The sequence below is a fragment of the Streptomyces sp. NPDC001292 genome (assembly GCF_042896465.1).
GTDB lineage: Bacteria > Actinomycetota > Actinomycetes > Streptomycetales > Streptomycetaceae > Streptomyces.
Window position 1 is genome coordinate 57,672 of record NZ_JBIAXG010000005.1, and the last position, 55,611, is coordinate 113,282.

55 protein-coding genes and 1 pseudogene (2 of these 56 running past the window's edge) are annotated in these 55,611 nt (G+C 71.6%); 35 read left to right on the plus strand and 21 right to left on the minus strand.

The genetic code is table 11. The annotated features are described in order from the left end of the window. The 12 genes from typA to ACFY4A_RS08175 all read left to right on the plus strand — a co-directional run. Nucleotides 1–208: the 3' portion of a translational GTPase TypA gene (gene typA / locus ACFY4A_RS08120; protein ID WP_390828579.1), read on the plus strand. The gene continues 1,700 nt to the left of window position 1, outside the view; only the last 208 of its 1,908 coding nucleotides appear in the window; its start codon lies off the left edge, out of view; the stop codon is at nt 206–208. A gap of 600 nt (nt 209–808) precedes the next feature. Then, nucleotides 809–2,443 (plus strand): ABC transporter substrate-binding protein, encoded by a 1,635-nt coding sequence (locus tag ACFY4A_RS08125; RefSeq protein WP_390828580.1) that lies wholly within the window; start codon nt 809–811, stop codon nt 2,441–2,443. A gap of 79 nt (nt 2,444–2,522) precedes the next feature. Next, nucleotides 2,523–3,452, plus strand: a complete 930-nt coding sequence (locus ACFY4A_RS08130) for an ABC transporter permease (protein WP_390828581.1) — start codon at nt 2,523–2,525, stop codon at nt 3,450–3,452. Then, complete coding sequence (locus ACFY4A_RS08135; RefSeq protein WP_390828582.1) at nt 3,445–4,413, plus strand: ABC transporter permease; 969 nt, start codon at nt 3,445–3,447, stop codon at nt 4,411–4,413. Before ACFY4A_RS08130 ends, ACFY4A_RS08135 begins: the two co-directional genes overlap by 8 nt. Nucleotides 4,414–4,426: 13 nt before the next feature. Then, a complete protein-coding gene (locus tag ACFY4A_RS08140; RefSeq protein ID WP_390828583.1) occupies nt 4,427–5,485 on the plus strand; it encodes an ABC transporter ATP-binding protein in 1,059 nt (352 codons plus the stop codon). Then, nucleotides 5,478–6,638: an ABC transporter ATP-binding protein gene (locus ACFY4A_RS08145; RefSeq protein WP_390828584.1), complete on the plus strand. Its 1,161-nt coding sequence runs from the start codon at nt 5,478–5,480 to the stop codon at nt 6,636–6,638. The genes ACFY4A_RS08140 and ACFY4A_RS08145 overlap by 8 nt, the downstream gene beginning before the upstream one ends. Nucleotides 6,639–6,723: 85 nt before the next feature. Beyond that, nucleotides 6,724–7,125, plus strand: a complete 402-nt coding sequence (locus ACFY4A_RS08150; protein WP_390828585.1) for a VOC family protein — start codon at nt 6,724–6,726, stop codon at nt 7,123–7,125. A gap of 218 nt (nt 7,126–7,343) precedes the next feature. After that, nucleotides 7,344–8,924, plus strand: coding sequence for an ABC transporter substrate-binding protein (locus ACFY4A_RS08155; protein WP_390828586.1), 1,581 nt, complete (start codon nt 7,344–7,346; stop codon nt 8,922–8,924). Between the two features lie 6 nt (nt 8,925–8,930). After that, nucleotides 8,931–9,854, plus strand: a complete 924-nt coding sequence (locus tag ACFY4A_RS08160; RefSeq protein ID WP_390828587.1) for an ABC transporter permease — start codon at nt 8,931–8,933, stop codon at nt 9,852–9,854. Continuing rightward, nucleotides 9,847–10,812 carry an ABC transporter permease gene (locus tag ACFY4A_RS08165; protein ID WP_390828588.1) on the plus strand — a complete coding sequence of 322 codons (966 nt, stop codon included), beginning with the start codon at nt 9,847–9,849 and terminating at the stop codon, nt 10,810–10,812. Before ACFY4A_RS08160 ends, ACFY4A_RS08165 begins: the two co-directional genes overlap by 8 nt. A 7-nt stretch (nt 10,813–10,819) precedes the next feature. Next, nucleotides 10,820–11,806 (plus strand): ABC transporter ATP-binding protein, encoded by a 987-nt coding sequence (locus tag ACFY4A_RS08170; RefSeq protein WP_390828589.1) that lies wholly within the window; start codon nt 10,820–10,822, stop codon nt 11,804–11,806. Further along, complete coding sequence (locus ACFY4A_RS08175; protein ID WP_390828590.1) at nt 11,787–12,881, plus strand: ABC transporter ATP-binding protein; 1,095 nt, start codon at nt 11,787–11,789, stop codon at nt 12,879–12,881. The genes ACFY4A_RS08170 and ACFY4A_RS08175 overlap by 20 nt, the downstream gene beginning before the upstream one ends. A 90-nt stretch (nt 12,882–12,971) precedes the next feature. Here ACFY4A_RS08175 and ACFY4A_RS08180 read toward each other — a convergent pair whose 3' ends face one another. Next, entirely contained in the window at nt 12,972–15,101 is a 2,130-nt protein-coding gene (locus tag ACFY4A_RS08180; protein ID WP_390828591.1) for an alpha/beta fold hydrolase, read from the minus strand. Between the two features lie 196 nt (nt 15,102–15,297). Between ACFY4A_RS08180 and ACFY4A_RS08185 the strand changes: the two genes are divergently transcribed. Next, the gene (locus ACFY4A_RS08185) at nt 15,298–15,492 is read left to right on the plus strand and encodes a hypothetical protein (RefSeq protein WP_361413222.1); all 195 of its coding nucleotides are present in this window, start codon (nt 15,298–15,300) and stop codon (nt 15,490–15,492) included. Nucleotides 15,493–15,559: 67 nt separating this feature from the next. On the opposite strand, the gene ACFY4A_RS08190 is transcribed toward ACFY4A_RS08185, so the two are convergent. After that, entirely contained in the window at nt 15,560–16,006 is a 447-nt protein-coding gene (locus tag ACFY4A_RS08190) for a hypothetical protein (RefSeq protein WP_390828592.1), read from the minus strand. Between the two features lie 91 nt (nt 16,007–16,097). Here ACFY4A_RS08190 and mshB point away from each other — a divergent pair, with 91 nt between their 5' ends. The 3 genes from mshB to ACFY4A_RS08205 all read left to right on the plus strand — a co-directional run bounded on the left by mshB (nt 16,098) and on the right by ACFY4A_RS08205 (nt 19,792). Beyond that, nucleotides 16,098–16,994: an N-acetyl-1-D-myo-inositol-2-amino-2-deoxy-alpha-D-glucopyranoside deacetylase gene (mshB, locus tag ACFY4A_RS08195; protein ID WP_390828593.1), complete on the plus strand. Its 897-nt coding sequence runs from the start codon at nt 16,098–16,100 to the stop codon at nt 16,992–16,994. Next, complete coding sequence (locus tag ACFY4A_RS08200) at nt 16,991–17,407, plus strand: DUF6113 family protein (RefSeq protein WP_390828594.1); 417 nt, start codon at nt 16,991–16,993, stop codon at nt 17,405–17,407. The genes mshB and ACFY4A_RS08200 overlap by 4 nt, the downstream gene beginning before the upstream one ends. A gap of 159 nt (nt 17,408–17,566) precedes the next feature. Next, nucleotides 17,567–19,792, plus strand: coding sequence for a hypothetical protein (locus tag ACFY4A_RS08205; RefSeq protein WP_390828595.1), 2,226 nt, complete (start codon nt 17,567–17,569; stop codon nt 19,790–19,792). 339 nt (nt 19,793–20,131) lie between these two features. On the opposite strand, the gene ACFY4A_RS08210 is transcribed toward ACFY4A_RS08205, so the two are convergent. Both ACFY4A_RS08210 and ACFY4A_RS08215 read right to left on the minus strand, forming a co-directional pair. Further along, nucleotides 20,132–20,983 carry a tetratricopeptide repeat protein gene (locus ACFY4A_RS08210; RefSeq protein ID WP_390828596.1) on the minus strand — a complete coding sequence of 284 codons (852 nt, stop codon included), beginning with the start codon at nt 20,981–20,983 and terminating at the stop codon, nt 20,132–20,134. Nucleotides 20,984–21,000: 17 nt separating this feature from the next. After that, complete coding sequence (locus ACFY4A_RS08215; protein WP_390828759.1) at nt 21,001–22,086, minus strand: GNAT family N-acetyltransferase; 1,086 nt, start codon at nt 22,084–22,086, stop codon at nt 21,001–21,003. A gap of 140 nt (nt 22,087–22,226) precedes the next feature. Between ACFY4A_RS08215 and fdxA the strand changes: the two genes are divergently transcribed. Next, nucleotides 22,227–22,547: a ferredoxin gene (gene fdxA, locus ACFY4A_RS08220; protein ID WP_100568222.1), complete on the plus strand. Its 321-nt coding sequence runs from the start codon at nt 22,227–22,229 to the stop codon at nt 22,545–22,547. A 113-nt stretch (nt 22,548–22,660) separates the two neighbouring features. Further along, nucleotides 22,661–23,782, plus strand: coding sequence for a bifunctional succinyldiaminopimelate transaminase/glutamate-prephenate aminotransferase (locus ACFY4A_RS08225; RefSeq protein WP_390828597.1), 1,122 nt, complete (start codon nt 22,661–22,663; stop codon nt 23,780–23,782). Between the two features lie 69 nt (nt 23,783–23,851). On the opposite strand, the gene ACFY4A_RS08230 is transcribed toward ACFY4A_RS08225, so the two are convergent. Both ACFY4A_RS08230 and ACFY4A_RS08235 read right to left on the minus strand, forming a co-directional pair. Continuing rightward, on the minus strand, nt 23,852–24,211 hold the full coding sequence (locus ACFY4A_RS08230; RefSeq protein ID WP_390828599.1) for an ATP-binding protein: 360 nt from the start codon (nt 24,209–24,211) through the stop codon (nt 23,852–23,854). Nucleotides 24,212–24,431: 220 nt separating this feature from the next. After that, a complete protein-coding gene (locus ACFY4A_RS08235; RefSeq protein WP_390828600.1) occupies nt 24,432–25,409 on the minus strand; it encodes a heavy metal transporter in 978 nt (325 codons plus the stop codon). Nucleotides 25,410–25,503: 94 nt separating this feature from the next. Here ACFY4A_RS08235 and dapE point away from each other — a divergent pair, with 94 nt between their 5' ends. Then, entirely contained in the window at nt 25,504–26,583 is a 1,080-nt protein-coding gene (gene dapE, locus ACFY4A_RS08240) for a succinyl-diaminopimelate desuccinylase (protein ID WP_390828601.1), read from the plus strand. A 188-nt stretch (nt 26,584–26,771) separates the two neighbouring features. Continuing rightward, nucleotides 26,772–27,530, plus strand: a complete 759-nt coding sequence (locus ACFY4A_RS08245) for a TIGR00730 family Rossman fold protein (protein ID WP_390828602.1) — start codon at nt 26,772–26,774, stop codon at nt 27,528–27,530. 146 nt (nt 27,531–27,676) lie between these two features. Here the strand turns inward: ACFY4A_RS08245 and folP are convergent, their stop codons facing one another. Continuing rightward, nucleotides 27,677–28,537: a dihydropteroate synthase gene (gene folP, locus ACFY4A_RS08250; RefSeq protein WP_390828603.1), complete on the minus strand. Its 861-nt coding sequence runs from the start codon at nt 28,535–28,537 to the stop codon at nt 27,677–27,679. A 114-nt stretch (nt 28,538–28,651) separates the two neighbouring features. Here folP and ACFY4A_RS08255 point away from each other — a divergent pair, with 114 nt between their 5' ends. After that, a complete protein-coding gene (locus tag ACFY4A_RS08255; protein WP_390828605.1) occupies nt 28,652–29,008 on the plus strand; it encodes a DivIVA domain-containing protein in 357 nt (118 codons plus the stop codon). 11 nt (nt 29,009–29,019) lie between these two features. Next, a complete protein-coding gene (locus tag ACFY4A_RS08260; RefSeq protein ID WP_390828760.1) occupies nt 29,020–29,604 on the plus strand; it encodes a DNA-3-methyladenine glycosylase I in 585 nt (194 codons plus the stop codon). A gap of 36 nt (nt 29,605–29,640) precedes the next feature. Here the strand turns inward: ACFY4A_RS08260 and ACFY4A_RS08265 are convergent, their stop codons facing one another. Beyond that, on the minus strand, nt 29,641–30,444 hold the full coding sequence (locus tag ACFY4A_RS08265) for an enoyl-CoA hydratase/isomerase family protein (RefSeq protein ID WP_390828606.1): 804 nt from the start codon (nt 30,442–30,444) through the stop codon (nt 29,641–29,643). Nucleotides 30,445–30,843: 399 nt separating this feature from the next. On the opposite strand from ACFY4A_RS08265, the gene ACFY4A_RS08270 reads away from it, so the two are divergent. After that, nucleotides 30,844–31,011, plus strand: coding sequence for a DUF3117 domain-containing protein (locus ACFY4A_RS08270; RefSeq protein ID WP_003966491.1), 168 nt, complete (start codon nt 30,844–30,846; stop codon nt 31,009–31,011). 99 nt (nt 31,012–31,110) lie between these two features. Here the strand turns inward: ACFY4A_RS08270 and ACFY4A_RS08275 are convergent, their stop codons facing one another. Continuing rightward, nucleotides 31,111–31,932 carry an O-methyltransferase gene (locus ACFY4A_RS08275; RefSeq protein WP_390828607.1) on the minus strand — a complete coding sequence of 274 codons (822 nt, stop codon included), beginning with the start codon at nt 31,930–31,932 and terminating at the stop codon, nt 31,111–31,113. A 123-nt stretch (nt 31,933–32,055) separates the two neighbouring features. On the opposite strand from ACFY4A_RS08275, the gene sigE reads away from it, so the two are divergent. The 5 genes from sigE to ACFY4A_RS08300 all read left to right on the plus strand — a co-directional run bounded on the left by sigE (nt 32,056) and on the right by ACFY4A_RS08300 (nt 37,688). Further along, nucleotides 32,056–32,757 (plus strand): RNA polymerase sigma factor SigE, encoded by a 702-nt coding sequence (gene sigE, locus ACFY4A_RS08280; RefSeq protein ID WP_390828761.1) that lies wholly within the window; start codon nt 32,056–32,058, stop codon nt 32,755–32,757. Then, nucleotides 32,754–33,710: an anti-sigma factor family protein gene (locus ACFY4A_RS08285; RefSeq protein ID WP_390828608.1), complete on the plus strand. Its 957-nt coding sequence runs from the start codon at nt 32,754–32,756 to the stop codon at nt 33,708–33,710. The genes sigE and ACFY4A_RS08285 overlap by 4 nt, the downstream gene beginning before the upstream one ends. 807 nt (nt 33,711–34,517) lie before the next feature. Continuing rightward, nucleotides 34,518–36,164 carry a S1C family serine protease gene (locus tag ACFY4A_RS08290; protein ID WP_390828609.1) on the plus strand — a complete coding sequence of 549 codons (1,647 nt, stop codon included), beginning with the start codon at nt 34,518–34,520 and terminating at the stop codon, nt 36,162–36,164. A gap of 177 nt (nt 36,165–36,341) precedes the next feature. Next, entirely contained in the window at nt 36,342–36,815 is a 474-nt protein-coding gene (locus ACFY4A_RS08295; RefSeq protein ID WP_390828610.1) for a sec-independent translocase, read from the plus strand. A gap of 201 nt (nt 36,816–37,016) precedes the next feature. After that, nucleotides 37,017–37,688: a hypothetical protein gene (locus ACFY4A_RS08300; RefSeq protein ID WP_390828611.1), complete on the plus strand. Its 672-nt coding sequence runs from the start codon at nt 37,017–37,019 to the stop codon at nt 37,686–37,688. Nucleotides 37,689–37,803: 115 nt separating this feature from the next. Here ACFY4A_RS08300 and ACFY4A_RS08305 read toward each other — a convergent pair whose 3' ends face one another. The 3 genes from ACFY4A_RS08305 to ACFY4A_RS08315 are packed head-to-tail and all read right to left on the minus strand — an operon-like array spanning nt 37,804 to nt 40,849. After that, nucleotides 37,804–38,937: an Mrp/NBP35 family ATP-binding protein gene (locus ACFY4A_RS08305; protein WP_390828612.1), complete on the minus strand. Its 1,134-nt coding sequence runs from the start codon at nt 38,935–38,937 to the stop codon at nt 37,804–37,806. Nucleotides 38,938–38,979: 42 nt separating this feature from the next. Then, nucleotides 38,980–39,576, minus strand: coding sequence for a DUF1003 domain-containing protein (locus ACFY4A_RS08310; RefSeq protein ID WP_390828613.1), 597 nt, complete (start codon nt 39,574–39,576; stop codon nt 38,980–38,982). Beyond that, the gene (locus ACFY4A_RS08315; protein ID WP_390828614.1) at nt 39,566–40,849 is read right to left on the minus strand and encodes a magnesium transporter MgtE N-terminal domain-containing protein; all 1,284 of its coding nucleotides are present in this window, start codon (nt 40,847–40,849) and stop codon (nt 39,566–39,568) included. Before ACFY4A_RS08315 ends, ACFY4A_RS08310 begins: the two co-directional genes overlap by 11 nt. Before the next feature lie 219 nt (nt 40,850–41,068). Between ACFY4A_RS08315 and ACFY4A_RS08320 the strand changes: the two genes are divergently transcribed. Continuing rightward, nucleotides 41,069–41,815: a hypothetical protein gene (locus tag ACFY4A_RS08320; RefSeq protein ID WP_390828615.1), complete on the plus strand. Its 747-nt coding sequence runs from the start codon at nt 41,069–41,071 to the stop codon at nt 41,813–41,815. Between the two features lie 20 nt (nt 41,816–41,835). On the opposite strand, the gene ACFY4A_RS08325 is transcribed toward ACFY4A_RS08320, so the two are convergent. Further along, nucleotides 41,836–42,348 carry a hypothetical protein gene (locus ACFY4A_RS08325; protein ID WP_390828616.1) on the minus strand — a complete coding sequence of 171 codons (513 nt, stop codon included), beginning with the start codon at nt 42,346–42,348 and terminating at the stop codon, nt 41,836–41,838. 22 nt (nt 42,349–42,370) lie between these two features. Then, nucleotides 42,371–43,489 (minus strand): magnesium and cobalt transport protein CorA, encoded by a 1,119-nt coding sequence (locus ACFY4A_RS08330; protein WP_390828617.1) that lies wholly within the window; start codon nt 43,487–43,489, stop codon nt 42,371–42,373. A 491-nt stretch (nt 43,490–43,980) separates the two neighbouring features. On the opposite strand from ACFY4A_RS08330, the gene ACFY4A_RS08335 reads away from it, so the two are divergent. Then, nucleotides 43,981–44,565, plus strand: coding sequence for a suppressor of fused domain protein (locus ACFY4A_RS08335; RefSeq protein ID WP_390828618.1), 585 nt, complete (start codon nt 43,981–43,983; stop codon nt 44,563–44,565). 30 nt (nt 44,566–44,595) lie between these two features. Here the strand turns inward: ACFY4A_RS08335 and ACFY4A_RS08340 are convergent, their stop codons facing one another. Then, a complete protein-coding gene (locus ACFY4A_RS08340; protein ID WP_390828619.1) occupies nt 44,596–45,888 on the minus strand; it encodes an MFS transporter in 1,293 nt (430 codons plus the stop codon). A 149-nt stretch (nt 45,889–46,037) separates the two neighbouring features. Between ACFY4A_RS08340 and ACFY4A_RS08345 the strand changes: the two genes are divergently transcribed. The 3 genes and pseudogenes from ACFY4A_RS08345 to ACFY4A_RS08355 all read left to right on the plus strand — a co-directional run. Then, nucleotides 46,038–46,679: a DUF6758 family protein gene (locus ACFY4A_RS08345; RefSeq protein ID WP_390828620.1), complete on the plus strand. Its 642-nt coding sequence runs from the start codon at nt 46,038–46,040 to the stop codon at nt 46,677–46,679. Nucleotides 46,680–46,832: 153 nt separating this feature from the next. Then, nucleotides 46,833–47,690 (plus strand): PHP domain-containing protein, encoded by an 858-nt coding sequence (locus tag ACFY4A_RS08350; RefSeq protein ID WP_390828621.1) that lies wholly within the window; start codon nt 46,833–46,835, stop codon nt 47,688–47,690. 113 nt (nt 47,691–47,803) lie between these two features. After that, a pseudogene (locus ACFY4A_RS08355) lies at nt 47,804–48,127 on the plus strand (MarC family protein); the annotation flags it as partial. Between the two features lie 73 nt (nt 48,128–48,200). Here the strand turns inward: ACFY4A_RS08355 and ACFY4A_RS08360 are convergent. Then, nucleotides 48,201–48,353 (minus strand): hypothetical protein, encoded by a 153-nt coding sequence (locus ACFY4A_RS08360; protein WP_390828622.1) that lies wholly within the window; start codon nt 48,351–48,353, stop codon nt 48,201–48,203. 195 nt (nt 48,354–48,548) lie between these two features. On the opposite strand from ACFY4A_RS08360, the gene ACFY4A_RS08365 reads away from it, so the two are divergent. Continuing rightward, entirely contained in the window at nt 48,549–49,445 is an 897-nt protein-coding gene (locus tag ACFY4A_RS08365) for an NYN domain-containing protein (protein ID WP_390828623.1), read from the plus strand. Here ACFY4A_RS08365 and ACFY4A_RS08370 read toward each other — a convergent pair. Next, nucleotides 49,442–50,344, minus strand: coding sequence for an alpha/beta fold hydrolase (locus tag ACFY4A_RS08370; protein ID WP_390828624.1), 903 nt, complete (start codon nt 50,342–50,344; stop codon nt 49,442–49,444). The two genes, ACFY4A_RS08365 and ACFY4A_RS08370, sit on opposite strands and share 4 nt — an antisense overlap. 176 nt (nt 50,345–50,520) lie before the next feature. Next, nucleotides 50,521–53,346, minus strand: a complete 2,826-nt coding sequence (locus ACFY4A_RS08375; protein ID WP_390828625.1) for a DEAD/DEAH box helicase — start codon at nt 53,344–53,346, stop codon at nt 50,521–50,523. Nucleotides 53,347–53,836: 490 nt separating this feature from the next. On the opposite strand from ACFY4A_RS08375, the gene ACFY4A_RS08380 reads away from it, so the two are divergent. Continuing rightward, a complete protein-coding gene (locus ACFY4A_RS08380) occupies nt 53,837–54,583 on the plus strand; it encodes a ferritin-like fold-containing protein (RefSeq protein WP_390828626.1) in 747 nt (248 codons plus the stop codon). A gap of 47 nt (nt 54,584–54,630) precedes the next feature. Here ACFY4A_RS08380 and ACFY4A_RS08385 read toward each other — a convergent pair whose 3' ends face one another. The 3 genes from ACFY4A_RS08385 to ACFY4A_RS08395 form a co-directional block, all read right to left on the minus strand. Then, the gene (locus tag ACFY4A_RS08385; protein WP_390828627.1) at nt 54,631–54,900 is read right to left on the minus strand and encodes a hypothetical protein; all 270 of its coding nucleotides are present in this window, start codon (nt 54,898–54,900) and stop codon (nt 54,631–54,633) included. A 178-nt stretch (nt 54,901–55,078) separates the two neighbouring features. After that, the gene (locus ACFY4A_RS08390; RefSeq protein WP_062711803.1) at nt 55,079–55,306 is read right to left on the minus strand and encodes a DUF3107 domain-containing protein; all 228 of its coding nucleotides are present in this window, start codon (nt 55,304–55,306) and stop codon (nt 55,079–55,081) included. 174 nt (nt 55,307–55,480) lie between these two features. Beyond that, nucleotides 55,481–55,611, minus strand: the end of a protein-coding gene (locus ACFY4A_RS08395) for a TetR/AcrR family transcriptional regulator (protein ID WP_390828628.1). The gene runs 514 nt beyond the window's last position; 131 of the gene's 645 nt are visible here — the last part of the coding sequence; the start codon falls outside the window, past its right edge; it ends in the stop codon at nt 55,481–55,483.

Consider the following 55,611-nt stretch of genomic DNA (forward strand, 5'->3'; position numbering starts at 1 on the left):
GGAGAAGAAGCTCACCAACATGCGGTCGTCCACGGCCGACGTGGCCGAGTCGATCGTCCCGCCGCGCAAGCTCTCCCTGGAGCAGTCGCTGGAGTTCTGCCGCGACGACGAGTGCGTCGAGGTGACCCCGGAGGCGGTCCGCATCCGCAAGGTCGTCCTCGACCAGCGCGACCGCGCCCGCGCCGCCAGCCGCGCCAAGCACAGCTGAGCGACGGCCGGGGTCGCTCCCGGCCAGTCCTCGGCCCGAGACGCCCACCCGACGGTACGCGGGTGGGCGCCTGTTTCCCGCCGGTCGGCGACCGGCGGGCCGGTACAGGGTTTTCCCTATAACGGTGTGTCAGATCTGGTCTCGCAGCCCGTACCTGTGGGAGCTTCGCCGTTGTCGCAGTGGCCGGAATCCGCGGACCGGCCGTCCTCGCGCGGCCCACGAGCCGGCACCGGCGGTGCCGGCATGGGCTCAACCTCCGGTCGACGCAACCGGTTTTCCCTCTCCCCGTCCGCTATCCGGACAGCGAAGCCCGATAGTTGTGTAACAAGTCCGTTTCGCTGTGATCTTTCACGAAACCCTTTGTCCGGATTTTGGGAGAAGTAGACGTCAGGTGTGATCGAACCGAAACCTTGAAGGTGTGGTTCGTTCCCGTTCGGATGGCAGATAGTTAGGCGCGTAGAGCTCGGATCAACGGGTCACGCGCTGCAGCCGGCGACGACTCGCGAGCGCGGGGGCACCTGACTTTCTCCGGTACCGGTGACGGTGCCGTGTCATGTGCTCGCCCATGCGGTGAACTAATGGACTCATGAGGAGGAACCCATGCGCGGTGCCAAGAGCGCCAAGTGGGTCGCGATGGCTGGAGTTGTTGCTCTGGCGGCCACCGCCTGTGGTGGCGGGAACGGCGACAGTGGCAACGGCAGCAGCAAGGCGGCTGTCGACCCGGTCGGCATCTTCAGCTACGCCAACGGTGAGCCGCAGAACCCGTTGCAGCCCGCGAACACGATGGAGTCGTACGGCTCGGTCGTCATCCGGGCCCTGTTCACCGGCCTCGTCGACTACGACGCCAAGGGCGACATCGTCTACATGAATGCGGATTCGGTCGAGCCGGACGCCGCGAACAAGGTGTGGACGGTCAAGCTCAAGAAGGGCTGGAAGTTCCACAACGGCGAGGAAGTCACCGCCAAGTCCTACGTGGACGCGTGGAACTGGGCCGCCAACGTCGCGAACAACCAGGTCAACTCCTCCTGGTTCTCGGACATCAAGGGCTATGCCGATGTTCACCCGGAGAAGGGCAAGGCCAAGGCTGACACCATGTCCGGCCTGAAGGTTGTCGACGACCAGACCTTCACGATCGAGCTGTCGTCCGGCATCCCGTACTTCGCGTACAAGCTGGCCTACCCCGTCTTCTCCCCGCTTCCCAGCGGCTTCTTCAAGGACCCGACGGGCTACGGCGAGAAGCCGGTCGGCAACGGTCCCTACAAGTTCAAGTCCTGGGATCACAAGAAGTCGATCCAGGTCGTCAAGAACGACGACTACCAGGGCTCGAACAAGGCCAAGAACGGTGGTATCGACTTCAAGGCGTACACCTCCCCGGACGGCGCCTACAAGGACCTGGTGTCCAACAACGTCGACTCGATGCCGGCCTTCCCGACCAGCGCGCTGCCCAACTACAAGCAGGACCTGGGCGACCGCGCGATCGAGTTGGACTACGCGGCCATCAACACGATCAACCCCGCCTTCTACACGAAGCAGTGGAAGAACGTCGACCCCAAGGTCATCCAGGGTCTGTCGATGGCGATCGACCGCGACACCATCATCAAGACCGTGTTCTACGGCACCCGTGAGGCCGCCACCGGCTGGGTCGCCAAGGGCGTGAAGGGCTACAAGGCCGGCGCCTGCGGCGAGTTCTGCGAGTACAACCCGGAGAAGGCCAAGCAGCTCATCAAGGAGGGCGGCGGCGTTCCGGGCAACAAGATCTCCATCCAGTACAACGCCGACCAGCCGCACAAGGACTGGGTCGTCGCGGTCTGCAACTCCATCAAGCAGGCCACGGGCGTCGACTGCGTCGGCGACGCGAAGACCGACTTCCAGGCCGACCTCGCCGTGCGAGACGCCAAGCAGGTCAAGTCGATGTACCGCTCCGGCTGGGTGCTCGACTACCCCTTCAACGGCAACTTCCTGCGTGACCTGTACGGCACCGGCGTCGCCGGCAACAAGGGCGGCTTCTCGGACCCCGAGTTCGACAAGCTCGCCAAGCAGGCCGACGCGGCGAAGACCGTGGACGAGTCGGCCGCGCTGTACCAGAAGGCCGAGGAGCAGTTGAAGAACAGCTTCCCGGGCATCCCGCTCTGGTACCAGCGCACGATCTCCGGTCACTCCTCGAACGTGAAGAATGTCGAGTTCGACCAGGCCGGTGACCCGATCTTCACCAACGTCGAGGTCCTGAAGAAGTAATCCGCGGTGAACTCACCCGCAGCGCCGGCCGGTGTCCCCGGCCGGCGCTGCGGGTGGCTCCGCGATGGATGGAGGCAAGATGGGGCGTTACGTCGCGCGGCGACTGCTCCAGATGATCCCGGTGTTTCTCGGGACGACCCTGCTGATCTTCCTCATGGTGAACGTGCTGCCTGGCGACCCGGTAGCCGCACTGTGGGGAGACAAGCCGCCGGACCCGGCGCAGATGGCCAAGATCAAGAATGATCTTGGTCTGGATCTGCCCTTGTGGCAGCAGTACCTGCACTACCTCGGTGGTCTGCTGCAGGGAGACTTCGGCTCGACCATCGCCGGCAACAGACCGGTGCTCGAGCAAATCACCCAGGCATTCCCGGTCTCGGCGCGGCTCGCGGTCATGGCCTTCGTCTTCGAACTCGTGGTGGGTGTCACGCTCGGCGTCTTCGCGGGCATCCGCCGCGGCCGTGTGATCGACACGGGTGTCACCCTTTTCACGCTCCTGGTCATCTCTGTCCCGGTATTCGTGCTCGGTCTGCTCGGTCAGCAGTTCTTCGGCAACGAACTCGGCTGGATCACCCCCACCGTCCAGGACTCCAACAACATGGGACAGCTGCTGCTGCCCGCGCTGGTCCTGGGCTCCCTGAGCCTCGCCTACGTCGCCCGGCTCACCCGTACCTCGATCGCCGAGAACGCTCGCGCGGACTACATGCGCACCGCCGTGGCCAAGGGCCTGCCCCGCAGCCGCGTCGTCACCAGGCACCTGCTGCGCAACTCCCTCATCCCCGTGGTTACGTACCTGGGTACGGACATTGGTTCACTGATGGCCGGAGCGGTGGTCACCGAGGGCATCTTCAACGTCCAGGGCGTGGGCAACCTGCTTTTCCAGGCGCTGGCCCGACGTGAGGGCACCGTGGTCGTGGGTGTGGTCACCGTCATGGTCCTCATCTACCTCGCCGCCAACCTGCTCGTCGACCTGCTGTACGCGGTCCTGGACCCGAGGATTCGCTATGCCTGATTCGCCCACCAAGAGCTCCGCCGTGACGCAGACGGCCGAGCGGGAACAGGAAGCCGCGGTCGTCGAGAAGGTGGCCGACGCGGGCCCGGCGCCCGCCAAGCCCCGCTCGTTGAGCGCAGACGCCTGGGCCGACCTGCGGCGCAACCCGCTGTTCGTCACATCCGCGCTGCTCATCACGTTGCTGATCGCGGTGGCCGCGTTCCCGTCGCTTTTCACCGATGTGGACCCGGGCGCGGGCGACCTGCGCAACCACTTTCTGCAGCCGCCGCACCTGAGCCACTTCTTCCAGGGCGACTGGTTCGGCTACGACGTGCAGGGCCGCTCCATCTACTCCCGCGTTGTCCACGGCGCACGGGTCTCCGTCCTCGTCGGTATCGGCGTCACCCTGCTCTGCCTGGTCCTGGGCGGTCTCATGGGCATGCTCGCCGGATACTTCGGCGGCATCTGGGACACGATTCTGTCCCGCATCACCGACATCTTCTTCGGTATCCCGTTCATCCTCGGTGCGATGGTGGTGCTCAACGCCTTCACCGACCGCAACGTGTGGACCGTGATCGGCGCGCTGGCCTTCCTGGGCTGGACGTCCATCGCGCGCGTGATGCGGGGCGCCGTCATCACCACCAAGCACGCCGACTACGTGGTGGCGGCCAAGGCCCTGGGTGCCGGAACCGGCCGCATCCTGAGGCGGCACATCCTGCCGAACGCCATCGCTCCCGTCATCGTCGTTGCGACCATCAACCTGGGCGCCTACATCGTCACCGAGTCCACGCTGTCGTTCCTCGGCATGGGCCTGGGCACCGACGTGGTGTCCTGGGGCGCGGACATCTCGGACGCCACGAATTCCATCCGCAATGCGCCGCACGTGCTGTTCTTCCCGGCCGGAATGCTCAGCCTGACCGTGCTCGCGTTCATCATGCTCGGCGACGCGGTACGCGAAGCCCTCGACCCCAAGCTGCGCTGAGGGAGGCGTACCGATGACCATGCTCGAAGAGACGGCTCAGGTCCCCGGCCCGCTCGGTTCCCAGGACGAGGGCGGCCCGCTGCTCGAAGTCCGTGATCTGCACGTGGAGTTCCACACTCGCGACGGCGTTGCCAAGGCTGTCAACGGTGTCAACTACACGGTGAGCGCGGGGGAGACGCTTGCGGTCCTCGGCGAGTCCGGCTCTGGGAAGTCCGTGACGGCGCAGGCAATCATGGGAATCCTCGACATGCCGCCCGGGAGGATCCCGCGAGGTGAGATCTTCTTCCGGGGGCAGGACATGCTGGCGATGTCCGCCGAGGAGCGACGCAAGATCCGCGGCCGCCGGATCGCCATGATCTTCCAGGACGCGCTCTCCTCCCTGAACCCGGTGCTCTCCGTTGGCTACCAACTCGGCGAGATGTTCCGTGCCCACCAGGGCCTCTCCAGGAAGGAAGCCAAGGCCAGGGCCGTCGAGCTGATGGACCGGGTCAAGATCCCGGCCGCCTCGGCCCGTGTCAACGACTACCCGCACCAGTTCTCCGGCGGCATGCGCCAGCGCATCATGATCGCGATGGCGCTCGCCCTGGAGCCGGACCTGATCATCGCCGACGAGCCCACCACGGCCCTCGACGTGACGGTCCAGGCCCAGGTCATGGACCTGCTGGCCGAGCTCCAGCGTGAGTACAACATGGGCCTGATCCTGATCACCCACGACCTCGGCGTCGTCGCCGACGTCGCGGACAAGATCGCCGTGATGTACGCGGGCCGGATCGTGGAGACGGCGCCGGTGCACGAGCTGTACCAGCGCCCGGCCCACCCGTACACCCGCGGCCTGCTGGACTCGATCCCGCGCCTGGACCAGAAGGGTCAGGAACTCTACGCGATCAAGGGCCTGCCGCCCAACCTGACGCGCATCCCGACCGGCTGTGCCTTCAACCCGCGCTGCCCCAAGGCGCAGGACATCTGCCGCACGGAGATTCCGGCGCTGGCCCCGGTCACCGAGCGGGACGGCACGGAACTGCCCGGCCGCGGCAGCGCGTGCCACTTCTGGAAGGAAACGATCCATGGCTGAGCCCACGAAGCTCGCGAAGGACGACGAGCCGAAGGACGACGCCACACCGAACGTCTCCGAGGTGGAAACCGTCGAGGCAGCCTCCGAGGAGGAGGCGGTCGCGGCGCTGGACGCGCACGTCGAGCGCGGCGAGCCGATCCTCCAGGTCCGCAACCTGGTCAAGCACTTCCCGCTGACCCAGGGCATCCTGTTCAAGAAGCAGATCGGCGCGGTCAAGGCGGTCGACGGGGTCTCCTTCGACCTGTACCAGGGTGAGACCCTCGGCATCGTGGGCGAGTCCGGCTGCGGCAAGTCCACCGTCGCCAAGCTGCTGATGAACCTGGAGCAGGCGACCGCCGGCGAGATCTTCTACAAGGGCCAGGACATCACCCGGCTGTCGGGGCGCGCGCTGAAGGCGGTGCGCCGCAACATCCAGATGGTGTTCCAGGACCCGTACACCTCGCTCAACCCCCGTATGACGGTGGGCGACATCATCGGCGAGCCCTTCGACATCCACCCCGAGGTGGCGCCCAAGGGCGACCGGCGCCGCAAGGTGCAGGAGCTGCTGGACGTCGTCGGCCTCAACCCGGAGTACATCAACCGCTACCCGCACCAGTTCTCCGGCGGTCAGCGCCAGCGCATCGGCATCGCCCGCGGCCTCGCGCTCAACCCCGAGGTCATCATCTGCGACGAGCCGGTCTCGGCGCTGGACGTGTCCGTCCAGGCGCAGGTCATCAACCTGATGGAGCGGCTGCAGGACGAGTTCAACCTCTCCTACATCTTCATCGCGCACGACCTGTCGATCGTCCGGCACATCTCGGACCGGGTGGGCGTGATGTACCTCGGCAAGATGGCCGAGATCGGAACCGACGAGCAGATCTACGACCACCCGACGCACCCGTACACCCAGGCGCTGCTGTCGGCGGTCCCGGTGCCGGACCCGGAGGCCCGCGAGCGTCGCGAGCGGATCATCCTCACCGGCGACGTGCCGTCCCCGGCCAACCCGCCCTCGGGCTGCCGCTTCCGCACCCGCTGCTGGAAGGCCCAGGACAAGTGCGCCGAGGAGGTCCCGCTGCTCGCCGTGCCCGAGCGCTTCAAGGGCTCGGACTCCCCGGCGGCCCACGAGTCGGCCTGCCACTTCGCCGAGGAGAAGGACGTCGTCGGCGCGGCGTGACACCCTCTCACGGCACACTCCCGGTTCCCGGTGCCCTTCCAGGCGCCGGGAACCGGCGTTTTCCGGCGGATACGAGGACGGGCGGATGCTGCACCACGTCGAACTCTGGGTCCCCGACCTGCCCCGCGCGGTCCGCTCCTGGGGCTGGCTGCTGAGCAGCCTGGGGTACCACCCGTACCAGGAGTGGGAGCACGGCCGCAGCTGGCGGCTGGGACCGACGTACCTGGTGGTCGAGCGGTCACCGGCGATGCGGGCCGACGGCGGACACGACCGGACGCGTCCCGGCCTCAACCACCTCGCCTTCCACGCGGGCACTCCGGCCCGGGTCGACGCGCTGACGCGCCAGGCGCCCGCACACGGCTGGTCGCCCCTTTTCACCGACCGCTACCCGCACGCCGGCGGCCCCGACCACTACGCGGGCTACCTCGCCGACGCCGACGGGTTCGAGGTGGAGCTGGTGGCCTCCGGCGTCGAGCCGGAGGGCTGACGCGGGCTTGTGGTGGCGTTGGTGCGTCCGCGTGGAGTGACGCCCCCATCGGTGCGGCAGACATGGGGTATATGGCTTATGTGCTGATATGTCTCAGGTCACCGCATCCCGAGGAGGCACCCATGCGCGGAGTCGCGCGGGCCAGGGCCTCTCGTTTGGATCAGGCCCGCGAGCCCGGCGTGATCCAGACGAGAGGTCCCAGGTGGGCCGCGGGTGCGATGGGGGTCTTGTTCGTGCTCGCCGCCTGCGGGGGCGGGGGAGCCGGCGTCGGCGCCAAGGCGCTGACCGCGTCCTGGGGCGACCCGCAGAACCCGCTGGAGCCGTCCAACACCAACGAGGTGCAGGGCGGCAAGGTGCTCGACATGATCTTCCGGGGACTGAAGCGGTACAACCCGAGGACCGCCAAGGCCGAGAACATGCTCGCCGAGCGCATCGACACCGCCGACTCGCAGCACTTCACCATCATCGTCAAGAACGGCTGGAGGTTCAGCAACGGCGAACCGGTCACCGCCAGGTCCTTCGTCGACGCCTGGAACTACGGCGCGAGCCTGCGGAACAACCAGAAGAACGCCTACTTCTTCGGCTACATCGAGGGCTACGAGAAGGTCCACCCCGAGAGCGGCCGGCAGAGCGCCGACACCCTCTCCGGGCTGAAGGTCACCGGCCCGCGCACCTTCACCGTCACCCTCAACCAGAAGTTCTCCACCTTCCCCGACACCCTCGGCTACGCCGCCTTCGCCCCGCTGCCCCGCACCTTCTTCACCCACCACGCCGCCTGGCTGGACAAGCCGGTCGGCAACGGCCCGTACACCATCGAGTCGTACACCAAGGGCGCGCAGATGACCCTGCGGAAGTGGGACGGCTACCCCGGTCCGGACAAGGCCCGGAACGAAGGTGTGACCCTCGTGGTCTACACCGACAGCAACACCGCGTACACCGACGTGCTGGCCGGCAACCTCGACCTCGTCGACGACATCCCCGCCAGCCAGCTCAAGAACGTGCGGACCGACCTGGCCGGCCGCTACATCAACAGCCCGGCCGGCATTCTGCAGACCCTGGCCTTCCCGTTCTACGGCTCGAAGTGGAACACCGGTGGGGCGCGCAAGGTCCGCACCGGCCTGTCCATGGCCATCAACCGCAAGCAGATCACCGGGACCATCTTCCGCAACACCCGCACCCCGGCCACCGACTGGACCTCCCCGGTCCTCGGCACGGACGGCGGCTACAAGCCGGGTCTGTGCGGCCATGCCTGCGACTACGACCCCGCGTCGGCCAGGAAGCTGATCCAGGAGGGCGGCGGACTCCCCGGCGGTCAGGTGAGGATCACGTACAACGCCGACGCGGGCTCGCACAAGCAGTGGGTGGACGCCGTGTGCAACTCCATCAACAACGTGCTCGGCAACGACAAGGCGTGCGTCGGCAACCCGGTCGGCACCTTCGCCGACTTCCGCAACCAGATCGGCCGGCACCGGATGACCGGACCCTTCCGGGCCGGATGGCAGATGGACTACCCGCTGATCCAGGACTTCCTGCAACCGCAGTACTACACGGGCGCCTCCTCCAACGACGGCAAGTGGTCCGACCAGCAGTTCGACCACCTCGTCGACCAGGCCAACGCCGAGACCGACAAAGCCAAAGCGATCCGGCTCTTCCAGCAGGCCGAGGGCGTCGTCCGGGACAACATGGCCGCCATCCCGCTGTGGTACCAGAACGGCAGCGCCGGGTATTCCGACCGGTTGCGCAACGTGGCGCTCAACCCGTTCAGCGTCCCCGTCTACGACGAGATCAAGGTCGGCTGATCCGCCATGGGACGCTATGTCGCCAGGCGGCTGCTCCAGATGATCCCGGTGTTCTTCGGGGCCACTCTGCTGATCTTCCTGATGGTGAACGTGATGGGCGACCCCATCGCCGGACTGTGTGGCGAGCGCGCCTGCGACACCGCGACCGCCGCCCAGCTCAGGCGGGAGTTCGGCCTCGACAAGCCGCTGTGGCAGCAGTACGCGACCTACATGGGCAACGTCTTCACCGGCGACTTCGGCACCGCGTTCAACGGGCAGCCCGTCACCGAGCTGATGTCGTCGGCGTTCCCCGTCACCATCCGGCTGACCGTCGTCGCGATCCTCTTCGAGATCGTCGTCGGCATCACCCTGGGCGTGCTGACCGGGCTGCGCCGCGGCCGGCCCGTCGACACCTCGGTCCTGGTCCTCACCCTCGTCGTCATCTCCGTGCCCACCTTCGTCACCGGCCTGCTGCTGCAACTGCTGTTCGGTGTCCAGTGGGGCTGGATCAAACCCTCGGTGTCCCCGGCGGCGGCCTTCGGCGAACTGATCGTGCCCGGCCTGGTCCTCGCCTCCGTCTCCCTCGCCTACGTCACCCGGCTGACCCGTACCTCCATCGCCGAGAACCGGCGCTCGGACTATGTGCGCACCGCCGTCGCCAAGGGACTGCCCCGGCGCCGGGTCGTCGTCCGGCACCTGCTGCGCAACTCCCTCATCCCCGTGGTCACCTTCATCGGCACCGACATCGGCGCGCTGATGGGCGGCGCCATCGTCACCGAGCGCATCTTCAACATCCACGGCGTCGGCTACCAGCTCTACCAGGGCATCCTGCGGCAGAACACCCAGACCGTCGTCGGCTTCGTGACGGTCCTCGTCCTGGTCTTCCTGGTCGCCAACCTGCTCGTGGACCTGCTGTACGCCGTACTCGACCCGAGGATCCGCTATGCCTGAGCAGTCGCAGGAGCCCGAGCGCGCCATCGCCGGGACCGGCATGGGCGGCGCGATGGACCTCGCGGCGAGCGAGGCGACGACACTGGAGCGGGCGCCGGGCGGGCCGGAGGGCAAGCCCCGCTCCCTGTGGTCCGACGCCTGGCGCGACCTGCGCCGCGACCCCGTCTTCATCCTCTCCGCGCTGTTGATCTGCTTCCTGGTCGTCATCGCGATCCGGCCGTCCCTGATCGCCTCGGGCAACCCGCTCACCTGCGACCTGGCCAGGGCCCAGGACGGTCCCGCGCCCGGCCACCCCTTCGGCTTCGACGGCCAGGGCTGCGACGTCTACACGCGCACCGTCCACGGCGCCCGCGCCTCCGTCACAGTCGGCGTGTGCGCCACGCTCGGGGTGGCGCTCTTCGGCTCGGTGCTGGGCGGGCTCGCCGGATTCTTCGGCGGCGCCGGGGACGCCGTGCTGTCCCGGACCACCGACATCTTCTTCGCCATCCCCGTCGTCCTCGGCGGTCTGGTCCTGCTGTCCGTCGTCCCGAGCAGCACCGTCTGGCCGGTCGTCGGGTTCATCGTGCTGCTCGGCTGGCCGCAGATCTCCCGGATCGCGCGCGGCTCGGTCATCACCGCCAAACAGCTCGACTACGTCCAGGCCGCCCGCGCCCTGGGCGCCTCCAACTCCCGCATCCTGCTGCGGCACATCGCGCCCAACGCCCTCGCCCCGGTGATCGTCGTCGCCACCATCGCGCTGGGCACGTACATCGCGCTGGAGGCCACCCTGTCGTACCTCGGCGTCGGGCTGAAGCCGCCCAGCGTCTCCTGGGGCATCGACATCTCCGCCGCCTCGCCCTATGTCCGCAACGCCCCGCACGCGCTGCTGTGGCCCGCCGGGGCGCTGGCGATCACGGTCCTGGCCTTCATCATGCTCGGCGACGCGGTGCGCGACGCCCTCGACCCGAGGCTGAGGTGACGGCGCCTTGCTGCTCGAAGTCCGTGATCTGCACGTGGAGTTCCGGACCCGGGACGGGGTCGTCCACGCCGTCAACGGAGTCAGCTACGAGGTGGACGCCGGGGAGACGCTCGCCGTGCTGGGGGAGTCCGGCTCCGGCAAGTCCGTGACCGCGCAGGCGGTCATGGGCATCCTCGACGTGCCGCCCGGCCGGATCGGCGGCGGGCGGATCCTCTTCCGCGGCAGGGACCTGCTGGAACTGAAGGAGGACGAACGGCGGCGGATCCGGGGCGCCGAGATGGCGATGATCTTCCAGGACGCGCTGTCCGCGCTGAACCCGGTGCTGACCGTCGGCGACCAGCTCGGCGAGATGTTCGTGGTGCACCGGGGCATGTCCCGCAAGGACGCGCGCGCCAGGGCCGTGGAGCTGATGGACCGGGTGCGCATCCCGGCAGCACGGCAGCGCGTGCGCGACTATCCGCACCAGTTCTCCGGCGGTATGCGCCAGCGCATCATGATCGCCATGGCGCTGGCCCTGGAACCGGCGCTCATCATCGCCGACGAGCCGACCACCGCCCTCGACGTCACTGTCCAGGCCCAGGTGATGGACCTGCTCGCCGAACTCCGGCGCGAGTACCGCATGGGGCTCGTCCTCATCACCCACGACCTGGGCGTGGTCGCCGACGTCGCCGACCGGATCGCGGTGATGTACGCGGGCCGGATCGTGGAGTCCGCGCCGGTGCACGACATCTACAAGGCGCCCGCCCATCCGTACACCAGGTGCCTGCTGGACTCGATCCCGCGTCTGGACCAAAAGGGCCGGGAGCTCTTCGCGATCAAGGGCCTGCCGCCCAACCTTCAGGCGATCCCGCCCGGTTGCGCCTTCCACCCGCGCTGTCCCATGGCCCGGGACGTGTGCCGGACGGACGTACCGCCCCTGTACGAGGTCTCCGAAAGCCGCGCGAGCGCCTGCCACTTCTGGAGGGAGTGCCTGGATGGCGGAGCAGACGGCTGAGCCCACGGCTGAGCCGATCCTGGAGGTCAGCGGGCTCGTCAAGCACTACCCGCTCACCCGGGGCGTCCTGTTCAAGAAGCAGATCGGGGCGGTCAGGGCGGTCGACGGCGTCGACTTCACCCTGAGCCGGGGCGAAACACTCGGCATCGTGGGCGAGTCCGGCTGCGGCAAGTCCACGGTCGCGAAGATGCTGTGCAACCTGGAGCGGCCCACGGCGGGCGAGATCCGCTACCGGGGCGAGGACATCACCCGGCTGTCCGGCCGGGCGCTGAAGGCGGTGCGCCGCAACATCCAGATGGTGTTCCAGGACCCGTACACCTCGCTCAACCCCCGTATGACGGTGGGCGACATCATCGGCGAGCCGTACGAGATCCACCCCGAGGTGGCGCCCAAGGGCGACCGGCGTCGCAGGGTGCAGGAACTGCTGGAAGTCGTCGGCCTCAATCCGGAGTACGTCAACCGCTATCCGCACCAGTTCTCCGGCGGTCAGCGCCAGCGCATCGGGATCGCACGGGGGCTGGCCCTGCGTCCCGAGATCATCGTCGCCGACGAGCCGGTCTCCGCGCTCGACGTCTCGGTGCAGGCCCAGGTGATCAACCTGATGGAGCGGCTTCAGGACGAGTTCGACCTGTCCTACGTCTTCATCGCGCACGACCTGTCGATCGTGCGGCACATCTCCGACCGGGTGGGGGTCATGTACCTCGGGCGGATCGTCGAGATCGGAACCGACGAGCAGATCTACGACCATCCGACGCACCCCTACACCCAGGCGCTGCTGTCCGCCGTGCCCGTGCCGGACCCGGGGGCACGGGCGCGCCGGGAGCGGATCATCCTCTCGGGGGATGTGCCGTCCCCGACGAACATCCCCTCCGGCTGCCGCTTCCGCACCCGCTGCTGGAAGGCGCGGGAGCGCTGCACGCTGGAGGTGCCGGAGCTGGCGGTGCCCGCCGAGTTCCGGTACGACACCGGGCCGGCGGTGCACCCCTCGGCGTGCCACTACGCGGCGGAGCTTCAGGTGGTGCCGCCGGAGGAGCGGGACACCGACGGAAAGGGCAGCGGCTCCACAGCACCGTGACCGCGTCGGCACGCGGACGCCCTCACGGCCCGGGAAGGGGCGGTGGCCGGCGGCCGGGGCGGCGTATGGCGTGCCGTCCCGGCCCCGTGCTCAGACGAGCCCGAGTGAACGCTTGAGGAAGTCCACCTGGAGCAGCAGCAGGTTCTCGGCGACCTGCTCCTGCGGAGTCATGTGGGTGACCCCGGACAGCGGCAGCACCTCGTGCGGGCGCCCCGCGGCGAGCAGGGCGGAGGACAGCCGCAGAGCGTGGGCGACCACCACGTTGTCGTCGGCCATGCCGTGCACGATCATCAGCGGCCGGTGCGGCTCGGCGGGCGAGGACAGCCCGTCGTCGGTGACCAGGGAGCTGTGGGCGTACACCCCCGGAGCCTGTTCCGGGTCGCCCAGATACCGCTCGGTGTAGTGGGTGTCGTACAGGCGCCAGTCGGTGACCGGGGCGCCCGCGATGCCCGCGCGGAAGACGTCCGGGCGGCGCAGCACGGCCAGGGCGGCCAGGTAGCCGCCGTAGGACCAGCCGCGGATCGCCACCCGGCCGAGGTCGAGCGGATACGTCTTGGCGAGGTCCCGCAAGGCCTCGATCTGGTCGTCGAGGGTGACCGTGAAGTCGTGGTGGACGGCCTTCTCCCAGGCGGGGGAGCGGCCCGGGGTGCCGCGGCCGTCGGCGACGACCACCGCGAAGCCCTGGTCGGCGAACCACTGGGAGGTGAGGTGCGCGTTGTGCGCGGCCGCCACGCGGGAGCCGTGCGGGCCGCCGTAGGGGTCGAGGAGGACGGGGAGGGGAGCGGAGGCGGCAGTGTCACGGGGGTAGTCCGTAGGCATAAGCACGGCGCACGGGATTCGGCGTGCGCCCCCCTGGGTGAGGGTCACGCGCGGGGACAGACCGGGATCTTCGGCATGGGAGCGGATGGTGGCCACCGTCCGGCCCTCGCGCACCACCCGGACCCGGGCCCCCGGCCGGTCCATCGTGGCGGAGACGAGGACGGCCAGGCCTCCGTCGCGCACGGCGGTGTGCACACCGGGTTCCTGGCTCACGCGCTCCACGCCGAGTTCGTTGACGCGGTAGACGTGCACCTCACCGGTCTCCGCGTCGGCCGCCTCCTCGCCGGCCGAGGCGGAGACCAGCACGTCGTCGTCCGACACGTCCAGCACGGCCCGCACGTGCAACTGCGCGCCCGTGAGCGGCCGTTCGCCGACCGCCAGCACCCGCGCGCCGCCCTCGTCGGCGACACGCACGAGCTGCCCGGAGGGGGACCAGCACGGCACCCCGGGGAAAAGATCAAGCCAATCTGGATCTTCGTCGGCGTGCACCATGCGGGTCGCCCCGGACTCCGGGTCCACCGCCAGGTACAGCTGGCTTCGCTGGTCCCGCGCCTGCACCAGGAGCAGCGGCGCCCCTGCCGCTGACCAGTGCACATGAGCCAGATACGGGTAGCCGGCCCGGTCCCAGAGGACCTCCGTGCGGGTCCCGTCCAGGCCCAGCACGAACAACCGTACGTCCGCGTTGGGGGTGCCGGCGGCCGGGTAGGGGACGCGATTCGGCTCCCGCTCGGGGTGCGCCGGATCGGAGATCCACCACCGTCGCACCGGCGTGTCGTCCACGCGCGCCACGAGCAGCCGGTCCGACTCCGGCGCCCACCAGAAGCCGCGGGAGCGGTGCATCTCCTCGGCCGCGATGAACTCCGCGAGGCCGTAGGCGACGCCCTCGGACTCCGGTTCGGCGAGCGCCCGGTCGCCGTCGCCCTCGGCACCCACCACCCGCAGGGCCCCGGCGGTGACGTAGGCGACCTGCCGTCCGTCGGGGGACGGACGGGGGTCGATCACCGGCCCGGGGACGGGCAGTTCGCGCGCCGTACCCGCCCGCAACTCGGCCGTGAAAAGCCGCCCTGACAAGGCGAAGGACGCCAACTCCGCGGCGGTGTCGGTGGCGTAGCCGACGATGCCCGCGCCGCCCTCGCGACTGCGTTCGCGGCGCGCCCGTTCCTCGGCCGAGAGGTGTTCGCCGGCGCCGCCGAGGAGGGCGCGCGGGTCGGCGGCCACGCGCTCCGCGCCGTCGTCAAGGTCGAGTACCCAAAGGGAGTTGGCCCGGTCGGTGCCGGATCCGGAGCGCAGGAACACGACGCGGGAGGCGTCGGGAGCCACGGTGAACGCGCGTGGCGCGCCGAGCGTGAACCGCTGGGTGCGCGCGTGCCGTCGGGGGAAGGAGACAGGCTCGGTCGTCATGCCATGACCATATTGGCCATGCGCCCCCTTGTGCGGCCGTGCGCCGACCGATGCGCGCGTGCGGATAGTTATGATCGTTAGCGCATAGTGGGTATGAACCTGCTGCCCCCTGTGTGGATTTATCTGCCCCATAGTCCGACGACCCCCGATACCCCCGACACCCCCCGCGTCCCGGGAACTTTGGAGGTGAGCCGCCGTGGCACTCTCGATTTCGGCGGTGGTGCTGCTGGCGATCATCGTCTTCTTGCTGATCAAGAAGTCGGGCCTCAAGGCCGGTCATGCGGTCGTGTGCATGCTCTTGGGCTTCTACCTGGCGTCGTCCACGGTCGCCCCCACGATCAGCGAACTCACCACGAACATCGCGGGGATGATCGGCAGCTTCAAGTTCTGAGGTCGACCGGCGCCCAGCTCGTCCGGCCCCGCCGGGGCCGGGCTCCGGGTCAGGGCCGGGTCGCGGGTCAGAGGTCGCCGCAGGCGTCCCGTGCCTTCGCCAGTTCCTGCTTCACTTCCTTGCCGAAGTCGAAGGTCTGCGCATGGAGCGTCTGCGCTCGCCGGACGGCTTCGGCGAGCGGTTTGTACCGTTCGTCGCCCGCGGCCGCCGACGCCGAGAGCACACCGGCCGCGGCGAACCGGTTCATCGCGATGTCGCCCTCCGGTCCCTTCGAGCCGTACTTCGACTCGTCGAATCCACCGAGGGCGCGGCACGCGTCGCGCGCGTCGTCCGCCGGGGCGGACGCGCCGGCCCGGCCGTCATCGCTCAGAACCCACGCCGCGCCCACGGCGCCCCCGCCGACCACGAGGCCCGTCACCAGCGCGGCGACCGGGACGATGCCAGGACGCCGGGAAGTCGTGGGTGCCGGTGATGCCGACGGGACCGGAGCGCTGTACTGCGGCTGCGATGACATGCCCCCAACTTAAGGCATGCATATGACAGGTTCGTCGGCACTCCGGCAGCCCGCGCCGGGGCGGGGTCCGGCCCCTCGTAGGGTTGGACCCATGACGGAACGGGCCGCTCGGCGGCTGATGCTGGTGCACGCGCATCCCGACGACGAGTCGATCAACAACGGCGCGACCATGGCGCGGTACGCGGCCGAGGGCGCCCTGGTGACGCTGGTGACCTGCACGCTCGGGGAACGGGGCGAGGTCATCCCGGACGAACTGCGGCATCTGGAGGGGACGGCCGGGCTCGGGGCGTATCGGGGGCAGGAGCTGGCCGCGGCCATGCAGGAGCTCGGAGTCGAGGACTTCCGGCTGCTCGGCGGGGCCGGGCGGTACCGGGACTCCGGGATGATGGGGCTCGCCGACAACGGCGACCCGGACTGCCTGTGGCAGGCCGACCTCGACGCCGCCGCCGAGCACCTCGTCGCCGTGATCCGCGAGGTGCGCCCGCAGGTTCTCGTCACCTACGACGACAACGGCGGCTACGGCCACCCCGACCACGTCCAGGCCCACCGCATCGCCATGCGCGCCGCGGACCTGGCCGCCGACCCGGTCGTACGCCCCGACCTCGGCGAGCCCTGGCGGATCGCCAAGGTGTACTGGAACCGCGTCCCGCGTCCGGTCGCCGAGGCCGCCTTCGCGCGGCTGAAGGACGACCTGCCCGGGCTGCCGTTCGACGAGCCGGCGACGATCGACGACGTTCCCGGAGTCGTCGGCGACGAGCGCGTCACCACGGCGATCGACGGCAGCGCGTACGCCGCCGCCAAGGCCGCCGCGATGCGCGCGCACGCCACCCAGATCGAGGTGGCCGAGCCGTACTTCGCCCTTTCCAACCAGCTCGCCCAGCCGGTCTTCACCACCGAGTTCTACGAGCTGGTGCGCGGGGAACCCGGCGCCGAGAAGGGGGAGCGGGAGACCGATCTGTTCGCCGGGGCCGAGGAGGAGACGTCATGAGTTCAGGGGGAGGGGGCTCCATGCTCGCGCAGCCCCTCAAGCCGCCCTCCGCCGGGCGGGCCGCAGCGTATCTGGGGCTCTTCCTGCTCGGCGCGGTGGTCGCGGTCGCGGGTGCACTGGTGCAGGCCGCCTGGTTCCCCGGCGGGCTGCTGCTCGCGCTCGCGGGCGCCGCCGGGCTGTTCCTGGGCGGGGCGCGGGCCGTGCGCAGCCGTGGCGGGGCCGTGGCGGGTGCGGCCGGCTGGATCGTCACCGTGTTCGTGCTCACCACCAGCCGCCCCGAAGGGGACTTCTTCTTCGCGGCCGAGAGCGGCTCCTATCTCTTCCTGCTCGGCGGCATGGCCGCTGCTGTGATCTGCGCCACCCTGGCGCCGGGACGGCAACGGCACGACGACGACGCCCGACTTGGCAAGTGACGTACCACTTCTTCCCGTGGTGCCGGTGCGGGTCCGGTGGGGGTTTACCCAGCGGTCCCGGGATAAGGGCCTGAAGCGGCCAGTATGGTGGTGCGCGCGCCGCCGAGCCGCCCGCACTGAGGTCGTAACGGGCGGCGGAGCCAACCGGGAGAACCTGCCTTGAGTCGTGAAACTGACACTCCGTCGTCCGGGCCCAACGGGCGCGGCGGAGCCGCCTACCCCTCGGGGACCCCGCCGTACGGAATCCCGGCGGTCTCCGACGACCGAGCGGACGCGGGCCGTTCGGCCACGCAGCCCGAGGAACGCAAGACCGAGACCACACTGACGACCCGGATCCGGATCAACATCCCCGGATCCCGGCCGATCCCGCCGGTCGTCGTGCGTACGCCCGTCTCCTCGGAGGAATCCGAGAACAGCGCCCAGGACACCGGCGGCGAGGCCCGGCAGCCGGCCGCCCCGCCGCCCAAGGCCACGGCGGAGCCGCCCGCCGAGCCCGCGGCACCGGCGGGGGAGAAGCCGACCAGCGACTGGTTCGCGCCCCGCAAGTCCCAGGCGAACAAAGGCGGTCAGGGGGGCGTCTCCACCAACGGCGCGGGAGTGCCGGGTGGTTCGGGCGCGCCCGCGGCGAACGGGTCCGGCCCCGGCGCTTCCGGTCCGGGAACCTCCGTCCCCCGGCCCGCGGGCGCCGGCTCCTCCGACCCGGGCTCGTCCGGCGGGGCCCGCCCCGGCGGCGTGGTCGGCGCCATGAACGTGCCCGGCGTCGCCAACGGCTCCCGTCCCGGCTCCAACGGCGCCGGGCTGCCCGGGGCCACCGGCGGCCCCGTCGCCCCTGGCCACGGCGGCGGCACCGGGTCCTTCGACGTCACCGAGGCGCTGGCCTCGGGCCCGCTCTCCGGCGGTCCCCGCCCCGGCGGCGACGAGCCGCGCCGTGACGACCTTCCCTACTTCTCCGAGAACGGCCGCGACGGTCAGGGCGGCCCGAGCGGCGCCGGTGGCCTCGGCGGGCCGGGCGTCCCCGGCGTGCCGGGCGGTCCGCAGGGCCCCACGGGCCCGACGAGCGGCCCCGTCACCGGCGACGGACCGCTGCGGCCGCCCGCGGACGGAGCACCCGCGGGACCCGCCGGAGGCGCGGGACACCCGGGCGCTGTCCCCGGCGCGCACACGGCGCGCCCCGGCGGCGGTCTGAGCGACGACACCGCGGTCCTCACCCCGCAGCGGCACGTTCCGGAGCCGGGTACCCCCGGTTACGGCGCCCGGCCGGACAACGTCTCCGGGCACACGGTCACCAGCGGCATGCCCGTCATCCAGCCCGGTGCCAACTCGCCGTTCGGGCCCGGCGCCGACGGGAACGGGCCGATGGGGCAGATGCCGCCGGGGCTGGCCGAGCCGGCCCCGCAGAGCGCCGCCGCGGCCGCCGCCGGCGCGCCCAAGCCCAAGAAGAAGGGCCGCAACAAGCTCGTCCTGCTCTGTGGCGCCGTGATCGTCGTCGCCGGTGTCGCCTATGGCGCCGGGCTGCTGATGAACCACTCCGACGTGCCCAAGGGCACCACCGTGCTCGGCGTCGACATCGGCGGCGGCACCCGCGACGACGCGGTCAAGGAGCTCGACGACGCCTTCGGCAGCCGGGTGAACCAGCCGCTGAAGCTGTCGGTCGAGGGCAGGACCGTCACCCTCAAGCCGGACCAGGCCGGGCTCCAGTTCGACACCCAGGCCACCGCCAGCGCGGCCGCGGCGAGCGACTACAACCCCGTGTCGGTGATCGGCTCACTGTTCGGCAACCACCGGGTGGTCCAGCCGCAGATGCCGGTCGACGAGGAGAAGCTCCAGGTCGCCCTGCAGAGCGTCTCGGGCGGTGCCGGTTCGGTGACCGAGGGCGGCATCAAGTTCCAGTCCGGCAAGGCCGTCGCCGTCTACGGCAAGCCGGGCAAGGGCATCGACGTCGGCGGCTCGACCCAGCTGGTCCAGCAGGCGTACCGCGCCCAGGTGGAGACGGGCACGGCCACGCCGGTCCAGCTGCCCACCGTCACCCTGCAGCCGACGGTCTCCAATGCCGAGGTCGACCGGATGATGAAGGAGTTCGCGGAGCCGGCGATGTCCGACATCGTCACCGTTCAGACCGACCCGGCGCACAGCATCAGGTTCGGCCCCGTGTCCCTGCCGAAGATCCTCGGCGTCAAGGCCGTCGGCGGCAAGCTCTCGGAGACGTACGACCTCGAGGCGCTCAAGAAGGCGTACGGCGGCACCTTCGACGGGGTGCTGATCACCCGGGCCACCGGGCAGAAGACGGCCGTCACTCCGCAGGACGTCGCCTCCGCGCTGCGCAAGGCGCTGCGCGGCAGGACGACGGCGGAGCGGGTCGAAGTCATCGACACCAACCCCAGCTAGGGCGTGTTTCGAAAGTCCCGTCTGGTCCGCGACGCCTGGCACGGCACCTCGCCGCGTTGTCGGGATCGTCCACGTACGCCCAGTACGAGGACGACCCTCCGCCTTGCGATGCACCACACCAGACGCCGCGGACCCCGCCCTCCGGGCGGACGACGCTACTTTCGAAACACGCCCTAGTGCCCCGACAGCCGCGGCACTAGAAACCCGGTAGCAGCGCAGAGGGCACCCGGTCCGTACGGACTCCGGGTGCCCTCTCGTCGTGGCGGTGCGCGTCGCGCGGGAGAAGGGCCGGCTGTGGAAGCGCTCGCCGGGCGGCCGCGCGAAGCGCCCTCGGCCGCTTCAGTTCAGCAGGGCCCGCGCGGCCCGCGCCTGCCCCCGCACCTGCTCGGCCGCGGGCTCGTCCACCGCGCCCAGCACATCGGCGTACGCCTCGAGCTCCCGGGCTCCGCCCACGAAGTCACCCCGCTGCACCAGCAGCTGCGCCCGCTCGTACCGCAACCGCGCCGGATGCGACGGCAGCAAGAGCGACAGCTCCACCGCCCACAGCGCCACGTCCGACCGCTCGGGCCGCACGGCCGCCCAGGCCCGGATGTTGTTCAGGATCCGGGACACGACCTCCAGAGGCGTGGCGGGCACCAGCATCGACGGGTGCAGCGGCGCGCCCGTCGCGCCGACCACCAGCAGTTCGGCGTCCGCCCCCGTCAGCACCCGGCCCCCGTCGAACGGGTCCGCGAGCACCTGTTCCCCCGCCGCCCCGAACCCCACGACGAAGTGCCCGGGCAGCGCGACCCCGTACACCGGTGCCCCGGCCCGCCGCGCCACCTCCATCCACACCACCGACAGCAGGATGGGCAGCCCGCGCCGCCGCACCAGCACCTCGTGCAACAGGGAGGACTCCAGCCGCTGGTAGTCCGCCGCCGAGCCGTGGAACCCGTACCGCTCGCCGAGCAGTTCGCACACGGCCTGAGCCCAGTCCCGCGGCCCGCCCGGCCGGAACGGCAGCTGCCCCGCGAGCCGGTCCAGCTCCAGCTGCGCCGCGTCCATGCCGGCCTCGTCCAGCGTCCCGTCGGCCGCCGCGCCCATCAGCAGGCACAGCGTCGCGAGGTCCGGCCGCTCGGACCGCGCCTCCTCGCCGAACCACCGGCGCACCGCGGCGGACCGTTCCGGAGACGGCGGATGCAGGGGACGCATAGCAGGCTCGTGCCCTTTCACGACGATCCGTACCACGGACGAGCGCCGGGGTTTTGCGGGGACTTTGGCGCGGTCTCCACCTGCGCCGGCCGCGGGTGGCCGCTCCCGCCGCATTCCGGGGCGCGGTAGTGGTGGTACGCGTGGTGCGCGCCGAAGCCCATCCCGGCGTACAGCGCCCGCGCCGCGGCGTTGTCGGTCTCGACCTGGAGCCAGGCCGCCGAGGCGCCCTCGTCGAGGGCCCTGCGGGCGAGCGCGGCGAGCACGGTGGTGGCGAGCCCGCGTCGCCGCAGCGCCGGATCCACCTCGACGGCGGCGAAGGACGCCCACCGGCCGTCGACGACACACCGTCCGATCGCCGCGGGAACACCGCCCTCACCGGGCACCGTCGCGAACCACGTCGACGGCCCGCTGCCGAGCACCTTCAGGGCCACCTCGCTCACCCCTTTGCGCTGGTACCGCGCAAGCCACGCCTCGTCGGCCGTGCGGGACAGCACGACCCCGGAGCCCTCGGCCCGGTCGGCGACCGGCGCGAGCGCCCCGATCCACAGCTCGGCGGTCACCTCGCGCACCCAGCCCCGCCGCTCCAGCTCCGCGCACAGCAGTTCCTGCGTGCCCTCGGCGCCGGTGGCCGTCTGGATGTACGCGGGCAGGCCGCGCTCGCCGTACCAGCGTCGTACGGCGGCCAGGGCCGCGTCGAGGGGAAGGCCGGGATCGCCGAGCGGCAGCACCGAGTTGGCGCGGCGGGTGAATCCCGCGGCGGCCCGGAGTTCCCACTCGCCCAACGGCTCGCTGTCCACCGGCCGCCAGGCCCGCGCCGCCGCCCGCGCGAGCTCCTCGTAGGTGGCCGCCGGGCCCCGCCGCCGGGCCGGCGCGGCCGGTACGACCTTGCCCGCGACCAGGGAGGACTCCTCGATCCGTACGGTCTCGCCACTCTTCCGTGTGATCACCAGCACACCGTTGTCCCATGATGTGAGAACTCCGACCGTGTCGGTGAACTTCTCACCCGGCGCGCCAGGTTCGCTCAAGCGCCGTATTGAGACCCGTTTGCCCACGTCAGCAGCGGTGATACGGACCTCGAGGCGCCCTGTCGCCGATATTTCCACGGGTCTGTTCACCCCTCCTGTTCGGATCATGCCCCGGAACGGAGATACTAGGGGCGGGCATCGACGACGCCGCGCTCCCGCGCGCCAGGCGGCGGAGCCTGTGGAGGCCCGCCAGCGCCCTATCGAGGAGGAACGACAGCGTGACCTACGTCATCGCGCAGCCTTGTGTCGACGTCAAGGACAAGGCGTGCATCGAGGAGTGCCCGGTCGACTGCATCTACGAGGGCCAGCGGTCCTTGTACATCCACCCGGACGAATGCGTCGACTGCGGAGCCTGTGAACCGGTCTGCCCGGTCGAGGCGATCTTCTACGAGGACGACACTCCCGAGGAGTGGAAGGACTACTACAAGGCCAACGTCGAGTTCTTCGACGAGCTCGGCTCTCCCGGTGGCGCCAGCAAGCTGGGGCTGATCGAGCGCGACCACCCCATCATCGCCGCACTGCCGCCGCAGAACCAGTAAGAGCGGCCCGCCTTCGCGCCGCCTCGGTCCCGTACGGCCTGATCGCACTCCAGCGCTCCGCCCGCCGCACGGGACCGAGGCGTTTTCCGGACCAGAAAGTGAGCCTGATCCCCGTGTCCGCACTCTCCGACCGGCTCCCCGCCTTTCCCTGGGACAAGCTGGAGCCGTACAAGAAGACGGCCGCGGCCCATCCGGACGGCATCGTCGACCTGTCGGTCGGCACCCCGGTGGACCCGGTCCCCGGCCTGATCCAGAAGGCGCTGATCGCGGCCGCGGACTCCCCGGGCTATCCGACGGTGTGGGGCACGCCCGAGCTGCGTGACGCGATCACCGGCTGGGTCGAGCGCCGCCTCGGCGCGCGGGGCGTCACCCACCGGCACGTCCTGCCGATCGTCGGCTCCAAGGAGCTGGTCGCCTGGCTCCCCACCCAGCTGGGCCTCGGCCCCGGCGACAAGGTCGCGTACCCGCGCCTGGCCTATCCGACCTACGAGGTCGGCGCCCGCCTGGCCGGCGCGGACCACCTCGTCTACTCGACGACACCGGGCGCCGGCGCGCCGGACCCCACCGAGCTGGACCCGGCGGGCCTGAAGCTGCTGTGGCTGAACTCGCCCTCCAACCCCACGGGCCAGGTGCTGCCCAAGGAGGAGCTGCGGAGGATCGTCGCCTGGGCCCGCGAGCACGGCGTTCTGGTCTTCTCCGACGAGTGCTACCTGGAGCTGGGCTGGGAGGCGGACCCGGTCTCCGTCCTGCACCCGGACGTGAACGGCGGCTCGTATGAGGGCGTCGTCGCGGTCCACTCGCTGTCCAAGCGCTCGAACCTGGCCGGCTACCGCGCCGCGTTCCTGGCCGGCGACCCGGCCGTCCTCGGCCCCCTGCTGGAGATCCGCAAGCACGGCGGCATGATGACCTCGGCGCCGACGCAGGCGGCGGTCGTGGCCGCCCTCGGCGACGACACCCACGTCCGCGAGCAGCGCGAACGCTACGCCGCCCGCCGTACGGCGCTGCGCCGGGCCCTGCTCTCCCACGGCTTCCGCATCGAGCACAGCGAGGCGAGCCTCTACCTGTGGGCCACCCGCGACGAGTCCTGCTGGACCACGGTCGCCCACCTCGCCGAACGAGGCATCCTGGTTGCCCCGGGCGACTTCTACGGTCCGGCGGGCGCGGACTTCGTGCGTGTCGCGCTGACGGCGACGGACGAGCGGGTCCGCGCGGCGGTGGAACGCCTGGCCGGGTAGTCCGCGGCGCCGTACGCCGACGGGGTCCGGGGAGGAGACCCCGGACCCCGTCGGTCGTTCGAGCGGTGCTCAGCCGAGAGGCAGACCGGAGACCGGCAGGGACTGCGCCGGCAGCCCGCCCTTCGTCACCGTCCGCGCGGCGCCGCCGAGGAGCCCCCCGGCGGACCCCGCCGCCTTCCGCGCCGTCGGCGCCGCCTGCTTCACGACCTTGCCGCCGGAGTCGCCCGCGACCCCGGCGACGTGCTGCGCGGCACCGTCCACGGTGTTGCCGACGCTCGCCCCGTCCAGGGCGGTCAGCCCGCCGAGGTTCGGGGCGGCCGGCAGCTGGGGGGCAGCGCTGGCGGCACCGGCCGCACCGACCCCGGCGGCCGCTCCCGCAGCGACGAGCAGCGCGGCACGGGCGATCCGGCGGGTCAGGGGGAGGGACATGTTGCTCCTTCGACGGAGGGAACGGACGCTCTGACTACCGCGCGAAGTCCGCGAAGGTTGCGGCGGGCCAACGTAAAGAGTTGGTAACGCGTCGCATTATCGGGTACCCGGAAAACCGGACAAAAGGTCCCCGGGAGGGTCGCGGAACCCTTTGCCGCCCTGTGCTCCCAAGGGCTTCGGCGCCCTTCGCGGGGGTGACCCCTGGGGGTGAGGACTCGTACTAACGCCCGGTCGTGGTGATGCGCACCGAGCCCGCCGCCCGCTCCGCTCCGGCGGCCCCCCGCGTCTGCGCCGCCCGCCACCGGCTGTCGGTCATTCCGGCCGTCCACTGCCAGCCCCCGTAGGAGACCTGCTCGATGTGCAGCGCGGAGGCGTTGGCCACCGCCCAGTGCGCCAGCTGCCAGCCGCGCTGCCGCGCCCCGCGCCCGGCGGCGGCCCTGTCGTCGGGCACGGGCACCGTCACGGTCCGCCCGTCTCCGCCGGTGGCCGGGCTCGGCGTGGGCGTCGGCGACGGGTTACCGCCGACCTCCGCGCCCGCCTCCTGCATCACGTCCCGGCCGAAGTCCCGTACGAGCGCGGCACGCACCGCGTCCGCGCCGCTGGACCGGGTCGGGCCCGGGCGGCCCCGGCAGGCCAGCGTGGCCCCGGAGCGCCCGGTGAGCGCGGCGGCGAGCAGCGTCGCGTCCGGCTCGTGCTTGGCGTACGCCTGCGGGAAACCGCTGCGCTGCACGCGCTGCGCGGCCACGGTCAGCGGCAGCCGCGTGTAGCCGGGGACCTTGCCCAGGTGCTCGTAGAAGGCCCCCGCCGAGTAGGCCGGGTCCATGATCTCCTCCGGCGTGCCCCAGCCCTGCGAGGGCCGCTGCTGGAACAGACCGAGGGAGTCCCGGTCGCCGTAGTCGATGTTGCGCAGCGCGGACTCCTGGAGCGCGGTGGCCAGCGCGATGGTCACCGCCCGCTCGGGCATGCCGCGCCCGGTGCCGACGGCCGCGATCGTCGCCGCGTTCACCGCCTGCTCCGGGGTGAACCGGTACGACGCGCCGTCGCCCTTGCCGGAGACGACCTGGCAACCCGGGCCTCCGGTGCCTCCGGTGAGGTACTGCACCGAGAGGTAGCCCGCGAGCCCGAGAAGGACCACGACGGCCGCCCCGAACCGGAGGAGGCGGCCACGACGCTTGGAAGAGGGGGGAGGGTGCGGCACGCCTACAAGGTACTGGAGGCTGCTGGGACTGATGAGGCAGGTGTGGACAACGCGCGACGACGCACGGGCGGTTCGCCGGGTTAGGGTCGACCGCATGGCCGATAACCCGCTTGACCTCACGCTGGACGCCGCGCGCCTGACCGCGCGACTCGTCGACTTCCCCTCGGAGAGCGGCGCCGAGAAGCCGCTCGCGGACGCGATCGAGGCCGCACTGCGCGCCCTGCCGCACCTGACGGTCGACCGCTTCGGCAACAACGTCGTCGCCCGCACGAACCTCGGGCGCTCGCAGCGGGTGATCCTGGCCGGCCACATCGACACCGTCCCGATCGCCGGAAACGTCCCCTCGCGGCTCGACGAGGACGGCGTCCTGTGGGGCTGCGGCACCTGCGACATGAAGTCCGGCGTGGCGGTCCAGCTGCGCATCGCGGCCACGGTCCCCGCCCCCAACCGCGACCTGACCTTCGTCTTCTACGACAACGAGGAGGTCGCCGCCGAGCTGAACGGTCTCAAGCACGTCGCCGAGGCGCACCCGGAGTGGCTGGCCGGCGACTTCGCCGTCCTGCTCGAACCCTCCGACGGCGAGGTCGAGGGCGGCTGCCAGGGCACTCTGCGGGTGCTGCTGAGGACCAGGGGCGAGCGGGCGCACTCGGCGCGTGGCTGGATGGGCTCCAACGCCATCCACGCCGCCGCGCCGATCCTGCGGCGGCTCGCCGAGTACCAGCCGCGCTACCCGGTCATCGACGGCCTGGAGTACCGCGAGGGCCTCAACGCGGTCGGTGTCTCCGGCGGGGTGGCGGGCAACGTCATCCCCGACGAGTGCTTGGTCACGGTCAACTTCCGCTACGCCCCGGACCGCACCGAGGAGGAGGCCGTCGCCCATGTCCGCGAGGTGTTCGCGGACTGCGGGGTGGAGGAGTTCGTGATCGACGACCACAGCGGCGGCGCCCTGCCGGGGCTGAACCACCCGGCCGCGGCGGCGTTCATCGAGGCGGTGGGCGGCACCGCGCGCCCGAAGTACGGCTGGACGGACGTCTCGCGCTTCTCGGCGCTGGGCATCCCCGCCGTCAACTACGGCCCCGGCAACCCCCACTTGGCGCACAAGCGCGACGAGCGCGTGGAGACGGCCAAGATCCTCGCCGGCGAGGAGCGGCTGCGGGCCTGGCTGACGGACTGACCACCGTCACGAGCGTCCGCACGGCGCTTCACGGCGGACATTCCGACGTCCCCCTGTCGTAACCCCCGTGGATCTACGCTGAGGTGGAATGTCCTTTCCCCAAGCTCTCGGCTTCTCCCCCAAGGTCTCGGCTTCGCTCGACCAGGGGATCTGCGGAGCAGGGGAGACCCCAATCGGAGGGAGCGTACATGCCAACAGGCAATCCCGAGGGCAAGAAGCGGCCACCGGAGGAGCAGCGCCTGGGACCGGTCCTCCGGCGGCGTGGCCAGGTCCAGGCGAGCACCACGGATCAGCGGTTGCTGGACGAGCGCGCCCCCACGGACTGGGTCCACACCGACCCCTGGCGCGTCCTGCGCATCCAGTCGGAATTCATCGAGGGCTTCGGCACACTCGCCGAACTCCCGCCCGCCATCAGCGTGTTCGGCTCCGCGCGGACGGCGGTGGACTCACCGGAGTACGACGCGGGGGTGCGGCTCGGGCGGGGCCTGGTCGAGGCGGGCTTCGCGGTGATCACGGGCGGTGGCCCGGGCGCGATGGAGGCGGCGAACAAGGGCGCGCTGGAGGCCGGAGGCGTCTCGGTGGGCCTGGGCATCGAACTGCCCTTCGAGCAGGGCCTGAACGCGTATGTCGACATCGGCCTCAACTTCCGTTACTTCTTCGTCCGCAAGATGATGTTCGTGAAGTACGCGGAGGGCTTCGTCGTCCTGCCCGGCGGTCTCGGCACCCTGGACGAGCTCTTCGAGGCCCTGACCCTGGTTCAGACCCAGAAGGTCACCCGCTTCCCGATCGTCCTCTTCGGCAGCGCGTACTGGGGCGGCCTGGTCGACTGGCTGGAGAACACCCTGATCGCCCAGGGCAAGGCGGCCCAGGCGGACCTCACCCTGTTCCACGTCACGGACGACGTGTCGGAGGCGGTGGCGCTGATGTCGAAGGAGGCGGGCCGCTAGCGCCCGTACGGCGGGGCGCGGGGCACGGTGCGGCCCCCACCGGCCCGCGGCGGACGACCCACTCGGAGGGCCCGGCGGCGAAGCCCCCGGGCACGGGACCGGCAGGGACGACGGGGGGCGTGGGCCGGAAAGGCCCTGGGCCGGCCCTACGCCAGCCCTCGCCGGGCCACCGCCGGCGGCCGGTGCCCCGCGATGGACGCCACCATGTCCAGCACCTGGCGGGTCTCGGCCACCTCGTGCACCCGGTACACCTGGGCCCCCAGCCACGCCGAGACAGCCGTCGTCGCCAGCGTCCCCACCAGCCGCTCCTTCACCGGCTTGTCCAGCGCCTCGCCCACGAAGTCCTTGTTGGACAGCGACACCAGCACCGGCCACCCGGTCGCGACCATCTCGCCCAGACGCCGGGTCGCCTCCAGACTGTGCCGCGTGTTCTTGCCGAAGTCGTGCCCGGGATCGATCATCACCGACTCCCGGGGCACGCCGAGCGCCACCGCCCGCTCGGCCAGCCCCACGGTCACCCGGAGGATGTCGGCCATGACGTCGTCGTACGTCACCCGGTGCGGCCGTGTCCGGGGCTCCGCGCCGCCGGCGTGCGTGCACACCAGGCCGGCCCCGTAGCGTGCCGCGACCTCGGCGAGGCGCGGGTCCACCCCGCCCCACGCGTCGTTCAGCACGTCGGCACCCGCCTCGCAGACGGCCTCGCCGACGTCGGCCCGCCAGGTGTCGACGCTGATGACCACGTCCGGGAACCGCCGCCGCACCTCGGCCACGAAGCCGACCGTCCGCCGGGCCTCCTCCTCGGCCGTCACCTCGTCACCGGGCCCGGCCTTCACCCCGCCGACGTCGATGATCGCGGCCCCCTCGGCGACCGCCTGCTCCACGCGCGCGAGCGCCGGCTCGTCACGGAACGTCGACCCCTGGTCGTAGAAGGAGTCCGGGGTCCGGTTGACGATCGCCATGATCACCGGCTCATGCGCGTCGAATTCGCGCCCGCCCAGCCTGAGCATCCCCTGTGACCTCTCCTCTTCGTACCGGTCTTCGGCCGTCTGCGACCCTAACCGCCAGCCTCGCATGGCACGATCGGACCCTGACACATACGAAGACTCCGTGGGGACCCAGCGATGGTTATGTTCTTCTTCCTGGTCGTCGCGCTCGCCGTCGTGGTCGCCGCGGTGACCCTCGCGGTGGTGGGCGGCGGCGAGGGAACCGGGCCGTTGCCCGAGGCGGCGCCCGAGCGGCTCCACGACCCGCTGCCACCGGACCGCCCGGTGGACCGCGCGGACGTGGAGAGCCTCCGCTTCCCGATGACCGTCCGGGGCTACCGCATGGTGGACGTGGACGACGCCCTCGGCCGTCTCGGCGCCGAACTCGCCGAGCGCGACGCGCGGATCGCCGACCTGGAGTCCGCGCTGGCCGGTGCCCGGGCCGCCGCCGCCCACGTCCACCTGGCCAAGCCCGAACCGGAGGACCAGCGGTGACGGACGACACCCTGACGCCGGGTGCCGCGATCGCCGGTCCGGACGGCGCCCTGCGCTGCCCGTGGGCCCTGTCCGCGGCGGAGTACGTGACCTACCACGACGAGGAGTGGGGCCGCCCGGTCCACGGCGACGACGCGCTCTACGAACGCCTCGCCCTGGAGGCCTTCCAGTCCGGTCTGTCCTGGATCACCATCCTGCGGCGCCGCGCCGGCTTCCGCGCCGCCTTCGCCGACTTCAAGATCGCGGCGGTGGCGGACTTCACCGACGCCGACCGCGAGCGGCTGCTCGCCGACACGGGCATCATCCGCAACCGCGCCAAGATCGACGCGACGCTGGCCAACGCGCGCGTGCTCGCTGGCTGGTCCCCGGGCGAGCTGGACGCCCTCATCTGGTCCCACGCCCCCGACCCCGCCGCCCGCCCGGTCCCCGGGACCCTCTCCGACGTCCCGGCCGTCACCCCCGAGTCCACGGCCCTGGCGAAGGCCCTGAAGAAGGGCGGTCTGCGCTTCGTCGGCCCGACGACGGCGTACGCCCTGATGCAGGCGTGCGGCCTGGTCGACGACCACCTCGCGGACTGCGTGGCGCGCCGCCCCTGACCCGGCCGGGCAGGGGCGGCACCGCCTGCGCCGCGGTCAGCGGCCCAGGTACTTCGGCTTCTCCTTGTTCACGAACGCCTGGACGGCGATCGCGTGGTCCTCGGACTGCCCCGCCCGGGTCTGGAGCTCGTCCTCCTTCTGGAGGGTCTCCTCCAGGGAGTGCGTCAGCCCGTAGGCCACCGCCTCCTTCAGCGCCGCGTACGCCACCGTCGGCCCCTCGGCCAGCGCCCGCGCCACCTTCTCGGCCTCGGCCCGCACCTCGGCGGCCGGTACGACCCGGTTGGCGATGCCCAGGTCGTGGGCCTCCTGGGCGGTGATGCGGCGCGGGAAGAGCAGCAGGTCGGCGGCGCGGGCCGGTCCCACCACCCGTGGCAGGGTCCACGAGATCCCCGAGTCCCCGGTGAGCGCGACGCCCGCGAACGAGGTGTTGAAGGACGCCGTGTCCGCCACGATCCGGTAGTCGGCGGCGAGCGCGAAGCCGAAGCCCGCCCCGGCGGCGACCCCGTTCACCGCGGCGACCACCGGCTTCCGCGCCCCCGCCAGCGCCCGCACGATCGGGTTGTAGTGCTCCCGGACGGTGCTCATGGTCTGCCCCGACCCGGTCTCCCGGTCGGCGGTCAGCAGCCCGATGTGCTCCTTGAGGTCCTGGCCCACGCAGAACGCCCGGTCCCCGGCGGCGGTCAGCAGCACCGCCCGCACGGCGCCGTCGTCCGCCGCCTCCCGGGTCGCGTCCCGGAGGGCGACCTTGGCGGCGACGTTCAGCGCGTTCATCGCCTCGGGGCGGTTCAGCGTGATCGTCGCGAGTCCGTCGCTCACCTCGTAGAGCACGGTGTCGGCCATGGGGCATCCCCTCCGGTGTCGCATCGACGACGTACCACTCGGTACGTCCTGCGGTCCTGGTCCGAGGACAGCATGACGGAGATCACCGGCCGGGGTGCGGACCCGGCATGTGACCTGCGTCAAAGAATTCCGGCGCGTCCGCGGCCGGCGGGCGGACGCGTGGGTGCGCAGTATCGCAGCCACATCGCCGAATTGAGTGGTTTTGCTCGCGCGCGTTGCCCAAGCGATGCCAACTGATGTTGGTCATCGGGTCCTGGGATGCGGGATAATGGCTTGGAAGCAATGTGTTCGATGCCGGTGTCGCGTGTGCTGTGCCGTTCTGGGCAGGGATCGCGCGCGTGCCCTCTCGGTGGGCCGTCGGCTTTGACGATGAGCTGGGTTTCAGGAAGGGGAACGAGCATGGCGGCCATGAAGCCGCGGACGGGTGATGGCCCGCTCGAGGTGACCAAGGAGGGGCGGGGCATCGTCATGCGCGTTCCGCTCGAAGGCGGCGGTCGGCTCGTCGTCGAGCTGACCCCTGACGAGGCCGACGCGCTCGGCGACGCCCTCAAGAAGGTCGTCGGCTGACGCGCAAGCGACCATACCCTTTCAGTAGCCCCGGCATCGTAAGCGGTGTCGGGGTCGCTGTTTGTCCAAGGGTGCGCGACGCGCGGGTGACGGAGGCGCTCACCGTTTGACGGCGCACAGCAGTCCGTCGCCCACCGGCAGCAGCGACGGCGTCAGGTCGGGGCTCTCGCGCACCGTGCGCAGCAGTTCCCGCAGCCGCACGACCTCCGTCGGCTGCGGTCCGGAGTCCACCGTCCGCCCGTGCGCGAAGACACCTTCGAAGGCGACGAGGCCTCCCGGCCGCAGCAGGCGCAACGATTCAGCGAGGTACTCGGGGAACTCCAGCCGGTCGCCGTCGCAGAACACGAGGTCGTATCCCGCGTCCGCGAGCCGGGGCAGCACGTCCAGGGCGCGGCCGGGGATGAAGCGGGCCCGGTTGCCGGCGAAGCCGGCGGCGCGGAACGCCTGGCGGGCGAACTGCTGGTGCTCCGGCTCGGGATCGACGGTGGTCAGCACACCGTCCGGCCGCATGCCGTGCAGCAGGTGGATCCCGGAGACCCCGGTGCCGGTGCCGATCTCCGCGACCGCTTTCGCGTCCAGGGAGGCGGCCAGCAACCGCAGCGCGGCGCCCGCGCCGGGCGACACCGAGCGCAGCCCTGCCTCACGGGCCCGCTCACGGGCCCAGCGCAGCGCGTCGTCCTCGGCGACATAGGCGTCGGCGAACGCCCAGCTCGTCTGCCGGTTGCCGGTAATGACCCTCTCCTGTCCCCGTGGATGCCTGGGCGTGACTGTATCCGTTGGGGGCGGGAACCCGCAGATGGGACCGGTCGTTTGAAGGGGTGAGGAAGTGGCACGGGGCGCGACGACGGCGTGGACGCGGGGTATGGGATGGATCGGGACACCGAGCAAGTGCTGACGCAGTCGCATGAGCCGTGCCAGCACGTGTCAAATTCTCGTAAAACTGCTTATCCGGAGCTAACGGGCGAGGTGGCTATGGTAGGGGCTCCACTGGACACCACCAGAGCCGACAGGGGAGGTGCGGCTGCGCCTGTGGATCGGAGAGGAGTGCTGCGGCGCTTTCTCGGATCGGCGGGCAGGCCGAAATCCGTGACCGACACTGCTGCCGACGTGAGCCACACCGCCGATTCCACCCAGACCGCGACCTTCTCGACCGACGCGGACGGGCAGGCGTGGACTCCGCCCACCTGGGAGGAGATCGTCAGCACGCACAGCGGCCGTGTCTACCGCCTGGCCTACCGCCTCACCGGCAACCAGCACGACGCCGAGGACCTCACCCAGGAGGTCTTCGTCCGCGTCTTCCGCTCCTTGTCGACCTACACGCCGGGCACGTTCGAGGGCTGGCTGCACCGCATCACCACGAACCTCTTCCTGGACATGGTCCGCCGCAAGCAGCGCATCCGCTTCGACGCGCTGGGCGACGACGCGGCCGAGCGGCTGGCCAGCAAGGAGCCCACTCCACAGCAGCTCTTCAACGACGCGCACTTCGACGCGGACGTCCAGCAGGCCCTGGACACCCTCGCGCCCGAGTTCCGTGCCGCGGTCGTCCTGTGCGACATCGAAGGACTGTCGTACGAGGAGATCGCCGCGACCCTGGGCGTCAAGCTCGGCACGGTGCGCTCCCGCATCCACCGCGGCCGTTCGCAGCTGCGCAAGGCCCTCGCGCACCGCTCGCCGCAGGCTCGGGCCGAGCGCCGCGGCTTCGTGGCCCCGGTCCCCGCGCTGGGGGGAGGGGGCGCGCCCGCGTGAGTGGATCACGACCGGACCCCGCGGGGCGCCTCGCGGAACAGCATCTGGGAGACCGGCTCGCCGCCCTCGTGGACGGCGAGCTCGGTCACGACATGCGCGAGCGTGCCCTGGCGCACGTGGCCACCTGCCCGAAGTGCAAGGCGGAGGTCGACGCGCAGCGCCGTCTGAAGAACGTCTTCGCCCACGCGGCCCCACCGCCTCCCTCCGAGAGCTTCCTGGCCCGCCTTCAGGGCCTTCCTGGGGCTGGTACCGGCGGTGGTGACGGTGGCTCTCCGCTGGGCGGGGGAGGGCTGCCCGGAGGACTGTCCTCACGCTCCGGTGTGTTCGGGGTGAAGCGCGGCGAGCAGTTCGAGTTCGGGTATGTGCCGGCCCGGCCGCATCCCGCCCAGCCCTCCGAGGAGCGCGGCTTCCGGGTCCATCCCGTCGGCCGTCCCGACAGCGAGCGGTCCGCCTCGCGCGGGCTGCGGTTCGCGTTCGTCGCCGCCGGGGCGGTGTCGCTGGCCGCCGTCGCCCTGGGCGGGGTGACCACCGGCTCGACGGGTGACACCGCCGCGGACGCGCGCGGCGGTTCCGGGAACGGCAGCAATGTGACTCCGGCGCGCACGGCGGGTGCGGGCGCGGCGTCGGCCTCCGACACCGCGCGGCGCCGTCAGTCGGCCGCGCCGCAGCCGGGGCAGGGGCAGCGGTCGTCGCGCTCGGCGCAGGCGGCCTCGACGCCGCTGGCCGCACCGCTGCTGCCGGGGGCCGTGCCTCCCGGCGGGCAGGCGCAGAACGTGATGCACCCGCTGACCACCCCGGTGGTCGCCGGCGCGGCCGTCATGTCCCCGCTGATACGTCCCCTCACCGCGACCCCGCCGATCTCCCTGACCTCGTGGTCCGCAGGCCCGGGGTTCACGACCCCGGGCCTGCTCACCGCGCCCTCTCCCACCGCCTCGTCCCGCACAACGCGCTGACCGGTCCCTGCGCCGCGGCCCGGGAACCTGGTTGAATCCACAGTGGTCGCGCCCATGACACCCGTCGGGGCGCGGAGTAGACGCGGTGCCGCGACCCGCTGTGGGGAGAACATGAACGAGGGCAAGCCCACGAAGTCCGCCCGCCCGAAGTGGTGGAGCCGATCAGTCCCTCCGGGTGACCGGCCGGAGGGCACCCCCGGGACCGCCCCGGCAGCCGACGCGGTCGGGACTTCCGCCCGGGGCGCGGCAGCCGGTGGGCCCGTGGCCGACGAGACACAGACCGCGATGCCCGGACGCGCCGACGCAACCGGCGACTACGAACTGGAGCGCCCCCTCCGGGCTCCCGACGCCGCCCCCGACACGGGCGACTTCGAACTGGCCGAGCCCCGCCCGGCGTCCGGCGAGGCGGAGGACGCCCATCCCGCAGCGGAGGATGCTGCGTCCGCCCTTGCCGCCGAAGCGGACCACGCACCGGCCGCGTCGGTCGCAGCGGCCGCGCCTGCGGCGCCTGCCGGGCCCGCCGTGTCCGCCGCGTCGGCAGTTCCGGTGGGCTCTGCCGTGCCTGCTGCGCCTGCGACGGCCGCTGCGCCTGCGGCGGCCGCTGGGCCTGCTGCGCCCGCCGAGCCTGCGACGGGCGCTGCGCCTCCTGCGCCCGCTGGGCCTGCTGCGCTTGCCACACCCACCGCCCCCGCCGAACCTGCGGCGCCTGCCCCGCCGGCAGCTCCGGCCGGTCCCGGTGGCCCCGATCTCCCCGCCGCGTCGGCTGAGACGGGCGCCAACCGGTCCGCGGAGGGGCTTTCCCGGTCCATGGACCCCTCCGTCGAGCGGCCCAGGCCCCTGCACGATCCCGATCCCTACAGCACCCCTCCGTACGGTGAGCCCGGGCCCTGGGCGCCTGCCCCGCCGGTGCAGCACCCGGCGGTGACGCCCGCGCACGGCACGCCCGCACTCTCCTCCGGTACCCCGGCCCCGGCCGCCGCCCCCGCGGATGCCCGGTCGTACGGTTCGGCGCCCCTGGCGGCCCAGCGGGGCGCCACTGCTCCCCCGCATCCCCCGCAGCCGCCGGCCCCGGCCGCCGCAGCGCAGGGGGCGGCACCCGCGGACGCCATGCCGGCGGGCGTGCCGCAAGGGGCGCCGGGCGGGGGCGACCCGTCGCACGACCTGCCCGCCCAGGCAGTGGGTGACGGGCACGGCATGCCCGCCCCCGGCGCTACCGAGACCCACCCCGGTCCTGGCGCTGCCTCCGCCGGCCCCTGGGGACGTTACGACCCCTGGGCCGGCGGCCGCGTCGCCGCGCCGTTGCAGCAGACCGGGGTCGGCGTGCTCAGCGTCGAGCAGCGGCACAGGCGGGTCACGCGGGCGCTGGTGGGCGGGGCCGTGGTGCTCGCGCTGGTGTCCGGAGCACTCGGCGGGCTGGCCGGGGCGTACATCGAGCGCAACGGCGGCGTGGGCGCCGTGGAGTTGCCGCAGGCCGGGAAGGAACCCACCGGGCGCGCCCCGGACAGCGTCGCCGGAATCGCCGCGCGGGCCCTGCCCAGCGTGGTGACCCTGCACGTGAGCGGCTCCGGCGAGCAGGGCACCGGCACCGGGTTCGTGCTCGACCGCCTCGGCCACGTCCTCACCAACAACCACGTCGTCGAGAACGCCGCCACCGGTGGCGACATATCGGTGACCTTCAGCGGCGGCCAGAGCGCCAAGGCCAGGATCATCGGCCGGGACACCGGCTACGACCTCGCCGTCGTCCAGGTCCGCGGCGTGCGCGGCCTGACCCCCATCCCCCTTGGCAACTCCGACAACGTGCAGGTGGGCGACCCGGTCGTCGCCATCGGCGCGCCCTTCGACCTCGCCAACACCGTCACCTCCGGCATCATCAGCGCCAAGGAGCGCCCCATCACGGCCGGCGGCGAGAAGGGCGACGGCAGCGACGTGTCCTACGTCGACGCCCTCCAGACCGACGCCCCGATCAACCCCGGCAACTCCGGCGGCCCCCTCCTCGACGCCCGCGGCCGGGTCGTCGGCATCAACTCCGCCATCCGCTCCGCGGACAACGGCTCCGACCTGCAGACCGGCCAGGCCGGTTCCATCGGCCTGGGCTTCGCCATCCCCGTCAACCAGGCCAGGCGCGTCGCCGAGGAGCTGATCAACCACGGCAAGGCCAGCCACCCGGTGATCGGGGTGACCCTGGACATGAACTACCCCGGCGACGGAGCCAGGGTCGGCACCAAGGGCCGGGACGGCGGACCCCCGGTCACCCCCGGCGGTCCCGGTGCCGAGGCGGGCATCAGGGCCGGAGACGTCATCACCGCGGTGGACGGCCAGCGCGTCCACTCGGGTGAGGAGTTGATCGTCAAGACACGCGCCCACCGCCCCGGCGACCGTCTGGAGCTGGCCGTCGAACGCGACGGAAGGGCACGGAAGGTCTCCCTGGTGCTGGGGTCCTCGAACAGCAACTGACACAAACCGTGCGGAACAAGCCGGAAAACCCGTCGTGTACACGCAGTCCGACACCTCGGGGCGGTACCGGTCGGGCACGTGGGCCGGGTACCGTGGATCCGGCCCGGACCACGGACAGCCCCACCCAGACCGGACCACCCGAGGGCCGAGGACCGAGGACATCGCAAGGAGCTTCAGGTGTTCAATGACATAGGACCGCTCGAGCTGCTGACGATCATCATCGTGGCCGTGCTCGTCTTCGGTCCCGAAAAGCTCCCGAAGGTCATCCAGGACGTGACGCGCACGATCCGGAAGGTCCGTGAGTTCTCGGAGAGCGCCAAGCAGGACATCCGCAGCGAACTCGGCCCGGAGTTCAAGGACTTCGAGTTCGAGGACCTCAACCCCAAGACGTTCATCCGCAAGCAGCTGGACAACGACGACCTGGGGCTGAAGGAGATCCGTAACGGCTTCGACCTGAAGAAGGAGATGGCCGAGATCACGGACGCGGTGAACGGCAACGAGTACGACTCCTCGGCGTCCTCCGCGTCCTCCTCCTCGACCGCTTCGGGTTCTTCCGGCTCGGGTTCGGCCGGCGGCCGGATCGACATGACCAAGAAGCCCGAGGGATCCGGTCAGAACGAGCGTCCGCCCTTCGACGCGGACGCCACCTGAGCCGCTTCCGTGTGACGCGTTTCACGTCGCGTACAGGCCGTGCGCGGCGTGAAACGGCCGCACCCGCGACCCACGCGCCGAGCGGTTTCCCGGCTGCCCGAAGCGGGATGGATATGCTGCCGAGTTGTTGTGCGGACCGGACGAGTACGCCCGAAGGGGGGCGGGCCACCCCGGTTCGACGAGAGCGAGGAGGCGTCCGACATGGAGACGACGAGTCGGGCAGGCGCGCAGGCGCCGGCCGCGGAGGGCGGACAACAGTTCCCCTTCGCCCGGCGCACGGCCGACGACTACCTACTGGCGCCCTTTCCGTGGTACGGCCTCGACGAGGCCTTCACGGGGCCGCGCTGGCTGATGCAGGTCGGCACCTCGGCCGACGGTGCCGTGGAACACGGTTCGACCGGGCACGGCGACGAGCCGTCCGTACGCAACGAGTTCGTGTCCGGATCGCCGGACGATCCCAGGGAGAGGTTCGCGGTCGTCGTCACCGTCGCCGCCCACCCCGTACGGCACCTCGCCGACGGCACGGGCCAACTGGAGGCCACCTCGGTCTCCTCGGCGGCCTGGCTGGCCGCGGTGGGCCTGCTGTCCTTCACCTGGCCCGGGCAGGTCGACCACGCCCTGCGGGACGACTGGCTGGAGCAGCAGACGGAGACCGCGTGGGAGCTGGCCGACGATCTGTCCGGCCCGGAGTGGTCCGTACTCTCCCTGCCCGTGGACGGCGTCCCGACTCCGTTCTACTACCGGGAATCGGAGTTCGGCTGGGTGCTCGCCGGTTCGACCTCCCAGGGGGTCCACGTGGGTGCGTACGGCAGGGGCATGAGCGCGTACGGGCTCGGCTTCGCCATGATCAAGGACATCAACGCGTACGCCTGACGCCACGCGGTACAGGGCAGAAACCGACACGAAGGGGCGCCGTCCACGCGGGACGGCGCCCCTGCCGGCGTACAGGCCGTACGGGTGGTACGGGCCGCCACGGCCCTCGTACGGCCTAGAACTTGTTCTTCGGGGTGATCCCCAGCGACAGCCCCGCAAGGCCCCGCTGCCGGCCGGCGAGCTTGTCGGCGATCGCCCGCAGGGCCGAGCCCGCGGGGGAGTCCGGGTCGGTCAGGACGACCGGCTTGCCCTCGTCGCCGCCCTCGCGCAGGCGGACGTCGATCGGGATGGAGCCGAGCACCGGGACCGTGGCACCCGTGGTGCGGGTCAGGCCCTCGGCCACCCGTTGGCCGCCGCCCGTGCCGAAGACGTCGACCATCTCGTCGCAGTGCGGGCAGGGCAGGCCGGACATGTTCTCGACCACACCGACGATCTTCTGGTGGGTCTGGACGGCGATGGAGCCCGCCCGCTCGGCCACCTCGGCCGCCGCCTGCTGAGGCGTCGTCACCACCAGGATCTCGGCGTTCGGCACCAGCTGGGCCACGGAGATCGCGATGTCGCCGGTGCCGGGCGGCAGGTCCAGCAGGAGGACGTCCAAGTCGCCCCAGTACACATCCGCCAGGAACTGCTGGAGCGCGCGGTGCAGCATCGGGCCGCGCCAGACGACCGGCGCGTTGCCCGGGGTGAACATGCCGATGGAGATGACCTTCACGCCGTTCGCCGACGGCGGCATGATCATGTTCTCGACCTGGGTCGGGCGGCCGTCCGCGCCCAGCATGCGCGGCACGCTGTGGCCGTAGATGTCGGCGTCGACCACGCCCACCTTCAGGCCGTCGGCCGCCATCGCCGCCGCCAGGTTCACCGTCACCGAGGACTTGCCGACGCCGCCCTTGCCGGAGGCGACGGCGTAGACGCGGGTGAGACTGCCGGGCTTGGCGAAGGGGACCTCACGCTCGGCCTGGCCGCCGCGCAGCGCGGTCGCCAGCTCGCGGCGCTGCTCGTCGCTCATCACGTCGAGTGTGACGTCGACCCGGGTGACGCCCTCGACGCGGGAGACGGCGTCGGTCACCCGCTGGGTGATCGTCTCGCGCATCGGGCAGCCGGAGACCGTCAGATAGACGGTGACCGCGACCGCTCCGTCCGCGCCGATCTCCACCGATTTGACCATGCCGAGCTCGGTGATGGGCCGGTGGATCTCGGGATCGTCAACCGTCGCCAGAGCTGCGCGCACCGCGTCTTCCGTAGCCATAAGGACGATGGTACGGCGCCCCGTGCCGGCTCCGGGACCCCGTCACCGGTCGTCCATGTCACGTGCGCGCGGGTGATCCGCCGGGAATACCCCGTGCCGGCGGTGCCCGTCGACGGTCCGCTCCTCCAGCTCCTTGACCAGGTCCTGGAGCTCCGAGCGCATCCAGTCGCGGGTCGCCACCTCGCCCAGGCCCATGCGCAGCGCGGCGATCTCGCGGGTCAGGTACTCGGTGTCGGCGATCGACCGCTCGTTCTGCTTGCGGTCCTGTTCCAGGTTGACCCGGTCCCGGTCGTCCTGCCGGTTCTGCGCCAGCAGGATCAGAGGGGCGGCGTAGGAGGCCTGAAGGGACAGGGCCAGGGTGAGGAAGATGAACGGGTACTCGTCGAACCGCAGATGCCGGGGCGCGGCCACGTTCCACAGCACCCACACGATGATCACCACGGTCATCCAGACGATGAACCGTCCGGTGCCCAGGAAGCGCGCGATGCGCTCGGACAGCCGCCCGAAGGCGTCCGGGTCCCACTCCGGCAGGAGCCGGCGCCGGGGCGGGCGCGGCTGGTCCAGCCGGCCTGCCCGCGGCCGCCCGGCGGCGGTGGCCCCCACCGGCCGCTCGCGGGTGCTCTCTCGCTCAGCCGCCATGTGTCGCCGCCCCCTCGTCCAGGTCGTACTCCGTCTCCCGCCAGTCGTCCGGCAGCATGTGGTCCAGGACGTCGTCCACGGTGACCGCGCCGAGCAGCGAGCCGGCCTCGTCGACGACGGGCGCCGCCACCATGTCGTAGGTCGCGAAGAACCCCGCGACGACCGGCAGCGTGGCGTCGGGCGCGAGGGGTTGCAGGTCGTCGTCGAGGATCGAGCCGACGAGGGTGTAGGGCGGGTCGCGCAGCAGCCGCTGGAAGTGCACCGTGCCCAGGTACTTCCCGGTCGGGGTCTCGTCGGGCGGACGGCAGACGTAGACCTGGGCGGCCAGCGCGGGGGAGAGGTCGCGGTTGCGGACGCGGGCCAGGGCGTCGGCGACGGTCGCGTCCGGGCGCAGGACGATCGGTTCCGTCGTCATCAGGCCGCCCGCGGTGTGCTCCTCGTACGACATCAGCCGGCGCATGTCGGCCGCGTCGGCGGGCTCCATCAGCCCCAGCAGCCGCTCCTGCTCCTCCTTGGGCAGCTCGGCGAGCAGGTCGGCGGCGTCGTCCGGGTCCATCGCCTCCAGCACGTCGGCCGCGCGCTCGCCCTTCAGCTTGCCGAGGATCTCGATCTGGTCGTCCTCCGGGAGCTCTTCCAGGACGTCGGCGAGCCGGTCGTCGTCCAGCGCGGCGGCGACCTCGGCGCGCCGCTTGGCGGACAGGTGGTGCAGCACGTTGGCCAGGTCGGCGGGGCGCAGCTGCTCGAAGGTGGCGAGCAGGCTCTCCGCGCCCTGCCCGTGCTCCTCCAGCGAGAAGCCGGTGACCGCGGACCACTCCACGGTCAGGGCCTCTCCCCGGTTGCGCCGGAACGCGCCGCCCTTCCTGCCCTTGCGGACGAAGACGCGGTCGACCTCCCAGTCCCGGCGCGCGGGCAACTGCTGCACCGACATGTCCAGCACCGTGACCTCCTCGCCGGTCTCCACGAGCGTCACCCGCCGGTCGAGCAGTTCGCCGAAGACGAGACGTTCGGTGGGCCGCTGCTCGAAGCGTCGGACGTTGAGCACGCCCGTGGTGATGACCTGGCCCGACTCGATGCTGGTCACCCGGGTCATGGGCAGGAAGATGCGCCGCCGGGTGGCGAGTTCGACGACCAGCCCGAGCAGGCGGGGCGGCCGGCGTCCGACGCGCAGCATGACGACCAGATCGCGCACGCGGCCCACCTGGTCGCCCGTCGGGTCGAAGACGGCGACTGCGGAGAGGTGCGAGACGAAGATCCGGGGGGCGCCCGCTGCCATGGCTGCGCCTCCTTTGCGTGGCTGTGTGGTGCGTGTGTTGCCTGTCGTGTGTGCCGGGTTTCTTTTCCCAAATGCCCGCTCAGGTGCGCTTCAGGCTAGCCCGTCCACCTCGGATACGCCCTGGTGAGGGTCCGGACCAGCCGGGTCCGCCCGGCCTGAGTGGCCCCGGTACGCTGCCGTACGCCGCTCAGGACACCTGTCAGAAAGGCAGCTCCACCTGTGACCGTGATTCCCCAGGGCCGTACCCGCCGGGCCGTGCTGACGAGCGCGCTGTGTGCTCTGGTCGTCGCGGGGGCGGGTCTGACGGGGTGTTCCGGGGACGATCCGGACGCGGGGACCAACGGGGTGGGCAGACTGCCGGCCGACAAGATCCAGGCGAAAGCGAAGGCGGTGGCCGCCTCCGCGGACACCGTGCACCTGTCCGGGAACGTGGTCAGCAACGGCCGTACGTACCGGCTCGACATGCGTCTGAAGGACGAGGGCGGCTCCGGCTCGGTCACCTCGCAGGGGGCGACCTTCGGGCTGCTGCGGGTCGGGGAACAGCTGTACCTGAAGGCGGACGCCGGTTTCTGGGGGCAGGTCGACGGCAGAGGCAAGGCCACCGGTGCCGCCGACAAGTTGGACGGCAAGTACGTGAAGGTGCCGCAGGGCGACCCCGCGTACAAGCGGTTCAGCGGCTTCACGGACAAGGACGTCCTCCTCGACGGGTTGTTGACGCTGCACGGCACGCTGGCGACCGACGGGCACCACGAGCAGGCGGGCGTCCGCACGATCCGCATCACGGGTGGCAAGGGCACTGGCGGCACGCTGGACGTCTCCCTGGAGGGCACCCCCTACCCGCTGCGCCTGGTGCGCGCGGGCGACGCGGGGACACTGAGCTTCTCGGACTGGGGCAAGGATTTCGCCCTGGGCCAGCCGGAGAAGAACGAGACGGTGGACTACGGCAAACAGCTGCCGACGTCCTGACCTCCGGGCCGGGGTGGGGACTACTTCCGCCGCCGTCTCTTCACCAGCAGCCTCGGCAGTCCGTCCGGGACCGGCCGGCGGGTCGTCGCCGGTGTCGGCAGCGGTGCCTCGGCCAGCGAGCCCTCCGGCAGTGGCGCGGTCGTCCCCGTGGGCTCCAGGCGCAGCACCCGGCACTCGCGGGCCCAGCGCTCCGTCATGGCCTCGCCGTCGGGCGCGTTGAGCCGCTTCCCCTTCAGTTCGGCCGCCACCTCCTGCCACCGCGGGGAGTCCGGCGCGACCTCCACGACCCGCGCGGCCCAGGTGACCAGGCGGCCGCCCTTGTCCTTGCTGCGCACCGTCACCTCCGCGCCGGCCCCGTCGGCCAGTCCGGGCAGCGGCTGCTCGCCGGGCCCGTCGCCCACCACGCACGCGGCGCCCTCGTGCCAGACGTGCCACAGGGCACGGGCCGGGACGCCGGGGCCCTTGACCCAGATGAGGCCGGACTTCTTCGTGGCCTCCTCGACGAGGGCCTGGTCGAGCAGCTCGCTGTTCATGGCAGAAGAGTAACGAGCCCGCTCACAGCCAGCCGTTGCGCTTGAGCGTGCGGTGGATGCCCAGGCAGATCGCGGCCGTGACGGCCAAGATCAGCGGGTAGCCGTACTTCAGGTGCAGCTCGGGCATGTACTTGAAGTTCATGCCGTACACCCCGCAGACCATCGTCGGTACGGCGATGATCGCGGCCCAGGCCGTGATCTTCCGCATGTCCTCGTTCTGGGCGACGGACGCCTGCGCCAGGTTGGCCTGGAGGATGGAGTTGAGCAGCTCGTCGAAGCCGATGACCTGTTCCTGCACGCGGGCCACATGGTCGGCCACGTCCCGGAAGTACTTCTGGATGTCCGGGTCGATCAGCCGCATCGGACGCTCGCTCAGCAGCTGCATGGGCCGCAGCAGCGGCGACACCGCCCGCTTGAACGCCAGCACCTCGCGCTTGAGTTGGTAGATCCGGCCGGCGTCGGTGCCGCGCGGGGTGCCGCCCCGGCCCGGCGAGAACACCTCCGTCTCGACCTCGTCGACGTCCTCCTGCAACGCGTCCGCGACCGCGATGTAGCCGTCGACGACGTGGTCGGCGATGGCGTGCAGCACGGCGGAGGGGCCCTTGGCCAGCAGCTCGGGGTCGTCCTGGAGGCGGTGCCGCAGCGCGCGCAGCGAGCCCTGGCCGCCGTGCCGGACGGTGATGAAGAAGTCCCGGCCGGTGAAGCACATCACCTCGCCGGTCTCCACGATCTCGCTGTTGGCGGTGAGCTCGTCGTGGTCGACGTAGTGGATGGTCTTGAAGACCGTGAAGAGCGTGTCGTCGTAGCGCTCCAGCTTGGGCCGCTGGTGGGCCGTGACCGCGTCCTCCACGGCCAGTGGGTGCAGCCCGAACTCCCCGGCGATACCGGCGAACTCGGCCTCGGTCGGCTCGTGCAGGCCGATCCACACGAAGCCCCCGTCGCGCCGCACCTGACGCATCGCCTCCTGCGGGGTGAGCGGCCGGTCGGTCGGGACACGGGAGCCGTCGCGGTAGACGGCGCAGTCCACGACGGCCGACGGCGTCGCCGGGTCGTCGCGCGTGGTGTCGTACGCGCCGTCGTCCTGGCGCGGGGCCGTGCGGGAGGGGCGGACCACGGAACGCAGGTCGCGGATCATCGACATGGCGGGGCTCCTTCGCAGCGAGCGACGAGGGGCCGCCGACGGCGGTCGGAACTGCCCGGAATGAGGACGTGGTGGCCTCAGGGATGTTTGGCACGTCCACAAAGCGGGGAGCACCGCACCGTCGCGGTGGTGAGCTTCGTCACTGGTTCAGATCAGACAGATCAAACGAAACGAAGTGCTCTTCCGTATGACGTGCGCGAGGCACGAACGCGAGAGGTGGCGACCGACCGGAGTCAGAGCGACGACATCAGCGGCGGGAAGAGCGGGTGCTACTGCACGGTCGACTTCGATCCATGACAGCCTCACCTCCTCCGGCCGGTCCCTCGTAAGGGAGTCCCATCGGCGTCGGGGCCGGATCGCGGCCTCCCCAGGGCTGAACACCTGGGGGGCACCCCGTTGCGCGCTGCCCCGGACGACCGGCCAAGAGTATCAGCAGCCCGGTGTGTCAAGGCGCCGCTTTGCCTGCCGCTGACGAGTTCTATGCTCGCCGCATGGCTGATGTTCTTCCTCTGGTCGAGACCCGGTTGCGCTCCGCGCTGGGTGAACCGGACGCCCGTGCCGCGGTCACCTTCCTCGGCACGGACCGGCTGGAGGTGCTGCGCTTCCACGAGGGGGACATCGTCCGGTACGCCACGCTCGGCATGTCCGCCCGGCCCATGACCGATCCCACCGCGCTGCTCGCCGATCCGGTCAAGGGGCCGCGCGCGGAGCTGGTCCTCTCCGTCCGCGTCGGCCTCGCCGACACCGACAAGGTGCTGCGCCCGCTCGCCGTACTGGGGGCGTCTCCGCAGGTCGAGGGCGTGGTCGTGGCGCCGGGCGCCTCGCTCGGCGTGGGCGAGCCGCTGTGGCCGGGCGCGCCCTTCACCTCGGTCCTGGTGGCCGAGCCGGGCGGCCTGGTGGAGGACCTGGAACTCGACGAGCCGCTGGACCCCGTACGGTTCCTGCCGCTGCTGCCGATGACCCCGAACGAGGCCGCCTGGAAGCGGGTGCACGGCGCGCAGGCCCTGCGGGAGCGCTGGCTGAGCCACGGGACGGACCTGCGGGACCCTGCCCGCCGTTCCGTCCCGCTGGAGTGAGCAAGCTCACCAACAGGCCGACGGTCGGCGTCAGTTGGCGAAGACCGTGACGCTGTCCTCGGTGGCGTGCCGCGGCTGCAGCTCCTCGGCGGTGGGGGTCCCCCCTGCTCGAGAGGAGTCGAGAGCCTGGGGGAGGGTGAGGGCCCTGCGCCGCACGGCGACCACCGTCGCGCCCACCACCGCGGTCGCTCCCGCGACCACGAACGGGACGCGGATGTCGGTCCACTCCGCGATCTTCGGCGCGAGGAAGGGCGCGGCGGCGGCGGCGAACCAGCGCACGAAGTTGTAGCCCGCGCTCGCCACCGGACGGGGGGCGTCCGACACGCCGAGGGCCAGCTCGGTGTAGACGGTGTTGTTCACGCCGATGAAGGCGCCGGACAGGATGGTGCAGACGACGGCGGTGGTGTGGTCGCCGTAGCCGAGCACGACCACGTCGGCGGCCAGCAGCACCAGCGAGCCGCCGAGCACCTTCAGCGAACCGAACCGCGCCTGCACGCGCGGCGCCACCACCACCGAGAACAGCGCGAGCAGCACACCCCAGGCGAAGAACACCGCACCCGACTTGTACGGGGTCATGTTCAGCACGAACGGCGTGAAGGCCAGCACGGTGAAGAACGTGTAGTTGTAGAAGAACGCCGAGACCGCCGCCGAGGCGAGGCCGCCGTGACCGAGCGCCTTGACCGGGTCCAGCAGGGAGGTCTTGCGGGCGGGCTTCGGCTGCTCCTTCAGGAACGCCGTGATGCACAGGAAGCCGACGGCCATCAGGAACGCGGTGCCGAAGAACGGATAGCGCCAGCTGGCGTTGCCGAGCAGTGCGCCGAGCAGCGGGCCGCAGGCCATGCCGAGGCCGAGCGCCGACTCGTAGAGCAGGATCGCCGCCGCGCTGCCGCCGGCCGCAGCGCCGACGATGACCGCGAGGGCGGTGGAGACGAAGAGCGCGTTGCCGAGGCCCCAGCCGGCCCGGAAGCCGACGAGCTGGGCGACGGAGCCCGAGGTGCCGGCGAACCCGGCGAAGACCACCACGAAGGCGAGGCCGAGCAGCAGGGTCTTGCGGCCGCCGATGCGGCTGGAGACGAAACCGGTCACCAGCATCGCGAAGGCGGTGATCAGGAAGTACGAGGTGAAGAGCAGGGAGACCTGGCTCGCGGTGGCGTTCAGGCCCTTGGCGATGGAGGGCAGGATCGGGTCGACGAGTCCGATGCCCATGAAGGCGACGACGGACGCGCCGGCCGTCGCCCAGACCGCCCTGGGCTGCCGCAGGATGCTTCCCGCTCCCGCGTCGAACGGGTCGCCCTCCGCGGGACCTCCTGTACTGCTGCGCATGCTGCTCCTTCCGATCGTTGCTGTTTACACATAATAAGTTAGCTACCCTAATTGATGCAACATGCATCTAGTTGGTCCTGGCCGGGTCCCCGGTCCGGACGGGTGATCGTCCTTGACGTGGCGCTGCCGGGGTAGGACCGTGGGGCCCTATGAGGGGCGAACCCAGTTGCCCGAAGTGCGGTGGCCGGGTCAGGGCTCCCGGACTCTTCAGCGATTCCTGGCAGTGCGACGTGCACGGGACCGTGTATCCGCTGCAGCCCGTGGTCCCGCCCAGCGTCGAGGCCCTCGGTGTCGTGGTGCAGCGCACCCAGGTGCCGGTGTGGATGCCGTGGCCCCTGCCGGTCGGCTGGCTGTTCACCGGCGTGGCCTACGCCGGTGACGACCGCAGCGGCGGCCGTGCCACGGCCGTGGCCTGTTCCGGACCCGGGCCGCTCGGTGGCATGGGTGAACTCATTCTGGTCGCCGAGGAACTCGGCGTCGGCCTCGGCGCGCGCTACGCCGGCATCGACGGCCCGGACCCCGGCACCTACCTGGACGTGGAGAAGCCGCCCGACGCCAAGGTCCTGGCCGGCGGCCGCCCCACCCCGCTGTGGCACGTCTCCGGCGCCCCGGACGACCGTGCCGTCTTCGCGGGCGAGGCGTGCGGGCTGTGGCTGTGGGCGGTGGTGTGGCCGGAGCGGTCCGGGCTGCTGATGTACGACGAGCTGGTGCTGGCCGACCTGCGGGACGCGGGCGCCGAACTCGAACTGGTTCCGTTCGGGGCGCTGTCGCCGCGACTGCTCCATCCGTAGGGGGTCGCGAGCCGCCGTGGGGTGCGCGAGTCGTAGGTGGTGCGCGGATCTCTGTAGGGGGTGCTCGGCTTCCCCGGGTGTGACAGGGCACCCGCGGGCGCCCGTTATCCTGGGGTGTCCCCTTCCGTCCCGTCAGAGCCTGGAGTCCGTGTCGTGCGCATCGATCTGCACACCCACTCCAGCGCGTCCGACGGCACGGACACCCCGGCCGAGCTGGTGCGCAACGCCGCCGCAGCGGGTCTGGACGTCGTCGCGCTGACCGATCACGACACCACCCGCGGACACGCCGAGGCGATCGCCGCGCTCCCGGAGGGACTCACCCTCGTCACCGGTGCCGAGCTCTCCTGCCGTGTCGACGGCATCAGCATGCACCTGCTGGCCTACCTCTTCGACCCCGCGGAGCCCGGCCTGCTCGCCGAGCGCGAGCTGGTCCGCGACGACCGGGTGCCGCGGGCCAAGGCCATGATCGCCAAGCTGAACGCGCTGGGCGTGCCGGTCACCTGGGAGCAGGTCGCGCGGATCGCGGGCGCCGGCTCGGTCGGGCGGCCGCACATCGCCTCGGCGCTGGTCGAGCTCGGCGTCGTGCCCACCGTGAGCGACGCCTTCACCGAGGACTGGCTGGCCGACGGCGGCCGGGCCTGGGTCGAGAAGCACGAGACGGACCCCTTCGAGGCGATCCGGCTGGTCAAGGGCGCGGGCGGAGTGTGTGTCTTCGCCCACCCGGCGGCGGCCAAGCGGGGTCGTACGGTGCCGGAGTCCCGCATCGCCGAGATGGCCGCGGCCGGGCTCGACGGCATCGAGGTCGACCACATGGACCACGACGCCGACACCCGTGCGCGGCTGCGCGGGCTGGCCGGCGAACTGGGGCTGCTCGCGACCGGCTCCAGCGACTACCACGGCAGCCGGAAGACCGTCTCGCTCGGTGAGTTCACGACGCATCCCGACGTGTACGGGGAGATCACGCGGCGGGCCACCGGGGCGTTCCCGGTGCCGGGGGCCGGCGGGGTCTGAGGCCCGCCTCCCCACGCTCACGTCAGTTCTCTTCCGCAAGTCTCTTTCCCAAGGCCTGTTCACCGATGTTCGACGCTGCCGTCTTCGGCTCTCTGTTCCTCACCCTTTTTGTCACGGACGAACCCAAGCAGACCAAGGACGTCAACGTCGCGCTGGTCCCGCTCGGCATGCCGCTGCTGGCCGGTCCCGGTGCGATCGTGTCCGTCATCCTCGCCGTGGAGAAGGCCGGCAGCGTGGCGAGCCAGGTCTCGGTGTGGTCGGCCATCCTCGCGATCCACGTGGTGCTGTGGCTGGTCATGCGCTACTCGCTGCTGATCATCCGGGTCATCAAGGACGGCGGCGTGGTCCTGGTGACGCGGCTGGCGGGCATGATGCTCTCCGCGATCGCCGTGCAGCAGATCATCAACGGGGTCCGGCAGGTGATCCAGGGCGCCTGAGCGCCCACGTGCGCGAAGCCCCCGTACGGCAGCCGTACGGGGGCTTCGAAGCTTCTGCGGTGGTCCGCGTCGGTTATGAGGCCGTGGTCACGGCCGGTCGGATCCACAGCCGCTGTCCTACGGCGGCGGCCTGCTGAACGATCCGGTTGACGGAGGCGGCGTCCACGACGGTGCAGTCCACGGGCGTGCCGTCGACCTCGTCGAGTCGCATGATTTCGAAGCGCATTGCCTCTCCCTTCGTCTGGTCATCCTCCTGAGGAGAACTACTGGCTTCACCCGTGCACAACGAGCTGCACAGTGCAAACATTCCCTACGCTAAAGAAATTTTTCGAGCATCTAATCAGTGACCGCTAAGGCAGCTTCAATTGACCGACCGGGACCGGTTGTGTTCGCAGCGTGACCACCGGGACAATGGAGGGCGATGAACGATGACCTCGCGGCGCTGTCCGTCCGTATCGACCGCACGAACGAGTTGCTGGAACGCATGCTCGCCGAGGTGGCGAAGACGCCCTCGACCCATGCGATCTTCGTCGACGCCGGGTACCTCTACGCGGCGGCGGGGCGGCTCGTGGCCGGGACGGAGGACCGCCGCGCCTTCGACCTGGACGCCGAGGGGCTGATCGACGCGCTCATCGACCGGGCCCGCACCGTCTTCGCCGACAGCCGGCTGCTGCGCGTCTACTGGTACGACGGCGCCCGGCGCCGCATACACACCGCCGAGCAGCAGTCGATCGCCGAACTGCCGGACGTCAAGGTCCGCCTGGGCAACCTCAACGCCAACAACCAGCAGAAGGGCGTGGACTCCCTCATCCGCACGGACCTGGAGTCACTGGCCCGGCACCGCGCCATCAGCGACGCGGCCCTGCTCGGCGGCGACGAGGACCTGGTCTCCGCGGTGGAGGCCGCCCAGGGCTACGGCGCCCGGGTGCACCTGTGGGGCATCGAGGCCCCCGACGCCCGCAACCAGGCCGAGCCGCTGCTCTGGGAGGTCGACAGCCAGCGCACCCTCGACCTCGAGTTCTTCAAGCCCTACGTCTCCCGGCGCACCGCACCCGCGTACGACCCCGCCCAGACGGCCCGCCCGACCCGCGAGAACGTCCGCTTCGTGGGTGCGCAGATCGCCGCCAAGTGGCTCGCGGCGCGCGGCCGCGAGACCCTGGCGGAACTGCTCCCCGGGCATCCGTATCTGCCGGGGTCGGTGGACCAGGACCTGCTGGTCGAGGCCGAGGGCATCCTCCAGTACTCCCTGCGCGGCCAGGCGGACCTGCGGCGCGCGCTGCGGGACGGCTTCTGGGAGCACCTTCAGGGGCAGTTCTAGCCGGCCGTCCGGCCTTCCGGCCGTTCGATGGCGGTGTCCCAGAAGTCGGCGACAGCGCGGGCGGTGGCGAGCGGCTGGTCGCAGTTGGGGGAGTGCTCGGCCCCCTCGACGACCGTGCGCCGGGCTCCCAGCCGCCGGGCCATGTCGTCCAGGAGTGGCAGGGGCCAGGTGTCGTCCCGTGCGCCCGAGAGCGCGTGGAACGGCAGCGGCAGGACGGCGAGTTCGGCGACGCGGTCCGGCTCGGTGCACAACTGGAGCCCGGTTGCCAGGAGTTGGGCGGGCTTGTGGGACAGCCAACGGCGACGCAGGTCGGCGCGGTCGTCCGGGCCCGCGTCGAGTCCGGCGCCGGTGTCGGTTTCCTCGGGCGGCTCCATCGCCTGGATGACCTCCCACACCTCGGCCATCGACATCACGCCGAGCGCGTCCCGCAGCAGTTTCACGCGCTGCTGCTGGGAGACGGAGATCTGCGCCGGGCCGGAGGCCATCAGGGTGAGGGAGACGAAGGGGGAGTGGTCCAGGAGCACGGCCGCGCGGGCGATCTGCCCGCCGAGCGAGTGCCCCAGCAGATGCAGCGGCGTGCCGAGCGCCTCCGCCTGCGCGAGGACGTCCCGGGCGAGTTCCCTCTGGGCGTACGCGGAGTCGTCGTCCACCGGCCCGTCCGACTCGAACTGCCCGCGGCCGTCCACGGCCACCGTGCGGTACCCGCGCGCCGCGAGCGGCACGTGCAGCGGGTTGAAGTCCTCCTTGCTCCCGGTGAACCCCGGCAGCAGCAGCGCGGTGCCCCGCGGCTCGGCACCGGTTGCCACGGGCGCGTCGACCACGGCGAACTCGCCGCGCGCGGTGCGCAGCCGGTAGGCGCGCGCCCCCGGCGGCGGGACGAACGTAGGAGGCCTGCTCATGCGCCGAGGCTATCGGGCACGGCGCCTTCGGGGGCACCGGGACGGCAGTTCGGGTGAACCTGTTGACGGTCGGGCGGTCGGAGTGAACCGGCCGGGTCCCGCCGCGTACGCCGGCGGCCCGGTCCCACACGGAGTGGGCCGGGCCGTCGGGTCGTACGGGCGCCCGGGGCGCCGGATCAGGCCTCCGTGGACTCCACCGCGGCGGCGGTCTTCCCGGTGGTCTGCGCCGGGATCTCGGCGGCGTCCACCGTTGCCTTGGCGGTGGCCGCCGTCTTGCGCGTACGGCGCGGCTTCGGCTCGGCGGCCGTGCTCCCGGCCACGTCGACGGCCTCCGCAGGGGCCTCGGCGGCCTTGCGGGTCCTGCGGCGGGGCTTGGCCTCCGCCTCCGCCTCCGCCGTCGCCGCGACCGCCTTCCGGGTGCGGCGCGGCTTGGCCTCGGCGGTGTCCATGGCGGCTTCCGCCGTGGTGGCCGTGGCCTTGCGGGTGCGGCGGGGCTTGGCTGCCGCGGCCTCGTCGGTGACGGGTGCGTCGGCCGTCTCGGCGGTCTTGCGGGTCCGGCGGCGGAGCTTGGTCTCCGCCTCGTCGGCGACGCCTTCGGCGGTGTCCGCCACGGCCTCGGGCGCGGTCGCCGCCTTGCGGGTGCGGCGGCGGGGCTTGGCCTCCGCACCCTCGGCGGTGTCGACCGCCGCCTCGGCGGTGCTGTCCGGCCCGTCGGCCACCTGCGCCGGGATCTCCGCGGTGACCGTCTCGGCGGCGGCCTTGCGGGTCCGGCGCGGCTTGGCCTCGACGGCGGCTTCCGGCGCGTCCGTGGCGACCGCGGCGGCCGTGGCCTTGCGGGTGCGTCGGCGGGGCTTGGTCTCTGCCTCGTCGACGGTGCCCTCGGCGGTGTCCATGGCGGCTTCCGCCGTGGTGGCCGTGGCCTTGCGGGTCCGGCGCGGCTTGGCCTCGGCGGCGGCTTCCGGCGCGTCCGTGGCGACCGCGGCGGCCGTGGCCTTGCGGGTGCGTCGGCGGGGCTTGGTCTCTGCCTCGTCGACGATGCCCTCGGCGGTGTCCATGGCGGTGTCCATGGCGGCTTCCGCCGTGGTGGCCGTGGCCTTGCGGGTGCGGCGGGGCTTGGCTGCCGCGGCCTCGTCGGTGACGGGTGCGTCGGCCGTCTCGGCGGTCTTGCGGGTCCGGCGGCGGGGCTTGGTCTCCGTCTCGTCGGCGACGCCTTCGGCGGTGTCCGCCACGGCCTCGGGCGCGGTCGCCGCCTTGCGGGTGCGGCGGCGGGGCTTGGTCTCCGGCTGGTCCGTGGTGGACTCGGCCGTGTCCAGGGCCGTCTCGGCGGTGTCCAGGGCCGTCTCGGCGGTGGTCTCGGCCGGAGCCGCCGGTTCCGGGGCGACCTCGGTCGCGGTCTCGGCCGGGGCCGTCGTGACCGACGGCTCCGCCGACTTGCGGGTGCGTCGGCGGCGCGGCTCCGCGGGCGCCTCGGTGGCGTCGAGGGCGGGGCCCTCGGCCGTCGTCACCGCGGCCTCGGCGAGTTCAACGCGCTCGGACGGTGTCGTCGGCTCGTCGGCCGTCACCGGCTGGGTAGGCGCACCGGCGCGCAGACGGCGCCGACGGCGCGGGGTGCGCGTGGCGGGTGCCTCTTCCGTGACCGTGGACTCGACCGGCACGGCGTCGGCCGGCGTCACCGGTGCCGAGTCCACCAGCGCGCCGCCACGGGTGCGGCGCCGGCGGCGCGGCGTACGCGCCGGGCGCTCACGGTCCGCGGAGCGCTCACGGTCCGCCGGGCGTGCCTCGCTCCGGCCGCCCCGGCCACCGCGACCGCCGGTCTCGCCGAGGTCCTCCAGCTCCTCCGCCTCCAGTCCGGCGCGGGTGCGCTCCGAGCGCGGCAGGACCCCCTTGGTGCCCGCAGGGATGCCCAGCTCGGCGAAGAGGTGTGGCGAGGTGGAGTACGTCTCGACCGGATCGTTGAAGTCCAGGTCCAGCGCCTTGTTGATGAGCTGCCAGCGCGGGATGTCGTCCCAGTCGACGAGCGTGATCGCCGTACCCTTCGCGCCCGCGCGGCCCGTACGGCCGATGCGGTGCAGGTACGTTTTCTCCTCCTCGGGCGACTGGTAGTTGACGACGTGTGTGACGCCCTCGACGTCGATGCCGCGCGCGGCGACGTCGGTGCAGACGAGCACGTCGACCTTGCCGTTGCGGAAGGCGCGCAGCGCCTGCTCGCGGGCGCCCTGGCCGAGGTCGCCGTGGACCGAGCCGGAGGCGAAGCCGCGGCGCTGGAGCTGCTCGGCGATGTCGGCGGCCGTGCGCTTCGTCCGGCAGAAGATCATCGCGAGTCCGCGGCCCTCGGCCTGGAGGATGCGGGCGACCAGCTCCGGCTTGTCGAGCGAGTGCGCGCGGTAGACGAACTGCTTGATGTTCGCGACCGTCGCGCCCTCGTCGTCCGGCGCGGTGGCGCGGATGTGCGTCGGCTGCGACATGTAGCGACGGGCCAGACCGATGACCGCGCCCGGCATGGTGGCCGAGAACAGCATGGTCTGCCGCCTGACCGGCAGCATGTCGATGATCTTCTCGACGTCGGGCAGGAAGCCCAGGTCGAGCATCTCGTCGGCCTCGTCGAGCACCAGGCACTTGACGTGCTTCAGGTTCAGCTTCTTCTGGCCGGCGAGGTCCAGCAGGCGGCCCGGGGTGCCGACGACCACGTCGACGCCCTTCTTCAGGGCATCCACCTGGGGCTCGTACGCACGGCCGCCGTAGATCGCGGTGACGCGTACGTTGCGCACCTTGCCCGCGGTCAGCAGGTCGTTGGTGACCTGGACGCACAGCTCGCGCGTGGGGACGACGACGAGCGCCTGCGGGGTGTCGGTGAGGGCCTCGGGCTGCGCGCGGCCCGCCTCGACGTCGGCGGGGACGGTGACGCGCTCGAGGAGCGGAAGGCCGAAGCCGAGCGTCTTGCCGGTGCCGGTCTTGGCCTGGCCGATGACGTCCGTGCCCGTCAGGGCCACGGGCAGCGTCATCTCCTGGATGGGGAAGGGAGTGGTGATGCCGACGGCTTCCAGGGCCTCGGCGGTCTCGGGGAGGATCCCGAGTTCTCGGAACGTCGTAGTCAGGGTGCTGCCTCTTCTGTGTGCGCGGTGCGAGGCGAGCGCGGGGGTCGTGTCTGACCGTGCCGGGGACGTCGGCCGCCCACGCGGGCGGGCCGTGTGGCACGGGACCACAGCCGACGCTCTAGCGCTCGAACCGCTCGGAGGTCCCTCCGATCGTCGTACGCACAGTGCCGTACGGTCAGGGAGGGCTGTCGGGTCGGAGCCGATCGGGCCACCGACCGGGCATCCTCATGCGTGCGGCCTGTCGACGTACGCCGAAACACGTCGGCGTACTCAGCAGGCGCATTACCACCATACCCCGGAAACGCGCACACGCGATGGCCGATTCGGTCACGTAGTCGTCGTCACACTGGTTGACCAGGTCCTTCGCAGGCGCGGAGAGCGGGCTATTGTGCGCTTCATGACGAGCTCTGACAAGTCTGACAACGTCTCCGACGCGCCCGCCGAACACACCCGCATCGCCGCCCAGGACTGGGCGACGGCCGCCGCCGACCCGCAGTACCGCGCCGCGGTCGTGGACCTGCTCGGCGCCCTCGCGTACGGAGAGCTCGCGGCGTTCGAACGGCTCGCGGAGGACGCCAAGCTGGCGCCCACCCTCGCGGACAAGGCCGAGCTGGCGAAGATGGCGTCGGCCGAGTTCCACCACTTCGAGCGGCTGCGCGACCGGCTCACGGAGATCGGCGAGGAGCCGACGCTCGCGATGGAGCCGTTCGTCGCCGCGCTCGACGGCTTCCACAGGCAGACGGCGCCCTCGGACTGGCTGGAAGGGCTCGTCAAGGCCTACGTCGGCGACTCGATCGCCAGCGACTTCTACCGTGAGGTCGCCGTCCGCCTGGACTCCGACACGCGCGAGCTGGTCCTGGCCGTCCTGGACGACACCGGGCACGCCGGCTTCGCGGTGGAGAAGGTGCGCGCGGCGATCGACGCGGACCCGCGCGTGGGCGGCCGGCTCGCGCTGTGGGCGCGGCGGCTGATGGGCGAGGCCCTGTCTCAGTCCCAGCGGGTCGTGGCCGACCGGGACGCGCTGTCCACGATGCTCGTCGGCGGCGTCGCGGACGGCTTCGACCTCGCCGAGGTCGGCCGGATGTTCTCCCGGATCACGGAGGCTCACACCAAGCGGATGGCCGCGCTGGGGCTGGCCGCGTAGGCCTGCCCGGAGGCGTTGTCAGGGGGTGCGCCGCCGTCGGCGTCGGATCAGGCCGGCGCCGACCGTCGGCGCAGTCTTCCCGCGGGGCGCACCAGCAGGGACAGCGAGGCGGCCGAGACGACCACCGCGCCGAGCAGCGTCGGCAGCAGGCCGCCGGAGCCCAGTGCGCTGTGCGTGACGAAGCCACCGAAGAGAGCCCCCGCGACACCGGTCGACTGCACCAGGAGACGGGACGGCAGACGGTGGGACAGGCGGTGGAACGTGGTCCAGCCCAGCAGCAGACCGATCAGCGCGGAGCCGAGCGTTTCCAAGAACATGTTGATTCCCATCCCACACGATCGGCCCGTGCCTGGCGGTCGTAGCCGGTCATACCCCTGACCTGCGGAATGCAACCCTCCCTGTGAGCGGATTGTGCGCCGGCCGTGAACAGGGAACGCGGAAGGGGCCCGGCGGCTCTCCACCGCCGGGCCCCTCCCGTCGTCCATGGCGCAGCGACTACAGCGCGCCGAAGCCCACCTTGCGCGGGGCCGGCTCACCGAGCTCGACGTACGCGAGGCGGTCGGCCGGGACCAGCACCTTGCGGCCGTGCTCGTCGACGAGGGTCAGCAGCTGCGACTTCCCGGCCAGCGCCTCGGACACCGCCCGCTCGACCTCCTCGGCACTCTGACCGCTCTCCAGAACGATCTCGCGGGGCGCGTGCTGCACGCCGATCTTGACCTCCACGGCTATGTCCCTCCGACGGTCAGTGAAGTGCGCGACCTTCCGCGCCGTACCAGCACACATTAGCCCGGTGAGGGGACGAACACGCTCGGCCCGGGAACGCCAGGAGCGAACAGCCGTGGGAACAGAACCCTCGTATGGCGGTGCCCCGGCGGGGTGCGGTGGTGCCGCTGGGGCTCAGTGGTGCTGCTCGGCGCCGTGCAGCGGGAAACCTGCGATACCGCGCCACGCCAGGGACGCCAGCAGCTGGACCGCCTGGTCGCGCGGGACGCTGCGGTCGCTGTGCAGCCAGGAGCGGGCCACCACCT

Coding starts and splice junctions, on each gene's coding strand:
- ACFY4A_RS08125 (WP_390828580.1), top strand. CDS start 809: ATGCGCGGTGCCAAGAGCGCCAAGTGGGTCGCGATGGCTGGAGTTGTT.
- ACFY4A_RS08130 (WP_390828581.1), top strand. CDS start 2,523: ATGGGGCGTTACGTCGCGCGGCGACTGCTCCAGATGATCCCGGTGTTT.
- ACFY4A_RS08135 (WP_390828582.1), top strand. CDS start 3,445: ATGCCTGATTCGCCCACCAAGAGCTCCGCCGTGACGCAGACGGCCGAG.
- ACFY4A_RS08140 (WP_390828583.1), top strand. CDS start 4,427: ATGACCATGCTCGAAGAGACGGCTCAGGTCCCCGGCCCGCTCGGTTCC.
- ACFY4A_RS08145 (WP_390828584.1), top strand. CDS start 5,478: ATGGCTGAGCCCACGAAGCTCGCGAAGGACGACGAGCCGAAGGACGAC.
- ACFY4A_RS08150 (WP_390828585.1), top strand. CDS start 6,724: ATGCTGCACCACGTCGAACTCTGGGTCCCCGACCTGCCCCGCGCGGTC.
- ACFY4A_RS08155 (WP_390828586.1), top strand. CDS start 7,344: ATGGGGGTCTTGTTCGTGCTCGCCGCCTGCGGGGGCGGGGGAGCCGGC.
- ACFY4A_RS08160 (WP_390828587.1), top strand. CDS start 8,931: ATGGGACGCTATGTCGCCAGGCGGCTGCTCCAGATGATCCCGGTGTTC.
- ACFY4A_RS08165 (WP_390828588.1), top strand. CDS start 9,847: ATGCCTGAGCAGTCGCAGGAGCCCGAGCGCGCCATCGCCGGGACCGGC.
- ACFY4A_RS08175 (WP_390828590.1), top strand. CDS start 11,787: ATGGCGGAGCAGACGGCTGAGCCCACGGCTGAGCCGATCCTGGAGGTC.
- ACFY4A_RS08180 (WP_390828591.1), bottom strand. CDS start 15,101: ATGACGACCGAGCCTGTCTCCTTCCCCCGACGGCACGCGCGCACCCAG.
- ACFY4A_RS08190 (WP_390828592.1), bottom strand. CDS start 16,006: ATGTCATCGCAGCCGCAGTACAGCGCTCCGGTCCCGTCGGCATCACCG.
- mshB (WP_390828593.1), top strand. CDS start 16,098: ATGACGGAACGGGCCGCTCGGCGGCTGATGCTGGTGCACGCGCATCCC.
- ACFY4A_RS08200 (WP_390828594.1), top strand. CDS start 16,991: ATGAGTTCAGGGGGAGGGGGCTCCATGCTCGCGCAGCCCCTCAAGCCG.
- ACFY4A_RS08210 (WP_390828596.1), bottom strand. CDS start 20,983: ATGCGTCCCCTGCATCCGCCGTCTCCGGAACGGTCCGCCGCGGTGCGC.
- ACFY4A_RS08230 (WP_390828599.1), bottom strand. CDS start 24,211: ATGTCCCTCCCCCTGACCCGCCGGATCGCCCGTGCCGCGCTGCTCGTC.
- dapE (WP_390828601.1), top strand. CDS start 25,504: ATGGCCGATAACCCGCTTGACCTCACGCTGGACGCCGCGCGCCTGACC.
- ACFY4A_RS08245 (WP_390828602.1), top strand. CDS start 26,772: ATGCCAACAGGCAATCCCGAGGGCAAGAAGCGGCCACCGGAGGAGCAG.
- folP (WP_390828603.1), bottom strand. CDS start 28,537: ATGCTCAGGCTGGGCGGGCGCGAATTCGACGCGCATGAGCCGGTGATC.
- ACFY4A_RS08255 (WP_390828605.1), top strand. CDS start 28,652: ATGGTTATGTTCTTCTTCCTGGTCGTCGCGCTCGCCGTCGTGGTCGCC.
- ACFY4A_RS08265 (WP_390828606.1), bottom strand. CDS start 30,444: ATGGCCGACACCGTGCTCTACGAGGTGAGCGACGGACTCGCGACGATC.
- ACFY4A_RS08270 (WP_003966491.1), top strand. CDS start 30,844: ATGGCGGCCATGAAGCCGCGGACGGGTGATGGCCCGCTCGAGGTGACC.
- ACFY4A_RS08290 (WP_390828609.1), top strand. CDS start 34,518: ATGGACCCCTCCGTCGAGCGGCCCAGGCCCCTGCACGATCCCGATCCC.
- ACFY4A_RS08300 (WP_390828611.1), top strand. CDS start 37,017: ATGGAGACGACGAGTCGGGCAGGCGCGCAGGCGCCGGCCGCGGAGGGC.
- ACFY4A_RS08305 (WP_390828612.1), bottom strand. CDS start 38,937: ATGGCTACGGAAGACGCGGTGCGCGCAGCTCTGGCGACGGTTGACGAT.
- ACFY4A_RS08310 (WP_390828613.1), bottom strand. CDS start 39,576: ATGGCGGCTGAGCGAGAGAGCACCCGCGAGCGGCCGGTGGGGGCCACC.
- ACFY4A_RS08315 (WP_390828614.1), bottom strand. CDS start 40,849: ATGGCAGCGGGCGCCCCCCGGATCTTCGTCTCGCACCTCTCCGCAGTC.
- ACFY4A_RS08325 (WP_390828616.1), bottom strand. CDS start 42,348: ATGAACAGCGAGCTGCTCGACCAGGCCCTCGTCGAGGAGGCCACGAAG.
- ACFY4A_RS08330 (WP_390828617.1), bottom strand. CDS start 43,489: ATGTCGATGATCCGCGACCTGCGTTCCGTGGTCCGCCCCTCCCGCACG.
- ACFY4A_RS08335 (WP_390828618.1), top strand. CDS start 43,981: ATGGCTGATGTTCTTCCTCTGGTCGAGACCCGGTTGCGCTCCGCGCTG.
- ACFY4A_RS08340 (WP_390828619.1), bottom strand. CDS start 45,888: ATGCGCAGCAGTACAGGAGGTCCCGCGGAGGGCGACCCGTTCGACGCG.
- ACFY4A_RS08345 (WP_390828620.1), top strand. CDS start 46,038: ATGAGGGGCGAACCCAGTTGCCCGAAGTGCGGTGGCCGGGTCAGGGCT.
- ACFY4A_RS08360 (WP_390828622.1), bottom strand. CDS start 48,353: ATGCGCTTCGAAATCATGCGACTCGACGAGGTCGACGGCACGCCCGTG.
- ACFY4A_RS08365 (WP_390828623.1), top strand. CDS start 48,549: ATGAACGATGACCTCGCGGCGCTGTCCGTCCGTATCGACCGCACGAAC.
- ACFY4A_RS08370 (WP_390828624.1), bottom strand. CDS start 50,344: ATGAGCAGGCCTCCTACGTTCGTCCCGCCGCCGGGGGCGCGCGCCTAC.
- ACFY4A_RS08375 (WP_390828625.1), bottom strand. CDS start 53,346: ATGACGCTGCCCGTGGCCCTGACGGGCACGGACGTCATCGGCCAGGCC.
- ACFY4A_RS08380 (WP_390828626.1), top strand. CDS start 53,837: ATGACGAGCTCTGACAAGTCTGACAACGTCTCCGACGCGCCCGCCGAA.
- ACFY4A_RS08385 (WP_390828627.1), bottom strand. CDS start 54,900: ATGTTCTTGGAAACGCTCGGCTCCGCGCTGATCGGTCTGCTGCTGGGC.